Consider the following 57,671-nt stretch of genomic DNA (forward strand, 5'->3'; position numbering starts at 1 on the left):
GACGGCACCACACCGTACCGCGCACGCTCTCTCACAACCCGGACACGCTGCCACCGGTCACCCTCATCACCAACCCGCCGCGCCGAAACCCACCCACGATCACCGACGTGCGGAAAGCGGGGCTAGGGAAGGGCGGCGGTCAGCGGGTGGCGAGCCCGGGGCCGAGGTCGAGGCGCTGGCCGGGAAGCTGCCGGTGCACCGTGCGAGGGTCGGCGAAGACCACCCGGCTCAGGTCGTGCCCACCCGGGTCGCCGGCCAGCACCCCGGGAACCGCCGACAGCATCGCCGAGCCGGCCGGCGGCACCGTCGGCAGCGCACCCGGCCGGCCCGGCGGGAGTACCGGCGCCAGGGCGCGGAAGGCCGCGCGTACCCGGTCGGCGCGGTAGTCGGCCGGATCGTCGGTCGCCCGGAGCAGTGCTCCGCCGTGCCGCAGCGGCCGTACCTCGGCGAAGGCACCGCTGGTCCGGAGCCGCTCCGCGCCACCCAGCCCGGGCACCAACTCCCGGGGGCAGACCGTCACCCACTCGTAGCCGCGCAGGTGCGTACGGCTCTGCTCGGCCGAGGACTCCGCGGTCCGGCCGAGCGCCGCATCCAGCATCGTCGCCGGGGAGAGCAACCCGGCGTTGGCCACGATCTCGCCGTACGCCGGGTCCGTCGCGTCACCGACCAGCCCGGCCAGCTCGACCAGCGCCGGCAGCACCAGCGGCAGCCCGCCGGGCCGTCCCTCGAAGCCGATCGAGATCTGCAACCGGACGTGCCGCCCACCGGCGAATCGGGCCAGGAAGATGTCCAGCTCGGAGGCGATCGAGGTCGGCGCGACGTCGAACCACCGGGCCGAGAGCTGGGCGAAGTCCGGGGTGATCCCGTCCACCCAGCGCTCCGGGCGGCGCCGCCGCCCGCGCCCGCCGGGATTCTGCTCGAACGCGGTCAACGAGGTCGCCGGGGCGGCGGCACCGGCCGGGTGTACGAACGGCAGCAGCACCCGACACACCTCGTCGTGCCACCAGCGGGCAAGCGAACCAAGCCAGCCCGGATCCTCGACCCGGTCGAGATAGAGCAGCCAGGTGACGAAGTCCGGCTCCGGCCCGTCCTCCCCCGGCCCGGGTTGGCCGAGGCCCCCGCCGAGTAGCTGGTCGTACATCCCGCACCCTCCCGTCGCCACCGGCCAGGGTAGCCGCCCGGCGGCGCGACGGGCTCGACGGGCTCGACGGCCGTCGCGACGGGTTCAACGGCCCATCGCGTCGAGCTGGCGCAGCTCGCCCTCGCTCAGCGAGAAGCCGAACAGGTCGAAGTTCTCCCGGATCCGGGACGGCGTACCCGACTTCGGGATCACCACGATGCCGTGGTCGAGGTGCCAGTGGAGCACCACCTGGCCCGGGGTGACCCCATGGCCGCGCGCGATTTCCACGAGTACCGGTTCGTGCAGGTCGGTGGTCTTCAACGGGCTGTACCCCTCCAGCACCACACCCCGCTCCCGGTGCTCGTCGAGCCGGCGCGGATCGTGCAGCGCCGGACCCCACCTGACCTGGTTCACCGCCGGAGCCTCCTCGGTCGCCTCGATCAGCAGGTCGAGCTGGCCGGTGTGGTAGTTGCTCACCCCGACCGCCCGGGCCAGCCCTTCGTCCCGGACGGCCAGCAGTTCCCGCCAGCTCGCGATGCTGGCCCGGTCCGACGAGGGCGGCCAGTGGATCAGCCAGAGGTCGACGTACCCGGTGTCGAGCGCGGCGAGGCTCTCCGCGATGGTCTGCCGCTCCCGGCCGGCCCGCTCCGGTGGGAGCTTGGTGGTGACGAAGACGTCCTCCCGGGGTACCCCACTGTCCCGGATCGCCCGGCCCACCTCCTCCTCGTTGCCGTACATCGTGGCGGTGTCGAGGTGCCGGTAGCCGACGTCGAGCGCCTCGCGGACCGCGTCGTAGGCGTGACTGCCGCTCAGCTGCCAGGTGCCGAAGCCGAGCGTCGGCATCCGCACCTCGCTCGGCAACTGAACGGTGGGTTGGTCGATCGCAGAGGTCATGGTGGTTTCCTACCCGGACCGGCCCTGGCCATGCATTCCGACACTCGGCACCGGATCGGCGGAGAATGAACGCGTGGCTCTCACCACCCGGGCCGGTGACCGGACCGGAATTTGACAACGACGGCCTCACGGTACTAGGCGTTGAGTGGTTATGTCTCACGCCGCGAATCGGGTCCGGGCGACCGGATCGAGCGAACCAGTTGACGTACCGAAGCACCTCGACGGGGCCGACGCGGAGACCTGGCGCGAGGCGGCCGCGATCCTGGCCACCAACTGGACCGGTACCCACACGGTGCCGTCCCGCACCCTCTATCCGCACCAGTGGAGCTGGGACGCCGGCTTCATCAGCGTCGGGCTGGCCCACGTCGCGCCGGACCGGGCCTGGCGGGACCTGCGCAGCCTCTTCGAGGCGCAGTGGCCGGACGGGCGGGTTCCGCACATCGTCTTCGACCCCGGGGTCACCGAACGGGACTACTTTCCCGGCCCGGCCTTCTGGCGCGGCGACCCGCCCGGTCCCGTCGGCGGTCCGACGCACGGCGGTCCGCCCAGCCCGAGCGGCGGCCCGACGCACGGCGGGGTGGGCGCTCCGGGCAACGGTGCCCGGTCGGCCAGGCGGACCAGCGGGATCGTGCAGCCACCGGTGCACGCGATCGGCGCCTGGGAGGTCTACCGGCGGGTGCCGGACGAGGTGGCGGCGGCGGAACTGGGCTGGCTCTATCCGCGTCTCGTCGCCCAGCAGGAGTACCTGGCCACGGCCCGGGACGTCGGCGGCGCCGGCCTCGCCGCCATCGTGCATCCGTGGGAGTCGGGGTTGGACAACAGCCCGGCCTGGGACGAGGCGCTCGCCGCGGTACCGGTGGTGGCGGAGGTGCTGCGCCGGTACGCCCGCCGGGACAACCTGGTGGTTTCCTCCGACCACCGTCCCACGGACGAGGACTACGCCCGCTACCTGGTCATCGCGCTGTCGTACCGGGACGGGGGGTATCGGGACGAAGCCCTCGCGCTACGACACCCGTTCCTGGTCGAGTGCCCCGGGTTCAACACGTTGCGGGGCGCCGCCGAGCTGGCGCTGGCCCGGATAGCCGAGGTGGTCGGCGCCGACCCGGCTCCGCACCGGGACCGGGCCGCCGCGATCACCCGTCAGCTGGTGGACCGGCTCTTCGTCCCGGCCACCGGCATGTTCCACGCCCGGGACGTCCGGACCGGCCGGCACAGCCCGGCCCGGTGTGTCAACGGGCTGCTGCCGCTGGTCCTGCCGGGACTGCCGGCCGGGCACTTGACGAGCCTGGTGACCGTCCTGGAGTCGGCCCGGTTCGGGGTGGATCCCCGGATGCCGGTGCCCAGTTACGACCGCTCCGCCGTCGACTTCGACCCGTTGCGGTACTGGCGCGGCCCGGTCTGGTTCAACATCAACTGGCTGCTCCTGGCCGGGCTGCGTACGCACGGCCAGAACGGGCTGGCCGACGTGCTGCGCTCGGCCCTGCTCGACCTGGCCCGCCGCTCCGGCCACTACGAGTACTTCCACCCGGGCAGCGGTGCCGGGATCGGCTCTCCGGCGTTCAGCTGGACGGCCGCACTAACCCTCGACCTCCTCGCGGAGCCGATGGACTGAGAGGCCGAGCCGATGGGCTGAGAGGCCGAGCCGATGGGCTGAGAGGCCGAGCCGATGGGCTGAGAGCGCGGCCGTAACCCGGTCAGCCGGTCGGTGGCTCGTCCTTGCCGGCCTCCTCCATCGCGTCGGCCTCCTCCTTGGTGTGGTGCACCGCCTGGTCGGCGTGCTCCGGGGGGCCGTAGATGGTGTAGAGCACCAACGGGTTCGGGCCGGTGTTGACGAAGTTGTGCTTCCGCCCTGCCGGTACGACCACCAGGTCGCCCTGGGTCACCTTGCGGGTCTGGCCGCTGACCCGGGCCTCGCCGGTGCCGCTGACGAAGGTGAGGATCTGGTCGATGTCGTCGTGCACCTCCTCACCGATCTCGCCGCCCGGCGGGATCGTCATGATGACCAACTGGGAGTGCTTGCCGGTCCACAACACCCGGCGGAAGTCCGGGCTCTGTTCGGCGACGGTCGCGATAGTGAAGTGCTCCATGCCTCTTCCTTACCCAGAATGCGGGGCGTTGATTCGGCGCCCGCGAGGCAGGAGTGACTGCTGGGACCCCCGAACGGCCGGGCCGCCCCCTACCAGGTTCGGCCCGGCCCCGGGTTTGCTTCCGGTCGGGGTGGGAAACCCCACACACAGCCGGAACGACCGACGCGCCGTCCCGGCCGAGCCAGGTCCCCGCGGGCGTACCGCCGATGGGCTGCGTGGGCGGGAGACGGCCAGAGCGCGGCGACGCCACGTTCCACCGGCGGCGCCGCGCGCTCGTGGCCGGGTCGGCCCGGCCGGCGGCGGGTGCTCGTCGATGGAGCGGACCGGTCCCCGCGGCGCCGGGCCGCGCCGCGGGGACCGGGGGCCAGACGGTGTCGCCTGGCCCGAGCAACGCCCGGCCGGTGGCGCGCCGGCCGGCGTCGCTGGCGGGTGGTTCAGGAGGAGATGTGCAGGTGGAAGGCGCGGTCGGCGGGCACGCCCGAGCTGTTCCAGGTCTGCACGAAGACTCCGGCCGCCAGGCCGGCTCGGCCGACCACGGCGATCTCGCCGGGCGGTGAGGCCCCGAGGCTGCCGGTCAGGCCGATGGTGGCGGTGAAGGCCGAACGGGCCACGCTCTGGATGAAGACCACCTGGTACTGGCCGACGGCGAGCCGGCTGGACGAGACGACCCCGAAGCCCCGGGCGAGGGTCCCGTTCGCGTTCACGACGGCGAAGTGCCCCTGCGCGGTGGCCGGGAGTCCGGCAGCGGTGGCGGGGACGGCCGCGACGTCGATTCCGTCCGCCTCGATGCCCTCGGTGGGTGGTTGTTCGCCGATGGCGACGTCCGGCTGTTCGTCGGCTGCGGCGTGCTTGGATTCACTGGTCTCGGACATGGCGGTACTCCTTGCTGGTCGGGCCGTTCCCGGCCCGTCGACGAGGGATTGCGGGCGTGGCCACGGTGAGTGGTGCGAGCCCCGGGGGCGGTACCTGCCCAGGTCGACATTACTCTCCGTCCACATTCGATCACACTTAGTACGCCTGTCCGATCGAGGACACCCGCCCGGACCGGGCAAGAGCAGCGCCCTGGACAGCACGGCACCGAGGTAGTTCGATAGCTATCAATGGATGCCAGGCGCTGACGCAGTCGTACCCCGTACCCCCAGAAAGGCTCTCGCCATGTTCGGACGCAAGCTGCACGCCGCCGCCCTCGCCCTGGCCCTGGGCCTGGCCCTGCTGGCCGCCGCTCCCGCGCAGGCCGACCCGCTGATTCCGCTGCCGCCGCCCGGCCAACCGGTGGCCACCGACATCACCCCGACCGGTGCCAGGCTGACCTGGGCGCCGCCCGCCGGCCCGGTCTTCCGCTACTCGATGCTGCGACTGGTGGACGGTCAGTGGCAGGGCTTCTCCTCGATGCCGTTCAACACCGTCACCTTCGTGGCCCTGACGCCCGGCACCGAATACACCGTGGCGGTACGCGCCGCCGCGCTGCCCGGCTCCGGTTACTCGTTGAGTCCGCTCTCGGAACCGCTCACCTTCCACACCCCGCCGGCCGAGGAAGGCTGAGGCTTCTCGCCGCGGACGGCTGAGGCTTCTCGCCGGGGCGCGTACGGCGAGGCAGCATGGACGGGTGAACGAACCCGACGCCGAACGCTACGCCCGGCTGGCGCGGCTGCTGACCGGCGGCGACGTCGTCGTGCTCAGCGGTGCCGGGCTGTCGACCGACTCCGGGATCCCGGACTACCGAGGGCCGAGCGGGGCGCTGCGCCGGCACACCCCGATGACGTACCAGACGTTCGTCGGTGACCCGCTGGCCCGGCGCCGCTACTGGGCACGCAGCCACCTGGGCTGGCGGACCATCGCCCGGGCCGCCCCGAACGCCGGGCACCGGGCGCTCGCCGAACTCGACCGGCGCGGGCTGCTGGCCGGCATCCTGACCCAGAACGTGGACGGCCTGCACCAGGCTGGCGGGGCCCGCTCCGTGGTCGAGCTGCACGGCAGCCTGGCCCGGGTGGTCTGCCTGGGCTGTGCCGAGACCACCGACCGGCAGACGGACCCGGGGTGACGACTACGCCGAGCTGACCATCGACGCTCCGCTCGGCCGGGTACTGCCGGCGCTGGTCCGGTTCACCGCTGCGGCCCGCTCCGCCGGACCGGCGGTCCCCGGCCGGCGGTTGCGACGATGGGCGTCCGGCCCGCGAGGCTACGCCGGTGCGGCCGGCGAGCGGGTTGGAGGATCGGTCGCGGCGGCCGGCGACCTGGCGGCGAGCACCACGGCCGCGCCGAGCAGCGCCGCGCCGACCAGGCCGACCGGGCCGAGCCGGTCCCCCAGCAGCAGCGCGGCGAGCACCGCCCCGACCAGCGGCTCCAGCAGCGCCGCGGTACCGGGCCGGACGGTACGCAGCCCGCGGAAGTAGAGCAGGTACGCCACCGCGGTCGGCCCGACGCCGAGCGCGACCAGTAGCCCGAGGGCGGCGAGACCGGGCTGGAAGCCCAGCCCGACCGTGCCGGCGGCCAGGGGCACCACCAGCAGCCCGCCGAGGGTGAAGCCGTAGCCGGTGCCGGCGAGTTCGTCGAGGTCCGGCACCGGCCGGGCGCCGACCAGGGTGATCGCGGCGAATCCGGCAGCGGAGACCAGCGCCAGCAGGGTACTGAGGAGCACCACGACCGCCCCGAAGCCACCGGCCGGCAGCCCGACCAGCAGCACCAGCCCGGCCACCGCCAGGGCACAGGTTCCGGCCGTACCGCGGTCCACCCGGCGCCGGCCGGCGACCGCCTCCGCGGCGAGGACCAGCAGCGGCGCGGCACCGATGGTGACCAGGGTGGCGAGGCTGACCGAGGTCAGCGACACCGCGCCGAAGTAGCAGACCTGGTAGAGCGCGGCCAGCACCCCGAGGACGACGATCCGGGTCCAGGCCGCCCGGCCGGGCGGCGGGCGGCGTCCGGTGAGGGCGAGGAAGGCCACGATCAGGATCCCGCCGACCGCCAGCCGGTATCCGGCGACCGCGACCGGGGAGAGCCCGGTGTGCCGGCCCAGCAGGCTGCCGGTGAGTCCACCGGTACCCCACAACGTGCCGGAGATGATCAGAAACCAGAGGCCGGCACCGGACCGGTGACGCGCGGCAGCCGGTGATGCGATTGCAGCCGGTGGTGCGGAAGAGGTGTGCATGGGAGTTCGCGCTCCTGCGACGAGAGGGAAGGTGGTCGCGGAAGCGGGGCGAACCCAGGAATCACCCGACAGGAAGCAGCGCATCGGCCGGATCGGCACGATGCGCTGGGGTCGTCGCCCCGCTCAGGAGCGCGGCGGCGGGGTGATGGGGAAGCGATGGTGCACGGCTGGACTGTACCGGACCGGCACCGAGCCGCCCGCCGGCAATCCCGGCCGGCGGACGGCCCACGTCCTCGCGGGGTACGCCCGTCAGGTCGCCGGACCCTGCTCCGCGAAGCCGAACTGCACCGCGCCCTGCGCGTCGACCGCGGCGTCCAGGGCCTTGTCGTCGAGGATCTGCGCGGCCTGCGGGTCGAGGAAGACCCGCGCCCCGTTGCTGTCCACCACCTGGTCGCCCTGGGCGGGGCTCTCGGCCAGGGTGAGGTTGAGCGACCCGGCGTTGATGTCGCTGGCGATACGCAGGCCGGCGCCGTCCGGCACCTCCTGCTGCGCAGTCAGGTCCCGGATCACGAGTACGGCGTTCTCGGTCATGGTGAGCATGCAGACTCCTCGTGGATTTTCGTGTGCTCGGCCCGTACGCCCATCCAGCGGGCGCGTCCCGGGCACCCGCGTGAGGCCAACTTCGCCTTCGGACATCGCGGCGGCCATCGGTCATGTAGCCAGCCTGTTGATCGGCCCACGCGCTGCGCGGACCGGGCTGACGCCTGGGTACGGCCGGTGCACCTCGCACCCGGTCCCCCGCGCTCGCGGCGACGGGCCGTACTTGCCCTACGTTGCCGGCTCCAACCCGATTCGTCAAATGCGGTGAGCCGCCCGGCGGGACGTGTTAGAAGCTCGCCCGCCCCTGTCCAACTGGACGTTTCACCAGGTCAGCGCGGTATTCCGGCCGGTGTCGCCGATGCGTCGAGCAATCGCCGGATCTCCCGTACGGCGGACCTGCCGGCCCGGTTCGCGCCGATCGTGCTCGCCGACGGCCCGTACCCGATCAGGTGCACCCGGTCGTCGGCGACCACCCGGGTCCCGTCCATCACGATCCCGCCCCCCGGCCCGCGCAGCCGCAGCGGAGCGAGATGGTCGAGTACCGCCCGGAATCCGGTGCACCAGAGGATCACGTCGGCGGCGAAGGTGCCGCCGTCGGGCCAGACGACGCCGTCCGGGGTGATCCGGGCGAACATCGGGAGCCGGTGCAGCAGCCCGCGTTCGCGCATCCGGCGCAGCTGCTCCGTCCACACCAGACCGGTCGCGGCGACGACGCTGGCCGGCGGCAGGCCGGCGCGTACCCGGGCGTCCACCCGGGCCACCGCGGCCCGGCCCCATTCCGGGCTGTAGGCGCCCTCGACGATCACCGGCGGCCGGCGGGTGACCCAGCGGGTCTCGGCGGCGACGGTGGCGATCTCGTCGAGCAACTGGAGGGCGGAGGTGCCGCCGCCGACCACCACGACCCGGCGACCGGCGAACTCGGCCGGGCCCCGGTAGTCGGCGGTGTGCAGTTGCCGGCCGGCGAACGAGCGCTGGCCGGGATAGTACGGCCAGAACGGGCGCCGCCAGGTTCCGGTCGCGTTGACCAGTGCCCGGGCACGCCATCGGCCGGCGTCGGTCCGCACGTCCAGCCGGCCGTCGTCCCGGTCGTGCACCCCGGTCACGTTCACCGGGCGGTGCACCGGGAGGCCGAACTCACGCTCGTACGCCGCGAAGTAGCCGGCGACCACCTCGGCGGCCGGCCGGTCCGGGTCGACCTCGCCGAGCGGCCGGCCGGGCAGGTCGTGCACGCCGTGCACGGCGGACATCCGCAGGGTGGGCCAGCGGTCCCGCCAGGCGCCGCCCGGTCCGGCGCCGCCGTCCAGCAGCACGTAGCCGGTTTCCGGCGCGAATCCGCTCCTGCCCAGGAAGTAGCCGGCGGAGAGTCCGGCCTGACCGGCTCCGATCACCACGACGTCCACGTCCCGCGCGCTCATTACCGGAGTAACCCCGCCCGGCGACCGATCGGTACCGGAAACGGAGGTTTCCTTGGTCACAATCGGATGCCATCATCTAGCCATGCGGATACGTAAATTTTCGCCACGCTTGGCCGCTCGGTCGGCACTCGTCTTCATACTCACCGCCGGCACCCTCGGGATGCCGACGCTGGGGGCGGGGTCGGCCAGCGCCGCCGAGCCAGATCCGACGATGAACGACGCGGTCTTCAACCGGCCGACCGGCTCGGCCGCACAACAGAACGCGATCTTCATCCAGCTCGCCCGGATCATCGACCGGGTGCCGCCCGGCGGCGAGATTCAGATGTCCTGGTTCGGGTTCAGCGTCACCGACGTCACCGACTCGGCGACCACTCCGGACCTGCCCGGACGGCTGCTGAACGCGCACCGGCGGGGAGTGCAGGTAAAGATCATTCTGGACCACGAGCAGGTCAAGGGGCGGCCGTACCAGCGACTGCTGCCGGTGCTCGGCAGCAACGACACCGCCGGGTCGTACATCGTGCACTGCGCGGACAGGTTTCCCAGCGCCGACCGCGGCTGCATCGGCACCCGGAAGATCGACTACACGAACTCGTCGGTGACGGCCTACAACCACAACAAGTTCCTGATCGCGTCCAGCATCGTGCTCAACGACGGCTCCACGGTGTCCAACGTGGTCTTCCAGGGTTCGGCGAACCTGGGCTGGTGGGACGCGAACGAGGCCTACAACAACGGCCTGACCTTCAGTGATGCCACCATCTACCAAGCGTACCGGAAGTACTTCGAGGACCTGCGGTCGTACCGCTACAGCTCGGCCGGAAACAACAACTACTACTGGGGCACCCCGACCGGTACGGCGTACCGGGCGTACTTCTTCCCCCGGCGGGAGCGCTCCGGGCAGCCGATCAGCGACCCGGCCACCGACACCGTGGTCAACTCGCTCAACTCGGTGACCGCCTGCTTCTACGACGACAACGGCACCAGGCGGCAGACCGACGTACGGGTCAACGTGTACTCGTTCAACCGCCCCGAGGTGGCCAAGAAGCTCACCGCGCTGAGCAAGCTGGGCTGCTGGGTCGACGTCGTCTACACCGAGGCGAACGCCGGGGTGCTGAACGCGCTGGGCAGCGACATCCAACTCACCAAGTGCAACTACAACGTCGGACCGGGCCGGGACATCCGCACGCACAACAAGTACATGCTGATCGACGGAGCGTACGACGACGACATCGTGCCCCGGGTCTTCACCGGCAGCCACAACTACGCCGTCTCCGCGCTGCGCCAGGCCGACGAGGCGATGCTGCGGGTAATGGGCCGGGGCATCCACGACGACTACCTCCACGAGTTCTGGCACGTCCGGGACACCTGTCGGCAGAACGGTGGCAAGATCCGCTGACGGTACGGCACCGCGATCCCCGTGATCGGGGCAGATCAGGTCGGGCCGGAACAACCGGAACGCCGTACCCTGATCACGGGGATCACCTAGGAGGAGGTCGGCGATGAAGCTGCCGCAGGGCGTCCGGGTCACCGGACCGGTCAACGACCGCTACCAGGAGATACTCACCGGCGATGCGCTCGACTTCGTGGCCCGGCTGCACCGGTCGTTCGACGGTCGCCGCCGGGAGCTGTTGGCGCTGCGCGACGAGCGGGCGGCGGCGCTGGCCGCCGGGGGCACCCTCGACTTCCTGCCCGAGACGGCCGAGGTCCGCGCCGGTGACTGGCGGGTCGCCGACCCGGCACCCGGACTGGTCGACCGGCGGGTCGAGATCACCGGCCCGACCGACGCGAAGATGACCATCAACGCCCTCAACTCCGGCGCCAAGGTCTGGCTCGCCGACCACGAGGACGCCAACACCCCGTTCTGGCGCAACGTGATCGAGGGGCAGCTCAACCTCCGGGACGCGATCGCCCGCAAGCTGGAGCTGCGCACACCGGAGGGGAAGCACTACCGGCTGCACGACGGCGAGCTGGCGACGATCGTGGTCCGGCCGCGCGGCTGGCACCTGCCGGAGAAGCACATCCTGGTCGACGGCGAGCGCACCTCCGGCAGCCTGGTCGACTTCGGCCTCTACTTCTTCCACTGTGCCCGGCCGCAGCTCGACGCCGGCTCCGGTCCCTACTTCTACCTGCCCAAGCTGGAGAGCCACCGGGAGGCGCGGCTCTGGAACGAGGTGTTCCTGGCCGCCCAGGAGTGGCTCGGCATCCCGCGCGGCACGATCCGGGCCACCGTGCTGATCGAGACCCTGCCAGCCGCCTTCGAGATGGACGAAATACTCTACGAGCTGCGCGAGCACTCCGCCGGGCTGAACGCCGGCCGCTGGGACTACATGTTCAGCGTGATCAAGAAGTTCCGCACCCGGGGGGCGGAGTTCCTGCTCCCGGACCGGAACGCGGTGACGATGACCGCGCCGTTCATGCGGGCGTACACCGAACTGCTGGTCCGGACCTGTCACCGGCGCGGCGCGCACGCGATCGGCGGGATGGCCGCCTTCATCCCGAGCCGCCGCGACCCGCAGGTCAACGAGACCGCGCTGGCCAAGGTCCGGGAGGACAAGACCCGGGAGGCGAACGACGGCTTCGACGGCTCCTGGGTGGCCCACCCGGACCTGGTGCCGGTCTGCCGTGAGGTCTTCGACGGCGTACTCGGCGACCGGCCGCACCAGCTCGACCGGACCCGAGCCGAGGTACGGGTCAGCGCCGCCGAACTGCTCGACGTGGCCGCCACCCCCGGCGCGCCGACCGAGGCGGGACTGCGCAACGACGTCAGCGTCGGCATTCAATACCTGGCGAGCTGGCTGGCCGGCTCGGGCGCGGTCGCCATCTTCAACCTGATGGAGGACACGGCGACCGCCGAGATCTCCCGCTCCCAGGTCTGGCAGTGGCTGCACAACGACGTCACGCTGGCCGACGGCGCCCGGGTGACCCGGGAACTCGTGGAGCGGATCGCCGACGAGGAGATCGACAGGCTCGGCGGCGACCCGGGCCGGTACGCCGAGGCACGGGCCCTGTTCATGGAGGTCGCCGTGGCGGACGAGTTCGTCGACTTCCTCACCCTGCCCGCGTACGAACGGATGCCGTGACCGGGCGGCACCGACCGATGCCCGGACCGGCAGCTGACGAAAGGCCCTGACCGGCAACTGACGAAAGGCTCTGACCGGAGCGGAGACCGGAGGTCGACGGATGGCCCGACCCGAGATCGAGAGGTTGACCGGCGAGCTGCGCGACGCCCTCGGCGACGAGCAGGTGATCGACGACCGGGCCCGGCTACGGACCTACGAGTGTGACGGGCTGGCCCAGTACCGGGTCATGCCGGCGCTGGTGGTGCTGCCGCGCAGTGCCCAGGAATGCGCCCTGGTGGTCCGGGCCTGCGTCGCCGCCCGGGTGCCGTTCGTGGCCCGGGGCTCCGGCACCGGGCTCTCCGGCGGTGCGCTGCCGCACGCCGACGGGGTGCTGATCGTCACCTCCCAACTGCGGGCCATCCGGGAGGTGTCGCCGGCCGACGAACGGGCCGTGGTCGAACCGGGCGTGATCAACCTGGCCGTCACCCGGGCCGCCAGCCCGTACGGCTACTACTACGCCCCGGATCCGTCCAGCCAGCAGATCTGCTCCATCGGCGGGAACGTCGCGGAGAACTCCGGCGGGGCACACTGCCTGAAGTACGGCTTCACCACCAACCACGTGCTCGGACTGCAGGTCGTCACCCCGGACGGCGACCTCGTCCGGCTCGGCGGTGCGGCGCCGGACAGCCCCGGTTACGACCTCGTCGGCGCCTTCGTCGGCTCGGAGGGCACCCTCGGGATCGCCACCGAGGTCACCGTACGGCTGGTCCGGCTGCCGGAGACGGTGCGTACCCTGCTGGCCGCCTTCGCCAGCACGGACGCGGCCGGTGCGGCGACCTCGGCGATCATCGCCGCCGGAGTGGTGCCGGCGGCGGTCGAGATGATGGACGCGCTCGCGATCGAGGCGGCCGAGGCGGCGGTGCACTGCGGCTATCCGGCCGGCGCGGGCGCGGTGCTGATCGTCGAGCTGGACGGCCCGGCCGCCGAGGTCGAGGCGCAGTTCGCGGAGGTGGAGCGGCTCTGCCGGGCCAACGCCGCGGTCGAGATCCGGGTCGCCACCGACGACGCCGAACGGGCACTCTTCTGGAAGGGCAGGAAGTCCGCCTTCGCGGCGGTGGGCCGGATCAGCCCGGACTACATCGTGCAGGACGGGGTGATCCCGCGTACCGCCCTGCCGGAGGTGCTGCGCCGGATCGGCGAACTCGCCGCCGAGCGCGGCATCCGGGTGGCGAACGTCTTCCACGCCGGGGACGGCAACCTGCATCCGCTGGTCCTCTTCGACGACGCGGTCGACGGGCAGGCCGAGCGGGCCGAGGAACTCTCCGGCGCGATCCTCGACCTCTGCGTCGCGTACGGCGGCTCGATCACCGGGGAGCACGGCGTCGGGATGGACAAGGCGAGGTACCTGCCCCGGATGTACACCGACGACGACCTGGACACCATGCAGTTGTTGCGCTGCGCCTTCGACCCGCGCTCGCTGGCCAACCCCGGCAAGATCTTCCCCACTCCACGGCTCTGCGGCGAGGTGCCCGGCCGGCGCAAGGGTGCGCATCCGCTCCAGGAGGCCGGACTCGCGGAGGTGTTCTGACCCATGCCCCGACCCGACACCACCGCGCAACTCGACGCCCTCCGGGCCGCGATCGCCACTGCCGGCGGGGACAGCGAGACCGGCAGAAGCAACGAGACCGGCAGGGACGGCAGGGCCGGCGAGGACGGCGGCGCCGGCTCGGCGGCGGTCCGGCCGGCCGGGCCGGCGGACGCGGTCGGCGGGGTACCGGCCCGGATCGTCGCCGCTCCCGGATCGACCGCGCAGGCGGCGGCGCTGCTGCGGGCCGCCGCCGGGCTCGGGCTGAGCGTGGTCTTCCGGGGCGGCGGCAGCAGGTCGGACTGGGGCAACCCGCCGCGCGCCCTCGACCTGCTGGTGGAGACCCGGCGGCTGCGCGGCGTGGTCGAGCACGCCGCCGGCGACCTGATCGTGGTGGTCCGGGCCGGCACCCCGCTGGCCGAGCTCCAGCGCGCGCTCGCGCCGGCCGGCCAGCAGCTCGGGCTGGACGACCCGGTCGGCGGCGCCACCGTCGGCGGCGCGGTAGCGTGCAACGCCAGCGGCCCGCGCCGGATGCTCTACGGCACCGTCCGGGACCTGCTGATCGGGGTCACCCTGGTCCGCGCCGACGGGGTGGTGGCGCACGCCGGGGGTCGGGTGGTGAAGAACGTCGCCGGCTACGACCTGGGCAAACTCGTCACCGGGGCGTACGGCACCCTCGGCCTGGTCACCGAGTGCGTGTTCCGGCTGCACCCGGTGCCGGCCGCCCGGGCGTACGTCCGCTGCCGCACGGCCGGTGCCGGGACGGCCGGTGCCGAACGGGTCGGCCGGCTGCTCGGTACCGTCCTCGGGGCCCAACTCGTGCCGACCGCCCTGGAGGTCGACGCGCCACCCGGCGGCGATTACCAGACGGTGCTGCTGCTGGAGGGGACCCCGGCCGGAGTGGCCGGCCGGGCCGAGGCGGCCACCCGGCTGCTCGGCGCCGACGCGGTGCACGGCCCAGCGGCACCGCCATGGTGGGGCCGCTACCCGTGGCAGCCCGGCGACACCGGCCTCAAGCTCACGGCGGTGCTCTCCGGGGTACCCGACCTGCTGGCCACGGCCCGGGCGGCGGGTGACCGGCACGATGTGCCGATCGCGGTACGCGGCTCGGCCGGCACCGGCGTCCTCTACGCCGGCCTGCCGGCGGCGGCCGGACCGGACCGGGTGGCCCGGGTCGTCGAGGAACTGCGCGGGGCGGCCACCGAGGCCGGCGGGCACGCGGTGGTGCTGACCGCGCCGGAGCCGGTCCGCACCCGGGTGGACCTCTGGGGCCCGGTGGAGGGGTTGGAGCTGATGCGCCGGGTCAAGCGGCAGTTCGATCCCGACGCGCGGCTGGCGCCCGGACGCTTCGTGGGAGGTATCTGATGTCGACACCCGACCCGGTCCCGCCCGATCCGCCGTCGCCGGCCGGCACCCCCGACCCGCCGTCGCCGGCCGGTACCCGGCCGGCCAGCGTGCCCCGGGACGTGCTCGGGCTGCTCGGGCCGACGTCCGGCGGCCCGGCCTTCGACGGGTACCGGCCACCGCCGTCCGACGTCGTCGCCGACTGCGTGCACTGTGGATTCTGCCTGCCGACCTGCCCGACGTACCTGCTGTGGGGCGAGGAGATGGACTCGCCCCGGGGGCGGATCCACCTGATGCGGCAGGGGTTGGAGGGCGAACCGCTGCGCGACTCGATGGTGGGGCACTTCGACGCCTGCCTGGGCTGCATGGCCTGCGTCACCGCCTGCCCGTCCGGGGTGCGCTACGACATCCTGATCGAGAACACCCGGCAGCAGGTGGAGCGCCGGCATCGCCGCCCCGCCCGGGAGCGGGCGCTCCGGGCTGCCGTCTTCGCGCTCTTCCCCTACCCGGGACGGCTGCGGCTGCTGCGCGGGCCGCTGCGGGCGTACCAGGCCAGCGGGTTGCGCGCACTGGTGGCCAGGAGTGGGCTGCTGCCCCGGTTGGCGCCGACGCTGGCGACCCTGGAGTCGTTGGCTCCCCGGCTGACCCGGGCACCGAAGGCCCCCGACCGGGTGCCCGCGTACGGGCGGCGCCGGGCGGTGGTGGGGATGCTCACCGGTTGCGTGCAGAGCGCGTTCTTTCCCGGCGTGAACGCGGCAACCGCCCGGGTGCTGGCCGCCGAGGGCTGTGAGGTGGTGCTGAACCCGGCCCGGCAGGGCTGCTGCGGCGCGCTGAGCGTGCACAATGGACGATTGACGGAGGCGCGTCGGTTCGCCCGGGACCTGATCGACGCCTTCGCCGAGACCGGCATCGACTACTTCGTGGTCAACGCCGCCGGCTGCGGCTCCTCCCTCAAGGAGTACGGCGAGCTGCTCGCTGACGACCCGGCGTACGCGCAACCGGCCGCCGAGTTCGCCGCCCGGGTACGGGACCTCGCCGAACTCCTCGTCGAACTCGGCCCGGTCGCCCGTCGACACCCGTTGCCGGTCAGCGTCGCCTACCACGACGCCTGCCACCTCGGGCACGCCCAGGGGATCCGCAGCCAGCCCCGGGAGCTGCTGCGGGCCGTTCCGAAGCTGGAGTTGCGGGAGATCGCCGACCCGGAGCTGTGCTGCGGCTCGGCCGGGGTGTGGAACATCCTCAACCCCGAGCCAGCGGCCCGGCTCGGCGAACGCAAGGCCCGGGACGTGCTCGCCACCGGCGCCCAACTGCTGGTGACCGCCAATCCGGGCTGCCTGATGCAGATCGCCGCCGCGATCCCCCGACTCGGCGGTACGGCCTCGGCACGGCCGGCCGGCGCGGGTGGTATCGCCGTGGCGCACACCGCGCAGGTGCTGGACGCCTCCATCCGGCGGCTGCCCGTCGAACGGCTGCTCTCCCCCGGCTGACGGCGGTTCCGCGCCGCGTCGGCGCCCCCCGGGCGCAGGCGCCGGAGCGGACCTACGGTGGTCAGCCCTGGTAGAGCTGGCGAGCGTACTCGGTGCCGTAGTAGCGCTCCAGGTCCTCCAGCGACTCCTCGGTCTGCTGGATCCGCTTGACGATCTGGGGGTGCGGCGGCAGCGCCTCCGGATGCCAGCTCTCCGGATGCCACAGCGCCGACCGCAGGAACGCCTTGGCGCAGTGGAAGAAGATCTGTTCGATCTCGACCACCACCGCCAAGACGGGGCGGTGTCCCTTCACGATCATCTGGTCGAAGAACGGCGCGTCCCGGACCAGCCGGGCCCGGCCGTTGATCCGCAGCGTCTCGCCCCGCCCGGGGATCAGGTAGATCAACCCGACGTGCGGGTTTCCCAGGATGTTGCGGAAGCCGTCCGCGCGCCGGTTGCCCGGGCGTTCCGGGATCGCGATCGTGGTGTCGTCGAGCACCAGGGTGAAGCCGGGCGGGTCGCCCTTGGGCGAGACGTCGCAGTTGCCGGCCGGATCGGCCGTGGCCAGCAGGCAGAACGGTGAGGCCGCCAGCCACTCGCGGTCGAGCTCGTGCAGTCGTACCCGCTCCTTGGTCACCGCCCGGGGCTTCGGCTCGCCGAGCAGCTCGCGCAACTCCGCCTCGGACGTGACCTCCAGCAGACCGGCCGGTGCGACCATCTCGACCTCCCCCGTCAGATGCCTGCCCTACAGCCTACGCCCGCATCGCACGGTCATCTCCGCACGGTCATCTCCGCACGGCGGCCGTCGGGTCGACCGCTCGGGCGACCCGGCGCAGCCCCCGAGCCGCGAACCGTCGGCCCCGGACGGCGGCGTCGGCGATCGTCCGGGGTGGCGGCGCCGCCGGACCCGGCAGTCGGGGCAGTGGTATCCGGGCCTCGGTCGACTCCTCGTTGACCTCGGCGAGATAGTCCGCGAAGACGGCCCGCCAGAGCACCCGGTGCAGTAGCCGTTCGTCGCCCGGCCCGCCGCGCCCGGCAAGCAACTGCTGCCAGGAGGCGGTCACCACGGCCGGCTGGTGCGCGTCCGCCCAGACGTCCCGGTCCGCGACGATCGCGGTGATGAGGTCCCGGTCCACCGCCCTGCCCAGCCGGGGCACCCAGACCGGCGGCACCAGCCCGGCCGGACGCCGGTAGTACGGTTCGTCGCGCCACTGTGGAATCAGTCGTGTGGTGACCGCGCGGTGCAACGCGTTGTCGCGTCGTTGCGCCGGGGTGATGTCGAAGGCGGCCCGGATGAACTCGGGCACCAGCAGCGGCACGATCGTCCCGGCCCGGTCGGCCGTCGTGCCCCAGCGGCGCAGCCGTTCCGCCAGGTAGAAGTAGTCGAGCACCTTGGCGTCGCCCAGCCCGCTGACGAACGCCGTGTCCAGGGTACGGCGGATCTGCGCCGTCGAGGTGAGCCGGGCCGCGGCCGAGAGCCCCAGCCGACGTACGATCCGGCCCGCCAACCGCTCGGTGAAGGCGTCGAGCCGCTCGGGGTACCGGATCTCGGCCAACTCCGCGTGGTCCGGTGGATAGAAGTGGCCGTGTGCGATCTCGCCTGCCGCCCCGCTGATGCTGAGGTGCGGTGCCGGGGCGATTCGGCCCGGTGCCGTCGTCGGAAGGTAGCTCTCCGGTCGCAGTCCCTCCTGCAGCCGGTGCCAGGCCAGCACGTTCGGCAGCACGGGGGCCCGCAACGCCAGGCCTTCGGGCTTGGCCGGGCCGTTCGGTTTCGGACGATCGATCCGGTGGCTGACCCGCCCGGCCATCGCGGCCGGAAGCGCCGCGACGAGTCGTTCCGCGACGTCGGCCTCGCCCGGCTCGGCGCCGTTCGTCACGAACTGCACCTCCAGCCCGGCGGCCAGCACCGCCGCAGCGCAGAGCCGGGAATCCCGCCCGCCGCTGAGTCCCAGAACGACCTTGCCCGACCAGATCGGATCGAGGGACAGCGCGAGCCGACGAAGGGACTCCGCCACCTCCTCGACCCGGTCGGCCGCGAGACCGTCGCCCCGACCCTCCGCCGACCAGGTCGCCAGGGCGTCGACCACGCTGAGGGTTCGGCCCGGCCCGGCCGGGTCGTAGCCGATGGTGGCCCCGCCCGGCACGGCGTACACGTTGCTGAACGGGGTCCGGTCGCCCTGGAACCAGCCGGTGGCGGCGAACATCCGCCAGCCGTCCCGGTCCGGCTCGGCCCGGACTCCGGCGAACCGGCAGGCCGCAGCCGGTCGGTTCGACCAGACCCAGCCGCCGGGAAAGCGGAGTTCGTAGAGCCGCCCGAGCCCGATCCCGTCGGTGTGCAGCCGCAGCCGGCCCCGGGCGGGGTCGACCGAGGCCACCACGAACGGCGCGGTCAACTCGAGCACCGACGACGGGCGCTCGATCAGGGCCCTGGCCAGTGGCACCGCCGCCCGCGCGGGTTCCACGGCGCCGACGAGCCGCTGGTAGTCGACGGGCAGATAGAGGGTGGCCACCGCCAGATCGGCTTCCCGCTGCCAGGACGGCCAGCGCCACGGCGACGGATCGACGTCCCACACGTGCAGTCCGATCCGGCCGACGTCCAGGCCACTCCGCCGGGTCTCGTCGCGCCACCGGGACGTGTAGTAGTCCGTGACCCGACCGAGCCGGAGTGGCACATCGGACGCACCCTCGACACGATCGAATGCGTACGCCAGAAGCAGCTGCATGGAGGATCTCCCCGATCAGAATCGCCGCTAACCGGAAGTCGGAGATGACGGCTCGTCATCATCGCATGGGTTCCAGTAAATGTGGGGGCGATTCGATACCGTTGACGAGATGCCGATCCTGAAGAAAGGAAAATTCGGGCTTACAGAAAGGAGGATTCGGACGACTGCGGCGGGAGTGGGCCCTCGCCTCGCTTTTCGGCGACCGGGACCCCTCCGCGCACATCCTAGAAAGTGATCAACGGATCACCGACGAAGTCGGCGATGAAGTTGACGAAGAAGAAGCCGAAGAAGAGCACGTTAAGCACCAGTAGCACGTAGTGCCAGGGGCGCGGGCGGGCGGGCCGGGGCAGCCGGCTGTTCAGGTAGATCAGCAGGAACGGGTAGAGCAACGCGCCCAGGTTCGACATGTTGGCCGACCACTGCACCAGGTTGACCGGCACCGCCAGGTGCAGCACCACCGATATGATCACCAACAGCAGCAGCATGAACGGGTAGTAGAACCTCCGCGGGTCACCCTCCAGCAGCCGGCGCAACCGGGGACTGGTCGCGTGCGCGGCGTCGGTGCTGACCCGTACCATTCCCTCGAAGATCCCGAGCTGGGTGCTGAACAGCACCAGTACGCCGACCAGCAGCATGCCGTAGAACATCATCGGCCCGTAGTCGGGTTCCAGGGCGGTGGCCACGAAGGTCGGTACGTTCGCCGCGGTCGGCGTCTCGCCGGAGAGCTGCACCGCCCGTGCCATCAGAATGGTGGGCAGCAGCATGCCGAGCATCGCGCCGACGAAGAAGACGCCCCACATGTCGACGAGCAGCAGCCGGTACCAGCGCCGCCACCGGGCCGCGTTCGTCGGGTCGTCCGGGAAGGTGACCCCGGTGGCCAGCAGTTCCCGCCGGTCACCGCGGAGCCCGGAGATGTAGCCGGTGCGGAAGCCCATCCCGTAGCCCTTGTCCCGGTAGTGACCCATGACGTACCAGTTGAGGCCGGAGACGAGCGCGGTGAACCCGGCCAGCCCGCCGAGCTGGGTGGCGGTGATCCCTTCCGGCGGCGCGGCCGGGGTGACGAAGCCTCGGATCCCCTCCCACCAGATGTCCCACGGGACCACGAAGAGCGCCACCAGCAGCAGGGCGAGCAGGATGCCGCTGACCATCACCCAGTTGGCGAGTTCGAGGGCCCGGCTGATCCGCTTCGCCCCGGCGGCGATCAGGAAGACCAGCACCAGCAGGGCGATCGCCCAGAGCCGTGGCTCCTCCGCCCCGGACGGCGGGGCCTCGCCGTGCACCAGCGCGTACATCCCCTGGCCGGCCGAGGCCGCCCAGCCGCCGGCAATGAACGCGAAGATCACCAGAAACACCGACGCCGGTACCCAGAGCAGGTAGCCGGGCGGCACCCTGCCCCAGCCGACCACCGGGGCCTCGCCGGTGGCCATCACGTACCGGGAGCACTCGATGTTGTAGAAGGTCTGCAGCACCGCCGAGACCAGGATGACCCAGCCGACCCCGACGAAGCCGAACTGGCCGACCGCCTGCGGACCGAGCAGCCACTCACCGCTGCCGATCGAGATGCCCAGCGCGATCAGGCTGGGGCCGAGAGCGTACTTGACCAGCTCGCGGGGGCCGAGCCGGCGGACCTTGAAGACCTCCTCGGGCTCGGGAAGATCGGCCACGGCGAGCGGGGGACGGCTGACGCCGAGTGGATAGGAGTGGAGATCCGGGACCTGGGTTGCCTCCGCCATGAGACGCCTCCTTGGAGATCCCCCCGGACATCAATCGTCATCCATCGGAAACCCATACGCAATGAACCTTTTTCAACCTCCCCTTGCGGTCCGTCGGAGCGCAAGGTCGGACGCGGTGCGTGAGCGCCGCGCGGTTCAGGTGGAAAAAGGTTCAATAATCGATCCTCGCCAGCGCGCTCCCGGACCTCCGGGCTTCCTCGTCGGCCGTCGCGGCATACACACCCGGTTCTGCGACGCGGTTGCACCCGATCGGGGTGCAACCGGCGCCGTGTCGAGAACCGACTCCAACCGTTGACCAGACCGGAGCACGGTGAAGGGTCAGGATCCGATCACGCTCCGGGGGCCCGAGGCCCGCCGGCCAGGCCGGCGGGTGGGGTGCCGACTGCCGCGGACGCCAGAGCAGCCAGGTGGTACGCCATGCCGTTGCAGCGTCACGACACGTCCCCGGTACCGCGCCCGGCCGGGCTCGTCCCGCCGGACGCCGACCTGTCCGGGGTCACCGAACTCCGGCTGCACGGGGTGGGCGGCACCACGCCGGAGGACCTGCTCGCCGACGACGCCCCGCAGTGCGTGTCCGGCGACCGGATCGCCGGCTTCTACCGCACCGCCGACCTGCCCGGCCGGCACGTCGAGGCGTACTCCTGGGGTGGGATGACCTCGCGCAGCGGCGCCCGGGTGCTCTGGCTGCTGCTCTTCCCGTTCGCGCTGGCGAACGTGGCCGGCTGGATGTGCAGCCCGGCCACCCACCAGCGACCGGCGCTGTTCCGGCTGCACCGGGCGGCGGTCCGCTGGGCGGCCCTCGGGCTCACCCTCAACCTCCTGCTCATCGCCGCGATGACCGGGATGGAGCTGCTCGGCTACCAGTGCGGCGGGCAGTCCGGCTGCGCCGACGACGCCTGGCCGGTACGGCTACTGCACGCCCCGCTGCTCGCCGGTTACCCGGCCCGGCGGATCCTGGCCGGCGCCCTGGTGCCGCTGGCCATGGTGGTCCTGCTGGCGGTCCTCGCGTTACGCACCGTCAAACGCTACGAGGCGGCCGGCTCCGGTGCGCCCGGCGCCGATCGGGGGCAGGAGTCCCGCGGCGCGGCGCGGTGCCGGTCCGGGCTGGCCGACCCGGATTTCTGGACCGGCCGGCGCAGCGCGCTCGAACAGGGCTATCTGCACATCGCCGCCGGGCTAGCCTTCGTCGCGCTGGTGCTCGAACACACCGTGCGGGAGGCGGCGCGGCTGGCCGGGGCATCGGTACACGCCCCGGTGCCGGCCCGGGTGGCGCTCGCCCTCGCCGTGGCGGTCCTGGTCGGGGCGCTGGTCCTCGTGGCCGCCGAACGCTGCCCGCCGGTCGTCCCGGCCGTACTGCTCGGCGCGGCGGTTATCTCGGTCTGCTGCGCCGGCTGGTTCGCCGCCGTGCAGCCGGCGTACCCGCAGCCGTTCGGCTACCTGCCCGGCATGCGCGCGGTGGCGGGACTGACCCTCGGCGGGGTGCTCGGCACCCTGCTGGTGGTGCTCGCCGCCGTGCTGCCGGGCGGCTGGCGGCGAGGCACCTTCGTGATCTTCGGACCGTTCGTCGCGCTCACCCTCGGCGTCTTCGCGCTCAACGTGGTCCTGATCAGCCTGATGAGCCGGGTCGCCGCGATCACCGCCGAGGTCTCCACCCGGGTGCATCTGCCGGCCGGTCCGCCCGAGCGGGTCGAGTTGTACCTCTATCCGTTCCTCGGCCGGCTGGTCCACTACCTGACCCTCTTCCCGCTGGCGCTGATCCTGCTCTTCGCCGGCTACGAGCTGGTCGGCTACTGGCGGGCCGGACCGGACCGGACGGCCCGGGCCCGCCGGTTCGCCCGGATACTCCGCGACGTCGACAAGCTGCTCACCGCCATCGCGGCGATCGGCGTGGTCCTGCTGATCGTCCTCCAGGTCCGGTACTGGGTCTTCGGCAAGCTGCCCTGGGGCACACAGTGGACGTTCACCATCGGCAGCTACCTCGCGGCCGCCATCCCGGCCATGATCATCCTGGTACTCCGCAGGGGCTGGCGTGACCTGCACAGCCGGCGCCGGATCGGAGTGATCTGGGACGTGCTCACCTTCTGGCCGCGCGCCTACCACCCGCTGGCGCCGCCGTCCTACGCCGAACGGGCGGTACCGGAGCTGCAGCAGCGGCTGTGGCGGATCCACGACAGCGGCGGGCAGGTGGTGCTGGCCGCACACAGCCAGGGCACCGTGCTGGCCGCCGCCGCGCTGCTGCAACGGGAGAACCGGCCGGACGACGGTGTGGTCGCCCTGGTCACCTTCGGCTCGCCTCTGACCACACTGTACGGATGGGCGTTTCCGGCCTACTTCGACGCAGACGTGCTGGCCGGGCTCACCCCGACCGGCGGCGCCGCCGGGGTGGCGCTGCACGCCTGGCGGAACTTCTCCTACCGGACCGACTACATCGGCGGCCGGATCTTTCCCGCCGGACGGCCGCCGACCGAGATCGACGTGGAGCTTCCGGACCCGGTCGGCAACGGGCACATCCACGGGCAGCCGGCCCCGGCGGCGGCCCGACACTCGGGGTACTGGGTCGACCCCGCCGTCTGGCGGACCGTGGACGATCTCGCCGAGGCCGTCGGTGCGGTACGCCGGGTGCCCCGGCAGGACCGGGCCGCGCTGCACGAGGAGGCGTGACGCGGCCCGACTACCCGGGTCAGCAAGTCCTACAGATCGAATGCTTTGCGGGCGACCTGCTGCCAGCCCGGGAAGTCCACGCCGGCCCGGTCATCCGTGACCACCAGTCGTCCCCGGCGGCCGGCTCCCTCCTCGACCGGCAACACCCCGTTGCGCCCGTACCAATCCCTTTTGCTGGCCCACTTCGTGGCGTAGCGGGGGTCGGAGAGCATGCCAAGGTGCTCCCAGAGCACGGTGTAGCCGAACTCGGTAGTGATGGTGAAGTCCGGCCTTACGACTCTGCCGTCCTCACCGACGAACGGCAGCTCGTAGTCGTATGCCAGGCCCAGGTCATCCAGGAGGTTCGCGATCAGTAGCTCGCTCTTGCTCCGTACCAGCTCACCCCGTCGAGTGCGGTGCACCAGAGCACCGTCGACGACGGTGTCCCCCACCCTGGTGGGATCCGACGGGGTGAAGAGGTTGGTCAGCCGGCGGGCGGTGTCGGAGTTGACGGCCGAGCCGAGCTTCGCGACCTCGTCTAGGCTTGCCTCGTGCAGCAGCACCACCTTCTCCCGCTGCCGGGTCAGGGCGGTGTAGAGCAGTTCACGATTCGGCCCGGCACCGCCGGCCGGTAGCACGACGATGGTCAGCCCGAACTCGCTGCCCTGAGCCTTGTGAATCGTGATCGCCCAGGCGAGCTCGAGCATCGGGGCTCTCTCGTCGTCGGACCAGTCGTAGTAGTCGTACTTGGCCCCGGCGCGTCCAGTGAATGCGATCTCGGTCTTGCTCGGCCTCCAGGTGACCGAGCCGCCGCGACTCTGCCCGACCACCACGCCGAGTTCACCGTTGGCGACGAACCGCTCGGCCTGCTTGGGGTAGACCCGCCTCTCCGCGAACTGGTGGTTCCGCAGATTGATCACCTTGTCGCCGACGACGATGCGTTCCGGCCCGATCGGCTTGGCGTGGTATCGCCGGGGGCCGGTGGCCTGTTCCAGCGCCCGTTCGCAGAAGGCGTCCTTGAGTGCCCGGTTCAGTTCGACGGTGCCCCAGGCACGGCTGCGGACGGGAGAGAGGACCTGCCAGGCATCGATCCTGGCTACTGCCGTCTGGGCCGGAAAGTAGAGGTTGCCCTTGGCCGAGACCATTCCGCCATAGCTACGGCCGAACGCCCTTGCCAACTCCTCGTCGGACGCCTCGCGGAGTTCCGCGACCTCCTCGCGAAGGACCCGCAGCAGCGTCTCGAACAGTTCGGTACGGCGGTATGGCACCGCACGCAGCGTCTCCATCCGCTCGCCGGTCCGCAGCCGCTCCCAGACCAGATCCGCGGCAGGAGACAACTCACCGTCGGCGAACCAGCTTGCCAACACCAGATCGTCGCGCTCATGCCCGGTCTGTCTGCGCGGGATGGTCAACTCGGCGTACCCGGGAGCGGTTCGCGGGGTACGGGTCGCTATGTCGTCCGGTGCGAGTCGCCGCACGAGGTCGACGAAGGGCCGCCCGGCACCGATCGGCGGAAGCTGTCGGGGGTCGCCGACCAGGATCAGCCGACCGACGCCGGTGACCGCGTCCAGCAACGCGGCCAGTTGCTCCTCGGTCAGCATCGACGCCTCGTCGACCACCACCGTCCGATAGTTCTTCGCTCGGCTCTGGACCTCGCCGGTCACTTGGTACCGCTCGGTCGACGGATCGTACCGGCCGGTCGAGACGAGGAACTGGGCAAGGGTGACCGCCTCCGCCTCAACCCGCTGGGCGAGCTGCACCCGGGCCTTGCCCGTCGGCGCGACCAGTAGAACACCGCCCGCATCAACCGACGGTGTGTGCCGCAACACCCGCAGCAGGGTGGTCTTGCCGGTGCCCGCAGAGCCGACCAGCACGCTGATCCGGGAGGAGAACAGGGTTTCCAGCGCGGCGACCTTCTCGCGTCGCGCCAGTTCCTCGGCCCTGCGCTCGTCATCGGCCAGGGCGGGGGCCGGCGGCCCCAGCGCGTCGTCGAGCAACCGCGCGAAGTCGGGTATCTCGCTCGCTGGGGTTGGGCGCAGCCGCCGTTCGACCTCGTCCCGGATCAGGCGTCCCACCCTGGACAGCTCGCCCAGTTGGAGCGCCGACGCCCCGTCGGTCAGGGTCACTCCCCGCACGGCCCCGTCGGCAGGCAGGGTGGCTGCGGAGAGCCGGTGCGCGTCCAGGAGCTCGGCGGTGACGGGGCAGGGTTCACTCAGGCTACGGTCTCGGATCTTCGTCACCACCTCGGCCTGCGGCAGCAGGGTGTGTCCGATGGCTGCCACCCGGCCGAGTTCGTCGATGATCAGAGCACGGACGCGCCGAGCGTCAAGTCGATCCGCCATCGCGCTCGGGATTGGCAGCGGATGCTGGCCGGCCACGGCCGCGTCTGGGAAGCAGCCCCGGTCGATCAGGGCGAACGGTGTGCCGTCCCGGTGGAGCCGGTCCGCCTCGAACAACAGGTACGGGTTGGCGATCATCCCTTCGTCGGTCAACGCCGGATCGCGCTGCTCCGTCAGATAGAAGCGCTCCGCCTGCTGACGGGTCAGCGCGAACCGGCTGAGCAGTTCCAACAGTTCCCGCCGCTGCCGGGGTAGTTCCCGCCACAGGCTCCGGATGCTCGGGGTGAGGTGCTCCCGGGCGGTGAGGCTGAACCCGTCCGGGTCCGCCATCGCTCTGTCGACGGTCGACCATGGGTCGACATCGGCGCCGGAGGCCACCGTCACCATGTGGGCGAAGGTCACCGCGCGGGGCACGCCGATCGCCGCCAGGGTGCTGGCCAGACCGGGGCACGGGCCGCGCAGCTTCCAGAGTCTGTTGAGTTGGGTCTCCAACCACTCGAAGCCGAGCGGTCCAGCGCTGTCCCCGAGGATCCTCCGGGCAGCCCGTCCCGCCGCGCCCAACGAGAGCAGAGCGTCGACGGCGAGGTCGTGGCTTACGTGCTCGGTGACGTACGAGAAGGCCTCCCAGCCGCCATCCGGGGCGAATGCCAGCGCATCGTCGATTTCTACCCCACTGCTGTCCCGTGCGGCGAGCAGTGCCTGGTACGGCAGCAGGAAGCCCTCCTGCTGACCGGGCCGGAGCGAGTGCTCGATGGTGGTCTCCCACATCTGCGACGGGAACCGCTCCCCGCCGTCGCTCAAATAGGCTCCGGTCGGCGTCACTCTGTTCACCATCGCAGCCCCGACGAGCAGACGACGTGCGTCGTCGCTGAGCGGGCTGTGCTTGGCATAGAAGAAGACGAGGCTCCGCTCCGGCCGTACCGTCTCGAAGAACGCGTCGAGGATCGCCCGCTGGTTGTCGCCGTGCATCATCCAGTTGGTGTCCTTCCAGCCGGTGATGGCGTCGACCTGCGTCTCCAACTCCGGCCGGAGGTCGATGCGGCGCTCCTCGTCAATATTTTGAGCTCCCTTTCGGGACATCCACCTGAACGGCACCGCCTGGGCGGAGTACGCCGGCATGGGCTGCGGGGTCGGAAGGAAGCTCCGGTAGGCGGCTGACTTCTCTACGAACGGGTGGGTCCGCTGGTGTTGGATCGGCCGTGGTGACATGAACGTCGCCCGCTCGCCCACGCACGGTGGTGCGTCCGAGAACGACAGGTCGCTGATACGGGTACCGGCGATCTCCTGCTCGTGTGCGTCCCGCCGGCGATGCCCGATGTTCGCCAGCAGCACGCAGGTGCCGTTGCCTTGCGGATCGTGGCAAACGGTCCCGTTCCATCCGGCGTCGTGCCACGGCACCCGAATGGAGATGTGCTCGATCGGCCGTACCGGCTCTTCCATGCTCGCACTCCTCCTTGACACCGCTCTTTTCCGGCGGCGTATGTCGTCAATTCGTCAGAACCGCCCGCGGGTCTTTGTCACCGATGTCCGGCGCTCGGCCGCAGCAGTTCGATCTGTCGTCCGAGTTCGGCAACCCGCTCGTGGTCGTCGCCGAACTCACGTCGTTCGTCGTCCCGCAGTTCGCCGAGTTGCCGCAGCGCCAGGCTGGTTCGCCCGGTCAGGGCGTTGCATGCCGCCGCCTGACGCCGGCAGTCGAAGGCGGCCTCGGGGGGTAGCCCGGGTCGCCGGGCCAGGTCGGCGGCGAGTTGCTGGTACGCCGGTGCCGCACGGCGGTAGTCCCCGCCGTTGTACAGCACCTCGGCGAGCCGCATCCGCAGACTGAGCACGTCGTCGTCGAGGGGCCCGAATATCCGACTGGCCGGCTCGGCGACACCGATGAGCAGGTCTGCGGCCTGTCGGTGCCGGGACTGCTCGACGAGCCGTTTCGCCTCACTCCTCGCCCGGTCGAGCTGCGCCCGGGTGAGATCCCTGGACTCGGTCTGCGCGGAGGCAGGTTCGGACGCCGATGACGACAGGTTGGTGGTCGGCGACGGTGCGGGCTCGTTCGAGTGTGCCGATCCAGGCTCCGCACCGTTGCCGCCGTCGACCAGGACGCGGCTCAGAATGTGGGCGTACGCGCGGAGCGGGCTCGACCGTGCCGACCGGTCAACCGCTCCGGGCAGCGGTCCGAGCCGGGTGACGAACGGAAGGAGTCGCCGGTAGACGAGGTCTGCGCTGGCGGGACGATCCTCCGGCCTCTTCTGCAGCAGGTCGTTGAGGATCCGCTCCAGCTCGGCGGGCACGTCGGGACGGATCGACCGAATCGGTGGCGGCGCCGTGTGCACCTGTTGGCGCATCATGACGTAAGGGCTGGGACCGGCGACGAGGGGCTCCCCCGCCAGCATCTCGTGCAGAGTGCAACCCACGGCGTAGAGATCCGTGCGCGCGTCGGTCCGGGCGAGGAGGATCTGCTCGGGCGCCATGTACGGCAGCGTGCCGAGGCTCTCCCCGGTGCGGGTGATTCGAGAGAAGTCCGATCCTTCGACCGCGACGGCGAGGCCGAAGTCGAGCACCTTGACCGCACCGGTTGGTTCGAGCATCAGGTTGTTCGGCTTGAGGTCACGGTGGATGAGCGAGGCCCGGTGCGCCACGGTGAGGACCGCACAGGTCTGCGCGGCGATCGCGGCGACCCAGCCGATCGGCAGCGTCCCCTGTTCGGCGATCAGTTCGGCGACGGTGATCCCGCGGATCCGCTGCATGACCAGGTACGACCGTCCCTCGTGGACGCCGACGTCATACACGGCGGGTACGCCGGGATGTTCGAGCCGGGCTGTGATCTTGGCTTCCCGCTCGAATCGCCGGACCAGATCGGCGCTCTGCTCCTCGCTCCGGTAGCGGATGAACTTGACAGCGACCTCACGGCCGAGCCGGATGTCGCGTCCACCCCATACCTCACCCATGCCACCCTTACCGATCGGGAACTGGTCGAGTTCGTAGCGCTCGTTGATCAGCGTCCGTTCAGACATGGCCCCTCCAGCACGCCGTGTCCAGGCATCGCGGCTATTCGGTACGGGATGGCGGTGGCTGCAAGCTCCCGTCGGCCAAACCAGTGAAGCCTAGACGGATCAGCAACTCTCCGAGAGCCGCCGCTTCTCGGAAGGTGTCCGCGAAAGCGGTCAACTGTCGGAAAGCCTCGCCGTGTTCGCGCTGTTCCGCCAGTGGAAGTCGAGGGATGGGCGTACGACGTGCGTCCGTCCGGGTCAGCAGGGCAGAGGTCCGGCTTCCTCCCGAGCTCTGGGCGGCCCGGAGGAACCCGGCGAGAAAGTAGGGGTCGAGCTGGTTCGGATCGACCCGGAGCAGGATCAACTGCGGTCCGAGGATCGCACCGGGTTCCGTGGCGACCCGAGCCATCGGCGTGGTCGAGGTGACCGGGACGAGTACGTCTCCCGGCTCGATCTCGACCAGGCCCGGCCCACTTCCGGTACGCCCGGACGGAGGACGGCCGGTGACCAGGTCCTTGAGGGTGAGCACCGGCAGTTGCCCCGCATCCGTGACCATCTTCAGCGGCGCCTGGTACAGCGCGATCATCCCGGCCCGGACCAGCTCGCCGACGCTGGTGGTCGGGCGCCTGTCCGAGCCGTCCCGAAGGGTCAGCCCGGGAAGCCGCTCCGGCAGTGCCATCAACGCTCCGAGCAGCTCCGTCGCCGCTGCGGGAAAGGCTTGGGTCCGGCCATCGCCGACCCCGGCACCCCGAAGGTGACGCCCCGGGCTGAGGTCCACCTCGTCATCGAGCAGGTCGACGATCCGAACGCTCCTGCTCGACTGCCCGTCGGTCCCGGCCTCGGCATCCGGATCGGCGCGGAAGGCCCGCCAGGCCCGAACCACCGCGGACAGGTCCTCCCCTGCCTCGGCCAGGAGTACCTGCGATGGGGGGTTGGCCCCCTTCTCCGGGCGGCACAGCACCCACAGGTCCGGCGGGACGGTGCTCGCGGCACCACCTCCGGGAAGGCTGAACACCGCCCGGAGGGCACCGGCCCGCAGCAGATTCCCTCGGATCCGTCGGCCCGCCCGCCGGTTGGCCACACTCGCCGGCATGATCAGCACCACCCGACCCCCGGGTTCGACGAGCGAGAGGCAGTGCTGCACCCAGGCCAGTTCCGGCTCGCCGCGGGGTGGCAGGCCGTACTCCCAGCGAGGATCGCTGACGAGTTCCTCGTATCCCCAGGACCGCTCGTTGAACGGCGGATCGCAGAGCACGACGTCGGCCCGCTGGTCGGCAAGCGCGTCCGCACGCAGCGAGTCACCGGCGACAACCCGTACGGCGGTGTCGTGCAGCAGCATCCGGGTGACGGCCAGCCGGGCGGAGATCGGATCGAGTTCCTGCCCGCCGACCCGGGTGGCGCCGGCGGCATGCGCCGCGATCAGCAAGGTGCCGATGCCGCAGGCCGGGTCCAGCACCGTTCTCCCGCGCACCTCGGCCAGTTCCACCATGAGCTCGGCGAGTTGGGCCGGAGTGACCGCGGCGTACCGCCTGGCATGCGCCTGGAGGTAGCGGTCACAGAGAAAGTCGAAAAGCTCTCGGTCTCCCTGCGCGTCGGCAGCCTCGGCGACCAGCCGGACGACTCCGACCCACCCGTCGTCGAGCCGGTCGACGAGCCCGCCGGGGATCTCGGGCACGGCCTCGACCATCAGCTCGGTCAACCGTCCGGCAACAACCTCGTCCGGCTCCACGGCCAGGCTCTTCCACCGTCCGGGCTCGCGGCGCAGGAAGACCAGGAACGCCCCGAGATGGCCTACGAACGTGCCGAGCGCCAGGTCGTCGACCGCACCACGGACCTGTTGCCAGACCCGGTCGCCCGGCAACAGGTTGAACGGCTTTCCATGCCGGGTCAGCCAGGACTCGACCTCGGCAAGTGAATACAACGGGCTGGCGGAACTGCCGCCGACCGGCTCGGGGAAGTCGGGAAACCGGCGGCGCCAGTTGCTGACCGCCGCCCGGCCGACGTTGGCGAGACGGGCGATGTCGTGGGCGGCCACTGTCGCTCCGGACTCGCCGTCCATCGTCGTCCCAGGCATGGTGCGCTCCCTACCGTCCGACCCGAAGGCGGGCCAGTACGCCTCTGGCCTTCAGCTCGTCCACATGTTCGGCGGCGCGACGTGCCGCGCTGCCGCCCCGGACGAGCAATCCGGCCTCAATGTTCTTCCCGGCCCCCGACTGGGTGAGGTTCGCGCTGGAAACCAGCAGCAACCGCCGGTCGGCAACCGCGATCTTGGCGTGCATCTTCGCGCCTCGCTCGGCTCGCTGATCCACCGGCCAGTGCCAGAGATGTATTCCGGCGACGGTGGCGAAGGCCGCCGCCGGCTCGGCCCCGCCCAACGCGGAGCCCGCACCGGCCAGCGTCTCGACCACCACGGTGACCCGGACACTCCGGTCGATCGCCGCGGTCAGCACGGCCAACAATGGTGGGAAAGACTTCGCCGAGTACGTCATCAGCAGCAGTTCGTGCCGGGCCGCGCCGACGAGCTCGACCAGCACCTGGGCGGTGGACCGGACCGGCACGGGGTGGCTGCTCGGGCCACTCCACACGGACTCGATCCGCATCGCCGCCGAGCGCTGGCCATATCCGGCGGCCAACCCGCGCAGATAGGCGGCGGCCTCGACGTCCGGTACGCCGTCGGCGCGCTGCGCGGCCAGCACCGCCCCGGCCGACTCGGCGAAGCCCGGCACCGGCACCGCATGCCGGACCGCCTCCTCCGGCCAGCCGCCGCCGAGCCGCTCGGCGAGCGCCCGCAGGTGTTCGGCGCCGAGTCGCTCGGCGGCCGCCTCGGCCGCCGCCTCGAAGGCCGGATTCCCGCTCATGGCAGTTCGGGGAAGAGGGCCAGCTCCGGGTCGTCGATCGGCACCACGAACCGCCGGTCGAGGAACCGGTTGCCCCGTTCGCAGGTGGTCTCGGAGACGAAGAGGCAGACGTGGCAGGCGGCCCCGTGCAGGAAGTCGGCCGGCTCGTGTGGCAACCGTTCGGCGCAGAGCGGGTCGGAGGAGCAGTGCAGAGCGTCGCCGAGCGCCCGCCGGGTGATCCGGACCAACGGTTCCTCCTCGGCCAGCGACACCAGCCCGCCGAGGGTGCCCTCGGCGTCCGGTACGGCGGTGTAGATGAGGATCCCGGCCCACGGCTCAGGGCCGTCCTTGGCGTAGATCCGCTCGGCCAGGCTCGCCGAACTGTAGCCGCACTCCAGAGCGATGGTTCGGATCAGCAGGTGGGAGAGGGTGTGCAGGGCGATGAACCGCTCGCCTGGCCAGTTGCGCATCGGGTCGAACGGGCCGGCGATCCGTCCTGAGTAGCGGTTCTTCCGGAACCGGCCGTACGCCTCCCGGTGCTCGGCCATCGCAAGGCTGTTCTCGACCCGGCTGGTCCAGTCGACCAGGAGTTCCTCCGGCAGACGCAGGAAGATCCCTTCACCGCGTACCTCGCTCGCCGGCACCCAGGTGGCCGCGGCACGGGCCAGCGGCGCTCGCCTGACCAGGTCCGGGTCGTCCGGGTCGGGGGCGTCGAGCCGGGTGAACCCGATCAGCGCCCGCACCTCGCGGAGCCGTTCGGCCTGGATCACGTCGGCGTAGCCGCCCTTGAGCCGCCCCGGCACGCCCGCCGGGTCACGGCGCAGGGTCAGGTCGTCGGTGGGTGCCGGAAGTCGCCTGGCGGAGAGGACCTCCCACTCACGCTGGCGCAGGTCCTCGTCCTCGTCGTCGTCCTTCGGTCCGGCCCGGTGCCGTTCGATGGCGGCCCAGATCTCCTCGTCGGACCACTTCTCGAACTCCCGCATGATCGGGACCACCTTGCGGGCGAACGAGATGACGCTCTCCTCGAACTGTTCGAGCGCGTCCCAGTGCTGCTCCACCTTGGCCGCCAGTTCGCTGTCTCCACTGCGTGGCACGGCGAGCGCCCGGAGGGTCTGCGCGAACCACTGGTTGGAGGCACCGACCACCAGGACCTTCAGCTCCGCCTTGCAGGGTTCGGTGTCGAACACCCCGAGGTGGGCGTGCCGACCCCGGCAGCGCGGCAGCTTGTCGGCGGCCCGGGGCCCGAACACCTCGCGCAGGTTGCGCCGGGCGTCACCGCAGCTCAGGCACCTGATCAGCACGTTGGCACCGAGGTTGCCGCCCCGGTCGTCCATCCGCAGCCGGGGGTGGCTGGCCTTGGCGCAGCCGCCGCCGTGGTGCACGAACCGCGGGTACGGGAAGTCGTCCAGGTGCCCGGAGGTGCAGGCCAGCACGAACCGGGCGGCGACGGCGAGCGGTCGGCGTCCGCTCTTCTTGCGCGGGCAGGCGGCGTGGAAGAACCGGGCCTCGTGCGGTTTGCGCGGCTTGGCGTTCTCGAAGCCGAAGACCTTGGAGTCAACCGGCGCCAGCTCGTGGCAGGCAGTGCAGCGCAGCCAGGCCGGGAAGGGGGTCACCGGGACGCCGATCCGGGACGCCGGCCCGGTCGGCTCCTGGTCGGTGCCGGCCAGCCACGGTGCCGGGCGCAGTTGCTCGACGGACTTTCCGATCGTCTTGCGGACCTTCGTCAGCAGCCGGGGTTCCCTGATCTCCTCCCAGTCCGGGATGCCGGTGTAGTTCCAGTCGTCGAGGCCACGGACCAGCACCGAGAGGTTGGGCAGGTCGACGAGGGCGCCGACCCCGGTGGTGAACATCAGGTGGCTGGGGCGTACCGCGCCGACCCGTCGGAAATGCTTGGCCGGCATCAGACGTCCTTTCCGGTCGCGGTGGTCGGCTCGGCCGGCTCGTCGCCGTCCGGCTGCTCCTCGTCGCCGCCACCCTCGTCGGCCTGGCTGAACGCCCAGTCCGGGCTGTTGTAGAGGGGATGGAAAAGCTCGTCACTGGCCGGCACCAGCAGGTTGATCTCGTTTTCGGTCTCCCGCATGGACTGCCCGACGGTCAGGTCGCCCCACGGCTGCCCGTCGGCCCGTTCCAGCAGGCCGACGAGCCGCTGCTGCCGGAACATCCCCTCGTCGTAGCCGAGCCGGGTCGAGCCGGTCTTCGCCTGGTTCCACTTGTCCTTGAGGGTGTTGAGCCGCTCCCGCAGGTAGTCCCGACCGCGTTCGCCGCCGATCGCCTCGGCCCGGATCAGCATCCGGTCGGTGATCCGGCGTACCTCGGGGCCGTCCAGGTGCACGTCGTGCGCGTCGGTGTTGCGGGAGAAGCCCTCCGCCGCGTTCCGCACGGCCGCGACGACTGTCGCGGCGGTGCCCCGGTCCAGCGCCCGCCGGGTGTACGGGGTGACCGACAGCGCCTCCACCTGCCGGTAGAAGGTGGCGTGGTAGTACTCGAAGTCCTCGAAGTGGGCCAGGTCCCGGGGGCGGGTCCAGTTGTAGAGGGTGACCACCAGGCCGGGGCGGCGGGCGTCCCGACCGACCCGGGAGGACGCCTGGATGTATTCCGCGGTGTTCTTCGGCTGGCCGGTCACCACCATCAGGCCGAACCGGGAGACGTCGACCCCGACCTGGAGCATTGAGGTGGCAAGCACGGCGTCGACGGGCAGCCGGCCGGAGTCGGCACGTTTGAAGAACCGCGCGGCGAGCGGGTGGTAGGAAACCTTCGGGTTGCTCGGGGTCTTGACCCGGTGCGCCTCCCGGACGTGGTCTTGGATCGCCCGGCGCCGGGGTGTGGTGTCGAGGTCCTGGTCGAACGGGATCTCCAGCCGTTTGAGCACGTCGCTGATGTCAGCGGAGGAGATCCGCGAGGTCAGTTCCTGGATGGTGAGCATTCCGGTCGGGTGGGTGATCCGGTCGGAGAGTTCAGGTCGCCGGCCGGTGCCGCGTACCCGGTTGGTGACCTGGTCGTCGAGGTAGCGACGCATGCCGGCGAGTTCCCGGGTGGCGTTGAAGTAGTTGACGACGGTCAGGTACGGGTCGGCCGGGTCGCCGTACCGGTCGTAGAGGGTCTGGCCGGCGATCAGCAGGATTTCGGCGAGCCGGATCTCGGCGGACTTCAGTCGGACGCCGTGGGCGCAGATGCCGAGGTAGCGCCGGCCGGGGTGGTCGACTGTCACCGGCATCTGGGTGCTGAAGAAGGTGTCGGTGATGTCGACCACCGGGGGCGGGAAGACCGCCAGTTCCCGGCCGAAGACGCCGCGCACCTGTTCGCGGGCCCGCTTGGTGGTCGCGGTCGAGGCGACGATCTTCGGTCCGGTCTCGCCACCGTCCGGGAGTGGCCAGGTGCAGAGTTCGGCGACGGCCGCCTCGAAGAGCCCGACGGTGGTGCCGAGCGCACCGGAGATCAGGTGCAGCTCGTCCTGGATGATCAGGTCTGGCGGGCGGAGCCGGATCACGGGATGGCTGCGTACCGCCGGCAGGGTGTCCTTCTTGTTGTGCGCCCCGCCGCAGGCGATCTTGGCGTCGAGATCGTCGTGCCGGTAACCGTGCCGGGGGCAGCGCTGCCGGACCCGGCCGAAGAGCATGCCGGCGTAGCCCTTCCAGGGCAACTGGGCGAGCTTGTCGACGGTGGCGATCACCAGGCTGGGGGCGTACCGGTAGATCTCCTCGTCGACGGTGAGGATCGGCAGGCCCTCGGGTGATCTCGTCTTCGCGAACGGGCAGGCGTCGGCGCCCTCGCCGCGCGAGCAGTAGAGGTAGACGCGCCGTTCGGACTCCTTCGGATCCAGGTTCTCGTGGCCGGTCAACTTCGTTCCGCACCACGGGCAGCTCAGCGTCTGGAGCACGTTGGTGCGCTTGCTGTCGCCGGTCTCCCGGGCCTCGGCGATCTGCTCCTCCGCCTCGGTGTACCAGTTCGGCGAGACTCCGCCGCCGACCCAGAGCCCGATCCGGAACGACTCACTCCCCCAGGTCGCCTCGTTGTCGCGGCGCAGCACCTCGGTGGCGCAGACGAGTGCGGCGGCCCGCTGGAACTGCTGCGCGGTGAGCAGCCGCAGCGTGTAGCGCATCAGCACCGCCACCCCGGCGGCACCGCTGCGGGACTCCTCGCCTTCGCCGACGACACCCTGAAGGCGACGGATCGCGAAGGTGAAGGCGGTGAGCCCGAGGTACGCCTCGGTCTTGCCGCCACCGGTCGGGAAGAAGAGCAGGTCGACGGTGGCGCTGGCGTCCGCGGCCCGCTCCGGGTGCGCCGGGTCGGTCAGCGAGGGAAGGTTGAGCAGCACGAAGGCGAGCTGGAACGGTCGCCAGGAGGCCGCCGCCGCGCCGCGTGCGTCAATCTTCGCCTTCGCGTCGGCGTACTCCAGGCCGTGTTCCTCGCGGAGTCGGGCGAGCTCGGTGTGCCGGCGCTGCAACGCCATCGCATCGTTGGCGAACCGGAACGCGGCGAGCGCGTCGGCGTGCCCCGGCAGCTTCGGGTCGGTGAGAAGGTTGATGCCGACCCGGATCCGCTCCGCCGCCTGCCGGGCGACAAAGACGGCGTTCTCGGCCGACGGGCGCAGCGGCTCCGGCAGCTCCGGGATCTTCGCCGCCTGGCGGTCGAGCCATTCGGCGTACCCGTCGGCGAGCGGCGCCAGACCGGCGCGGAGCCGGTCGATGTCGACGGTGGCCAGGTTGTCCATGGAAAGCTCGACCTGGGCGAGCGGGCTGTCCTGGTCGATGTCGGCGACGGTTGCCGGCACGTTGTAGCAGGGCAGCCAGGTGGTGGTCAGCCGGTGCGCGCACCGCTGGCCGTCGCTGACCTCCGGGTGCACGGCGACATTGCGACCGGCGGCGTACCGGCGCTGCGTCCGGTAGAGCAGCCGCAGGTGTGCCTCCTCCGGGTCGTCGACGAGCCGGCGTACGTCGTCCAGCGGGTCGTCGATCGGCAGGAAGACGGCGGCGGCGCCGTCGAGCGCGGTGACGGTGAGGCCGGGCTGGAACAGCCAGGCGGTGTCGGTGTGCGTCGCCGGCTCGGCCTGGGTGTTGACCAGGACCAACTGCACGACGCGGCGGCCGTCCCGGGGGCGGACGTCGACCGCCAGGCAGACGCCCGGGGCGTTCGGGTCCGCGGCCGTCAGCGGAATCCGGTACGACGGGTCACCGTCGAGCCGGACCTCCTTGCGGTACGAGACCGGCTCGCGGGCCCAGACCCGGTGCTTCTTCCCGTCGGCGTCGGTGGACTCGACGTTGCGGTACTGCCCCCAGCCGATGGTGACGGCCAGCACGTCGACCTCGGTCGGCACCGCGAAGGAGAGCCCCATCGAGGAGGCCCACATCTTGCCGAGCGCCTGCGGGGTGAACACCTCCGGCAACTCGGCCTCGACACCGTCGCCCTGGACCGTCTCGTCCACATCGGTCGCCTGGTCGGTGGGCCCCTGGGCGGTCCTTGGGCGCTGCTTGGGGCCGATCATCCCGATCAGGTAGCGCTCGCGCGGCCCCATCGTGCCGGGCGGCAACTCCTCCAGCTCGCCGCCCCAGGGGCCGAGCAGGTCGCGGCGGATCAACTCCTGCAACTCGTCGCGTACCTGGTGCGAGGTGGCCGCCTCGAAGACCTGCGGCTGGTCGAGCGGGTGCAGCGGGTCCGGGGTGGGGGTGTCGGTGGTGGTGGCGGGCAGGTCGAGCGCCTGCTGCTCGCCGCGGGGGTCGGAGAAGAGGCTGTCCTGGTCACGTCTCATCCCGTCACGCACCCAAGGCTGCGGGTATGTGTCGGTGAAGCTCAAGCATCAGCAGGTCCTCCCTGTGTCACACGGCGGTCTGGTCTACCGTTGACCCATGAACGAAGTTGTCTCGATCGACTACGGGCCGATCCGGCGTCGTTTTCCGTGGGTTGGGCTGGTGAACATCGGCGAGCACGAGCTGTCCGCCCGATATCGGGAGATCATGGCCGAGGCACGCCGTGATCGGGAGATCGTCGAGGCGATCGACTCGGTCCGACGCAGCGCATGAGAGAGCTGCTTTGCGATTCCGGCCCGCTGATCGCAAGCTTCGACCGAGGTGACCAGCACCATGCCACCTGCCTCCGGCTGCTGGCAGAGTGGCCCGGACAGCTTCTCATCCCTGAACCGGTCCTTGGCGAGACGTGCAACTTCCTCCGAAACCACACGCGCAACGGCCCCGCGCTGGAACTGCAATTCCTCGATGCGGTTACCAGCGGTGGGGACGGCTACACCATCGTGAATCCGGCTGACGAGGATCGCCGTCGAGCAGCCGAGCTGGTGCGGCAGCTCGTCACAGCACCGCTCGGTTACGTCGATGCCACTGTGATAGCCCTTGCGGAGCGACTCAAAGTGTTCGACATCGCCACGGTGGACTTCAAGTTCATCGGGATGGGCAGCCGGGTAAGCATGATCAAACCGATCCGATGGGTCGTGCAGGAAGGCTGGACGGACTAGGCCGCGGGATGAGGAGATACGTCGCGCGAGCGCCGAGACCTCCTTGCCTCCACGGATGTCGGTAAGCCTTGGCAGGGTTGATAGCCCGCTACTCATCGCGCTGATGCCTAGCTCTTGCTCGCCGCCACCTCGGCCGGCATCGACTACGCTCACCTTCTGCCCGTGCAGGGTGATCCGTCGGCCGCGACCCTGACTGCGGTTGAACTCGAAGGATTCTCGTCGAGAAAGGCCGCGCCGTAGGTGTGATACCCGCAGCGAGTACCTGTCTGGGGCATCCCGGCTGCTGTGGGGTGTCCAGTTGGCTCTGAGCTTGATTTGGATGTGGGCAGGCTGTTCCTCGCCACCCCGGAAGACCAGCTCATCGAAGCCACCGCGCAGGTCCAACGCAGGTTGCAGGTCGGTGCGGATCACGTCGGCCAGGAACCGGAACACCTCCAGCACGTTGGTCTTGCCAGCGCCGTTCGGCCCGACGAGCACGTTGAGTGGCCCGAGCGGCAGCGACACCTTCCGCAGGCTGCGAAAGTTCTCCACCTCAACCCCGATGAGCTGCTTCTCCATGGCGCACCTCCCATCCGCTTTCTACTCGTCGCGGTGCATTGCTCAGCCGTGACCCGCCCGGCCGCGTACCGTTCCGATCCGTCACGTGACCACCTGCCGGACCAGTTCGGCGACGCCGACGAGGAGCCCGCCGATGAGGATCACGGCGGAGAGGCAGCCACCGTTCTGTTTGGCGGCCGGCATGCGGGCCGGTTGTGCCCGCTGCGTGCTGGCGGGGATGGTGATCCGGATTTCGCGGTGGCCGCTGTCGTCCTCGTCATCCCAGTCTTTCCAGCCGTTCCGGCGCTGGACGAACGTCGCGTGGTATTCGGCGGGGGTCAGTTCACGTGGCCGCCAGGACTCGTACCACTCCGGGCGAGCCGGCCTCGTCGCGGCGGCCTGCTCGGCGGCGAGTTGGCCGGCGAGCACCTCACCGGCCGGGTTGGCGAACAGGCCGTGCCGCAGCTTCGCCACCTCGTTCTCCAGGATTTTCCGGGCCTGGTCCGGGGGTACGACGTCGATGCCGGCAGCGTGCGCCTTCGCCAACTGGGGATGGTCGTCCCGGGCACCGTCGTTGACGACGAGTCGGACGGTCTTGGTGATGTTCACGGCGACCTTGGCACCGTGCTCGACGGCGAAGTCGACGACTTCGGTGATGCTGGCTGATTCGCCGACCGGCAGGATGCGCCAGCTCTTGAGCGGCCCGGTGCTCCTGGCCCGGTTCGCGGCGGCTGCCTGCTCCAGGTCGCTGATCAGATGGGAGGCGGCCAGCTCCCGCGCGGCCCGTTGCAGCTCCTTCAGCTCCGCCGAGCTCACCACGCCGTCGGCCTCCGCGCGGGCACGGGCCGCGGTGAGGAACTCCTCGTGCACCTGACGGGCAGTACTCTGGGTCAGCCCGGCGCGGGCGGCGAGGGTCGCGAGTTGGGCCGCCTCGTCACTGACGATCCGGCCGTCCGAGAGCGCGTGGGCAAGCAGCGTTCGATAGTCCCGCGACCCGTCCGACCGGGGCGGTGGCGGGTACGCCATCTGCGGCAGTCGCGCGGTCAGGGTGGCGAGCCAACCTTCGCTGCCCTTACGCAGCCCGGCCGCCCGAGGGGCGACGATGCCGGTACGCGGCAGGCTGGGCAGCGGCGCTGGGGCCGGCCCTCGCCAGGCGAGCGGCTGTGGCGCCGAGCCGATGAGTTTCGCAAGTGTTGCGGCGAGCGTGCGGGCGTCCCCGAGCGCTGAGTGGAGGGCTGACGGCCACTCGCCGGTAATCAGGTTGGCGACGTTGTCCAGCTTGTAGCCCCACCGGTCGAGCTGGATCCTTGCGGTGACGAGCGTGCAGAGCCCGGGGACGTTCTGGAGGGTGACGCCCAGCCGACCGAACTCGGCGACGAGGAACTTCTCGTGGAAGTCCAGGTTGTGGCCCGCCACGATGGCATCGCCCAGGTAGGCCAGCACATCGCCGGCAATGTCCTTGAAGGTGGGGGCATGCTTGACGTCGGCGTTGGTGATCTCGTGGAACTCGTCGTTGGTAATCCGCAACCCTGGATTGACCAGGGTGGAGTACTCGTCGAGGACCACGCCGTCGCCACGCATCCGGACGATCCCCAGCTCACAGACCCGGGAACCCCGGTTGGGATGCAGGCCGGTGGTTTCCAGGTCGATGACGGCGAACGTCAGAGCACGCGGGTCGACGCCGCCTTGGCGGGTGAGATGACCACGAACGAACACGGAAACAACCTCCGAGTGGGGGTGCGGAAGTTCAGAAAAGTCCTGCCTGCTCAGACCTCGCCTTGCGGCCGGGCTTCTTCTTGTCGTGCAGGCCCTTCGCTTTCTCCTCGGCGTAGCGCTCGTGATTGAGTTCGAGCAGCCGGTCAAGGACCTCGCGCTGCACGGCGGGGCCGATGGTGTAACGGATGTACGCGCCGGCCTTGTGGAAGCCGTGATCGAGGCCCTGTTCCACCAGATCATCCCAGCCGTAGGCTCGACAGACCGCCTCGTCGATATCGCAGTGGATTCGCCTAAGCTCGAGTATGTCGCTATCGTAGCAAGCGTCGTCATCGACGAGATTGTAGATAGTTGTAAGCCCAGTCCGTCGCGCAAGCATTATCACAGCTCGACGCTCATCAAGTTTTCCCCCGATTCGCCCCATCGGCTCCGACGGCACCGGAAGCGGCAGCGTTTCAAATGCGTCAGATGGAGCGTACATCAAATCGGCCTTCATAGTTGAGCTATACCGAACAGCCCACCAAAAATGTGGTGAACTCGACAAAAGCGCCAACATTGCCATATCGTCCGTTGCAAATACTACGATTCGTTCGCTGATCACCTGACCAGTGGGAACCATTACAGGCATTGCCGTCTTACTCACTCTCGTCATGACGACGACCCTGTTTAGCCCCTTGATCGCCTCGCGTAGTCCTGGAGCCAACTTCTCAAACTGCCACCACCTCTCACGTGTGGCCCGCTTAGAGTCTGGAAGCCTATCCCGCACTGGCTTTACCAGACTCCGCACTCGATCGAGACACTCAGGGAAGCGAGAGGCCCGCTCTAGGGGCCAATCTCGGAAATCAATTATCCAACGACTAGCCGAAAAGTCCGGTCGAGAATTTAGGTCTTGCCCATTCAAATACCGGAACAGAACCTCCCGGCTCCTTGAACTCTTCGAAATGATCTCAGCAGCCTCATCATCCGACACCACGAATCCGATTCCGTTAACGAAGTTGCCTATAAAGGCAATGCTCGAGTTGGCGGCAAGCCGCCTCGCTCGACCCGATACTCGTGAGACCGGGTCGAGCATAGAATTTATTCCGCGAACAGTCACCCCGTCTACGAAATAGTCCGATTCATTCAAGGGCGGCCGACAACTTGTCCAAACCGCACAATATTCAAGAGCGGCAGACCTCGATGGCCAGGGGCGACTCTTGACCGCCCGGCGTATAATCACTCCACTCGCAACGATCTGATCGAGTCCAACCTCCCGAGTATCACCTTGGGCTAACGTATTGGTGGCAATCAGCCCGGTACACCCCGAGCCGTTAAGTAATTTATGGGCGGAAAGCTCGAAGTAAGCCACAAGATCGGCGTTACCCTTAGTCCCTCCCCCGACGACTTCGACAAGGAACTCGCGATATGCCGAACCACTCGCTCCACTAATCTTCTTACCGCCCAGGAAAGGCGGGTTGCCGATTATGGCGTCGAAGCCGCCTCGTTCGAATACCTCAGGGAAAACGAGTGGCCAATGAAGCGGATTTCGGTTGAAGGCGCCGATGAGGTGACTTGTGGCGAGCCACTTCGCGGCCTGCTCGCGAGCTGCCTTTTCATGTAGCTCTTCCTTAACCACGTCGTTCGCAACCTTGGCTGCCGCGATCGAGCCAATGTCCAAACCGCGCTCACCCTTGCTCACGTGGGCAAGGGCGGCCCCGACGGTCAGATCGGCAAGGAGGCGCAACTGTTGCGTCTGCCGATCTGCCTCGTTCAGGATTTCACGTTTCCGTCGCACCGCGCCCAATAGATCATCACCGAGGTTCACCTCAGCGATCTGCTGTCGGATCCTCACCACCTCGCCGACCAGGGACCGTACGCCCGAGGTCCAGTCGAAGATGGTGTTCTCGTGGAGCTTTCGGCCCTGCTTTGGGTCGAGGTGCATGTACTCCAACTGTTCGAGCGAGGTGATGCCGAGCAGGGAGTCGCCGGCTACCAGGCGGTCGTCGAGGAAGGTGAAGGGGCGTTGTGGGTCCATCGAGACCAGCCAGAGCGAGAGCTTCGCCATCTCCACGGCCATCGGGTTGATGTCCACGCCGTAGAGGCAGTGCTCGATGATCTGGCGGCGGGCCTCGATGACCACCGGGTCCTGGTCGACGTCGATCCGGTGGTCCGGCGGGTTCTCCAGATACGCCCGCGCCCGCTCGTCACCTTCCCGCTTCCAGGCCGCGATCAAATGATCGCCGAGGTAGCGGGCCGCCGCCACCAGGAAGGCCGCCGAACCCATCGCAATGTCGGCGACCTTGAGCGCCAGGATCTCCTTGCTCGTCTTCGGCTTCCACTGCGTCTTGTCAGCCGTCTGCAACGGACCGGGTTCGTAGACCAGCGGCTCCAACGCACCCTCGACCACCTGCTCGGCAAGGTCCCGAGGCGTGTAGTGCGTACCGGTGTTCTTCCGGAGCGCCGACTCGGTGACATACAGCGCGCCGGGCAGGATCACCACCGGCAGGCCGCGCAGGTCGGTGCGGATGATCCCGACGAACGGCAGCAGCCGCTCCGCGTACGGATAGTTCCCACCCGTGACCGCGAGCAGCTTCTTGCGGGCCTCTTCCCGCTCGATTCCGTCCAGCGGGGCAAGCTTCTTGGTCAGCGCCGCCACCGAACCGACCTTCGAGTCCTTGTACTTCTCCGCAAGCCGTGCGGCCAACGCCGGCACCTCCGGCCCGGCCTGCGCGGCCAGCACTTCCAGGTCGACGAGCGGGACCTCCGGCTCCATCCCTTCCTTGCCGATCAGCCCGACCGTGACGTCCTCGGCCCGGAAGCCCTCGAAGGAGAGCAGACCCTCGTAGACGTACCCGATCTGTTCGACGTCGAGGGTGCGGAAGCTGAGCCGGCGGCGTTCCCGGGACCGGCCGGTGCCGATCTCGACGTACTGCACGGCGCGGAGCATGTGCAGCACGGTCCGGTCGTCGATGTTGAGCGGCAGCCAGGCGTGCGTCTCGGGATCGAAGAGCGAACCGTCGTGCCCGTGCAGGGTGAGCCGGGGGTGGTCGATGCCCCGATAGACCGCGTGGAAGAGGGCGAGCAGCCGGTGCCAGGCGGCGCTGCTGTGCTCCAGGTCCTCCTCGGTGCCCTCGATGACCCGTTGCTCCAGCTCCGCGCAGAGCTGCCCGGCCGAGTACGCCGTCGCATACAGCTCGTTGTCGGCCGGCAGCAGTTTGCGCTCCTCGGCGAAGAGCAGGAAGACGATCCGCATCATCACCGACACGGCGCCCCGGTAGACGTCGTGCGCGTCGACGTCCTGGAGGCCGCGTCCACCCCGCTCCCGGTCCCGCACGTCGGAGCGGCCGAACGCACCGACCAGCAACTCGACCGCCTTGCGGACCTGGACGCCGAGCGCCTCGGTGATCTCCTCCTGACTGTCCATGCTGGATCGGAGCAGCGGGACCAGGCTTTCCGGCTCCGGTACCCCGAAGAACCGGCGGCGGTGCAACAGCGACACGAAGGCCCGGACGACGACCCGCTCGGCCGCCTCCGGCCAGGAGACCGCGTCGAAGACCGCGGTGGTGGTCAGCCCGCGCGGCGCCCAGACCAGCGCCCACCACCGTCCGTCGGTGACCAGCCCCAGCTCGACGCCGTGCTGCCGGCACAGTTGGGCGAGTCGGTCGACCGGGGTGGCGGCCCAGGCCGAGCCGGGCACCCGGGCGGTCGGCTGGTTGCCGGGCGGGCAGATCATCCCAAGCAGCCGTACGCTGTCGGGCTTGACCTCCTCCCCCGGCTCGACCAGGGCGAACGACGGGCGGATCTCGGTGTCGTGCTCGGCGACCTCGACGGCGAGCGCGTCCAGGCCGGTGTCGTGCAGCGCGTCGCCCCAGCCGAGCAGCTCGCGCAGGACGTACCCGATCCAGCCGCGGTGTCCGTCGGCGGTGTCGGCCTGCCAGGTGGCGTGCTCGACCCGCAGCTTCTCCCGGGTCTTCCTGTCGAGGGCGTCCAGGGTGGGCCAGGTGGCGCGCAGCACCGGCAGGCTGAGGAACGGGCCGCTGGTCTCGACCAGGCTGAGCCATTCGCGGTGCTGCTCGGCGCCGTCGGGGGCGGGGCGCCGGTTCCGGAAGGTACGCGGACTCATCGGGTCGCCTCCCGCTGCGGCACGACGAAGACGACGGCGACCGGGAACCGGTGCGACCGCGGGTCGCGGTAGCGCTCGGCGACCGCCTTCACTTCACGGTCCCGCTCGGCGTCCAGGCCCTTCACGCGTTCCCCCCACGACTCGCGGTCTCTGCGGTACTGCCTGAGTTCTTCCCCGCTCCGCGCCTCGATCCGGCTGATCAGCGCGTCCTGCTCGTCGCCCTCGTCGAGTTTGCGGCTCAGGGTCGCGGCGAACTGCGCGAAGTTGTCGGCGATCCGGCGCTGCTCGGTCTCCTGCCGCTGGGCGAGCTTGCGTTCCAGCGACTCACGCCGGGCGGCGGCGCGCCAGTCGATCGCGGCGAGCAGGCCGTCGGCGACCCGGGGCCAGCGGGCGGCGAGCCGCGCCTGGACCGGCCCGGAGGCCGGGGTGCCGATGGTCAGCCCACGGTCGAGGATGGCGCCGAGGGTGCCGAGGTTCTCCAGGCGGCGGAACCGGCCCTGTTCCGGCGCCCAGCCGCCGGCGTAGAGGACCTCCTCGTGCAGGCGTACGCCGTCGGCGCCGACCAGCACGAACCGGGAGTACGCCCCGACCAGCACATCTTCCAGCGCCGGATCGTTCGAGACGACCGCGGCCACCCGGTGCAGTCCGATCTCGGGGTTGGAGACGGCGGCCCGGAGCAGCCGGGTCGACATCGCGACCAGCGGGTGGTTCAGGTGGGCGAGCACGATCCCGTCGTCGTGATCCTTCGCTACCGCCTGGTCGAAGCTGACCGGAAGCTGGCGCGGCGGCTCGTCCTCCCGGTGCAGCTTCTCGGTCAGGCCGACGGTCGCCCGCTGCCACGACCCGGTCAGCGGCGGCACGTCGTAGAGCCCGTCGACCAGCAGTTTGTCGTCCACGTGCTGGCGCAGCGGCTGCTGGCGGGCCAGCTCAAGTGCGGTGTCCACGACCCGCTTGACCGAGTCCGGGGTGATGCCCAGCTCTTCGACGGTCTTGTCCAGGTCGGCACGGAGTTTGCGCACCTGCTCCCGGACGTTCGACTCGGTCGGCAGCGCCGGAGCCGGTGCCTTGCCGGTGGTGGCGTCGAAGTCGACGTTCTCGCCGAGCATCCGGCGCTGCACGGCGTCGGCCAGTACCGCGTTGACCGAGCCGAGGTCCGCCTCCATCTGGGCGACCTTCGAGGCGATCCGGGACAGGAACTCCAGATCCGCCTCGTACGAGTCGACCTCGTGCCCCCAGCCGGTGCCGACGAAGTGCCGGACCTCGGGCGGGACGGTCTGGCCGTACCGGTCGATCCGGCCGATCCGCTGCTCCAGCTTGTTGGGGTTGAACGGGATGTCGTAGTTGACCAGCCGGTGGCAGTGTTTCTGGAGGTCGATGCCTTCGCTGGCCGCGTCGGTGGCGAGCAGGATCCGCACCGGCTGCTCGGTCGGGTCGGCCTGGAAGGCGAGCCGGATCTGCTCGCGCTCGTCCTGTGGGGTGGCGCCGTGCAGCAGCTCCAGGCCGTCGCCGCCGAGGCCGCGCTGCCGCAGCAGGTTGGCCAGCCAGAGCTGGGTGTCTCGGTATTCGGTGAAGACCACGACCCGCTCGTTCGTCCAGTGCCGCTCGTCCGGCTTGCAGATCGCCACCAGGTAGTTGATCAGCTCCTCGGCCTTGGCGTCCGGCTGGGCCTCGTGGGTCAGCGCCCACTGCTCCATCCGCTCCAGCAGGGCGACCTCGTCGGCGGTGGCGTCCGGCTGCATCGGCCGGGCCCGGCCGAGTGCGTCGTCTTCGGCGTCGGCGAGTTGCTCGTCGTCGTAGGTGGCGACGTCGTCGAAGAAGTCGGTCAGCCACTCCGGCACCTCGTCGGCGCCCGGTTGGCCGGTCGGCGCCTGTCGACTGCGCAGCGTCTCCAGGTAGACCCCGACGGTGTGCGCGAAGGCGGCCGGGCTGGAGAAGAGACGCTTCTTCAGCAGCAGGGTCACCAGGTCGGTCGCCTTGCGCCCGCGCTGCGAGTTGAGTCGCTTGCGGCGCAGCTCGGCGAACTCCTTGAGCAGGCGGTGGATCTCCCGCTCGCTGTCCGGGTAGCTGACCGGGATCGCCTCGGCCCGCCGCTCCGGGAACTTCGGCCGGCCGGCGTCGTCGACGACGTGGCGCTTGAGTCGGCGTACGAGGATGTCCTTCACCGCGGCCTCGTCGGGCTGGACACCTCGGAGGAACCGCTGGTTGTCCAGGGTCTCCAGCAGTGCGGTGAAGGATTCCGGGTAGCCGTTGTGCGGGGTGGCGGAGAGGAAGAGCCGGTGGGTGAAGTGCGGTGCCAGCCGGCGGATCAGCTTCGTCTGCTGCGAGTCGACCGCATAGACCTGCTTCGGGGCGGCCGGGGCGACGTGGTGCGCCTCGTCCAGGATCAGCAGGTCGAACTCGCGCTGGATGCCCGGCCCGTCCGGCGGCAGCACCTCGTCCAGCAGTCGTTGCGCCTTCTGCCCACGCAACCACGGCAGGCTGACGATGCAGAGCGGATAGACCCGGAACGGGTTCGCCGCCGACCCGTGGGTACGTCGGACGACCGCGCACCGCTCGGTGTCGACGACGATGAAGTCCAGGCCGAACTTCTCCGCCATCTCGTCGCGCCACTTGAGGGTCAGACCCGCCGGGCAGACAATCATGATGCGCCGTGCCCGGTGCCGCAGCAGCAACTCCTGGGCGACCAGGCCGGCCTCGATGGTCTTGCCGAGACCCACGTCGTCAGCGAGCAGCAGGTTCACCCGGGGCGCGTCGACGGCGCGGGCGACCGGCTCCAACTGGTAGTCCTCGATCGCCACCCCGGACCGGAACGGCGCCTGGAGGGTCCTCACGTCGGCCGAGGTGACCGCCGACCACCGGACCGCGTCGAGGAAGGCGGCAAGCCGCTGCGGCGGATCGAAGCTGCCCTCGGTAACCTGTGGCAGCGAACCGCTCGGCAGCACCTGTCGACCGGCCTCCACCTCCCAGATGACGTCGAGGGTGTGGCCGTATCGCCCGTCCTCGACGGACTGGAGGCTCACCAGGCTGTTATGCTCACCGATCTGGACGTCGCTGACTACCCACCGCTGACCGCGCACCGCGACCAGCGCCCCGATCGTCAGCTCATCCTTGGTTGCGCTCGGCACGAGACTCCCCTCATCGGCCCGCAACGACTCGTAGGTGCGGAATGACCCTACGCGCCCCGGTGACACAAGTCGAGTCCCTGGTCATGCCTGTGTGTCGGATTCACAGGCAACTCGGATTGACCGAATGGACATCCTCGTAGCCAGTCGTTCCACCACCGGTGACCGAGCGGCCGCTCGGGTGATCGCTCAGGAGAGGCCGAGGGTGCCGATGGCGGCGGGCAGGGTGGGTGCGGTGGCGAGTTGGCGTACGTCGTCGCGTTCGCGGAGCCAGATCTGGCAGGTGACGCCGTCGTAGTGGACGGCGACGGGCTGGCCGGGGTGGTGGCAGGCGAGTCGGCGGAGTAGGGGTAGTGGGTCGTCGATGGTGATCGGGGTCGGGGTCTGCGGTATCGGGATGGGCTGGTGGGGGTTGGTGGGGATGTTGCCGGTGGTGGCGAGGTCGAGGTATTCGAGGCAGTGCGCGGTCGCGGCTTCCGGGGTGGGGTAGGTGGGTGGGTTGGCCGGGGTGGGCGGGTCGCCGAGGCGGGTGATGGTGACGTCCCAGCTTTCGCCCTGGATGAGGCGCAGGTCGCCGGTGTTGCGGACGTGGTCGGTGAGGGTGATCGTCACCGTCAGGTGTAGCCCGAGGACGAGCCGGACCAGGTCGGCCAGCGGTGGTGCGTCGGGTCGGCGGGCCAGGACGAGGAGCCGGCCGCCGGGTCGGCCCCGGGCGGTCTGGCGTAGGTATTCGGTCAGTGGGTCGGCGTCGGGGTGGTGCAGGGTGACGGTGCCGTTCCGGAGATCGTGGTCGAGGCGGCCGCCGCCGTCGAGTTCGACCAGGTCTTGCGGGCGTACCCGGAAGTGGTCGGCCCAGCCGGCGAGCCGGAACTGGTCGGGGAGTTGGTGTAGTGGTTTGCCGCCGGGGTGGGTTGCCACGTGCGGTGCTGGCACCTGCCGGCCGGTCCGCCAGGTCTCCTCGCCCGCCGGCTGGGCCGGGTCGTCGCCCGGTCCGGCTTGATCGGCCGGGTGGCGGGTGGGGTCGTCGTGCCAGGCGAATTCGCCGGTACGCCAGCCGGCCGCGTCACTGCGCCAGCTGAGGTGTACGACCCGGCCGGCGAGGTCGGTGATCGTGATCGCGGCCTCGGTGTGGAGTCGGCGGGTGCCTCGGCAGGTGTGGCAGCGCAGTAGTGACGGGCTGCGGCCGGAGCCGGCGCACTTCGGGCAGTCGGGGTCGGCGCGGTCGGTGCCGAGTCGACAGTCGCAGTGGCGGAGTCGGCTGTGCGGGTCGCAGTCGGGGCAGTCGACGTACGGGATGGGCGAGTCCTGCCACGACGGTGCCGGCGGCTGCCATCCCCGGCGCAGTTTCGTCGCGCGCCGGCTGTAGATCTGCCCGGTCGACCACTCGGTGAGGGTTTCCGTGGTCCCGGCGGTACGCAGGCTGGTGTGCCACCAGCGGCCGTTGCGCCAGATCGCCTGCGCCCCGGCGGTCGGCTCGCCGGTGACCAGGTCGAGGCAGTCGGCGAGGATCCGCCGTTCGAGCTGGTCCAGGTCGACCGTGGACGGGTCCGGTGGCGGCTGGCCGAGGGTCACATGGTGGGCGGGGGCCGCCTCGCCGCGCTCCTCCAGGCCGTAACAGGCGTCGAGCACGCTGGTGGTGGTGAGCGCTTCGGCCAGGTCGTCGGCGTAGCCGCGGGCCTCGGACGGCACCGGCCCACCCGGCACCTCGAACCGGATCGCCCAGGTCAGCCCGTCGGTGGCGATCAGGCGGCGGGCCTCGACCACCAGGTCCAGGCAGAGCAGATCAGCCAGCCGGCACAACCTGGCCAGCTCGGCCGCCGGCTCCCGGGGCGGCGCGACCGTGGCCCGGCCGAGATAGAGCCGCCACGCCTCGTTGCTCTCCCCCGCGATCGCCTCGGCCTCCAGCACCTCCCGGACCGTCGCCGAATGCTCCGGCCGCCAGGCGCGGGGCAGCAGGATCAGCGGCCCGTCCGGGTCACCGGGCTGGCGGACATCCGCCCACGCGCCGGAGCCGACACCGACGGCGGCGGCCAGGTCACGCAGCAGCGGAGCGAGCGGCAGATGCCAGCTCCCACCGCCGTCGCCGGGCCACGGCACCGGTTCCACCACCCCGGGTACGACGTTCGCCGAGGCCACCGCCCCGGTGTCCAGGTTCGCCATGCTGAGCACGAGTTGGGCGCGGCGCCGCCCGGTCTGCCCGCAGTCGAAGCAGGGCCGGCCGACCGTGCCGACCCCCTGACACTCCAGGCAGTCCTGGTACACCTCCCCCGCCCCCCGCCGGTCCGCCCCGCCGTCGCCGATGCTGTCGTCGACCAGGAGACGGTTGCCGCCGTAGGTGCAGCGGCACGGGTCGAGGGTGAAGGAGAGGCCGTCACACGACCGGCACCCCACCACCGCAGGTCCGGCCATCAACGCCGCGCCAACCCGTGCGCCGTCGACACCTGCCGGGACTGCCACCGCCGCAGCGCATCCTTGATCCGCGCGTTCTGCTCCCGGACACCCGCCAACTCGGCGTACGCCCTGGCCAGATCACCGGCGACCTGCTCCAGAAACTCCGTCACCTCCTCCGGATCAACCCCCCGCCGACCGAAACCGACCGGGGCGAACCGGCGCAACCGCACCTGCGACGGCAACAACGGCCGATACACCGCTGACCGGTACGCCGAGCCCAGCCGCCGCAGCGACGACTCCTCCCGCCGGAACAACCACCGGAACAGAGCACGCATGACCTCACCAGCCTCACGGAGAACAGGACGTGGGTGGGTGGCCCCGACCCGACCTTCGGGTTGCCCTACCCCAGACCGGGACCACCCCGCCCCACCACCACACGCACGAGCAACACGCACGGCAGCAGGGCGTGACTCAGGGCCGGCACGGCCAGTGGGGAGATCACCAGCCGTGCCAGCAGCGGATGCCCAACCGGAGGGCCGGTTGCCTACCAGGCTTTCCGTTGCCAGGCGTCCCGCAGGAGCAACTTACAATGCAAAGCATGGGAGGACAAGAGCTAACCATGCAAAGCAGGCAAAGTCTTGAGGCTTCGTTGGCGATCATGAGAGGATGCAGGGGCCTACCAGGAAGTTGCCATGCCCCGAATCTCAGACCGTCAACGTATTGCACAGGACATCCGCGACAAGATCGCCTCGGGTGAGTACAAGCCGGGCGACAAGCTACCGTCGCTCCGCCAACTGATCGCGATCTACGACGTGTCCGCCGAACCCGTCCGCTCGGCCCTGCTGATCCTGCAAGCGGAGGGCCTCTTGGAAGGCCACCAGGGCAAGGGCGTCTTCGTGACCAAGCCGAAGTAGGGACTGCCACGACCCGACACCGGGCAAGCGATTGACCGGACTGCATCCTTAGACCATCTCGGATAGTGTTCGTTCGGCCACGCAGGAGTGACACCAGCGGCGTCCATTTGCGCTGGCTCACGTCCAACGCCGTACGGGCAGTCGGGGAGGATCAGATGACCAGCATCGAGGAAGTCAAAGCCGCACTTGCGCAGGCCGCCGAGCAGGGCAACGCCACGCTCAACCAGATCCGCTCGGCCGCCGAGCAGACCGAACAGGTTCTCACCCGTCTCCGAGGCGTCGCTGCTGGCACCAACCATGCCAAGGTCCTTGAGGCCATTCAGCGCGCCGAGCAGAGTAGGCAGCGTCTCCACGAGGCAGCCACTCTCCTCCAGGGCAGCGCCACCGCCGCCCGCGAGTACGTCGGCGTCCTCGGCTAAGCGGGCTTCAAGGACGTCCGGTGGATATCACTCAGGTGAAGGCGACCATCAGTCGAGGCAACCAGGCTGCCCAGGATGGGAGCGTCTTGGTACAGGAAGTCCGGGACCGGACCGCGCAGGCTCTGACATCGGCCGCCGCAACGGCCCACGACAGCACGCACGACGAGGCCGAAGCAGGTCTGAAGAGGCTGAAGGAAGCGATCAAGGAAGCGTCGCGGGTCGCCGAGTTGCTTGGCTCTGGTGCCGACGCCGCGACCGAGTACGCTTTGAAACTCTGATGGCCGGCACCTCCGTGGGCGACGTCGTGGCTCAGTTCCGCACGGTGCTGGGCCTGATCGACGAGACCGCCGTAACCGCCAAAAGGGCTCAGGACCAGGCGCAAGAGGCATTCGCCGCCTACACCGAGGCTTCCCGTGGGACCTCCGACAGGCTGATGCGTACGGCGGTGGTCGACTCGCGGACCGCCGGGGAGAAAGCAGGAAAGACCGCCCGCCTGCTCTCCGAGGCTGCCGAGCACTTCACCGCCTACATCAACTCCATCGCTCCTGGCACTCTCCCACCGCGCTCATCAGCTCCAGAAGCCGATGCTTCTGGCGACCGCATCCTCGCCGCCACAGCCGGACAAGGCTCCCTGTCTTCGAAGCTGCTCGGTCGTACGGCGTCCGTCCCGAACGCCGACGACGGGCTCCAGCATGCGAAGAAGATCGCGACGGCTATCAAGGACGCGACGGGCTCCGGCGGAGTTGCGGTACCCAAGTCGCCTCAGCCCGCGATCACCGCCGTCAAGACCCAGGATGCGTCGGCCGGAGACGCCCTCCTCGCGGCGTTCGCTGTCGCGCTCCTCGGGATCAAAGGCGCCGAGGTGGCCGCCAGACTTCGCAGTAAGGCTAGAACGAAGAGCGCGCAACGTAAAGAACAGAAGGGCGACGGTAGTGGACGACAACACGAAATTTCTTAAGTCAATTCTCCAGCAGGATTGGGAGGCATACGACGCGCTCCTGGCAGAGTTCGAGAGCCAGGGCAAGGGTACTCCGGCTGCAATAATCGGCTTCGCCTTCAACCTCGCCGTTCATCGGCGGTTCGGGCAGCGAAGGGACATGGATGAGATCATCCAGCTTGTCGCAGACGCGCGCACCTTCCTGTCCGAAGGCCGCGACCTCCCCGCCCAGGAAGCCGAGGCGCTGATCTGCGCCACACTTGACCTGGATGCGCCGGGCGTCGCGGAGACCGTCGACCGACTCGACATCGGGACGATTACCGAAATCGAGGGACAGCTCCTATTCAAGCTCGTGGCTGACGAAGATATGTCCGAGCAGCAACTCGACGACTTCTTGGCGCAGGCAGAGGCTCTTGCCGCGCAATGGCAAGACAGCAGCGCTTCCTGACCGCCAGCCAAAAAGCCATCAGCAGCGCTCAGAACCGCAGAGGGAAAGGTCTCGGCCCTACCGGGCGCTCGGCTGTGAAGTCCTGCGATTCGAGAGGTGGCTGACGGTCAGCGGGCACTCAGTCTTCCTCGCCGCGTTCCTCGGCGTCGCCTCGGCGACGGAGCGCTCGCTCGGCGATCCGGTTGGAGAGCATGCCTGTCGCCGACTTGGCCCGGTCGAGGGTCCCGTGGCCGAGGCGCCTGGCGGCATCGACGCCGTCTGCCCCTGTCCCGAGCGCCCTGTTCCTCACCTCCTTGGCCGCGTCCGCCCACCGCCTCGCCTCCGACGACTTTCGTACGCGTTCGATCCCGAGCCGCCCGTGGAAATCGATGATGGCGATCGAGACATGGTTGCTCGACTGCACCACAGCCGGGGCTTCGAACGGATGAGTCAGCACTTTGGTGTTGGCCGTGCCAGCAGCCGCTTCCAGACGGGCCAGCAGTCGCACGGTGCACCGTGAGATGAGTTCCAGCCGGTTCTGCCGGACAGCCCGAAGTGCGAGGCGATGCCGGTCCAGCTCGTCCGGAGACGCGCCCAGCACGCGGTCGAGTTCGAGCACGGCGATCGCGTCCTGCAGTTGGAAGCAACGAGCCAGTACAGCGAGCCACTCCTGAACCCTGGACTCCGCTTCCCTGGCGGCCTTGGCGAGGTCTCCGACCTTGGTCTTGCGCTCCAGCTTCTCCGCGAGTGCGCCGAGCTGGCGTAACGCGTACGCCTGAGTTCGTGCGATTGTCATCGGCGTGGCCTGCATCCTCGACCACGTGACCTCGGAGACCCGGCCCACCTGCCCTCGGATGGTCATGGCCTCCTCGATGACGAAGTCCGCCCCGATCATGTCCGCCAGCACAGCGTCTTTCTGGGCGCGGAGCACGTCGTCGACCTTCTCGTCGATTGTGGCGAGATAGTCGGTGATTTCCTCCATGGTGTGTTGCATCGCAAGCTGTGCCATGAGCCCCGCCGCGCCAGCCAGGAGCGCGGGGTTGGTCAGCAGCGATCCGGGTCCGGGCACGAACTGGAGGTTCTTGACGAATTGGCCGTTCGGCGCCCGCAGCGTGGCATGGAGGTTGCCGGAGGCCACGTTCTTGACCAGCGGGAACCTCGTCGCGATCCTCGCGGACTCCTCGGTCAATTTCATCCAGCGACCTGAGTTGGCGGCGATCACGGAACCTGCCTGTGCGACTCCCGCCGCCACACCGAGGGCAGGTCCGAGCCGATGCAGTCCGAGGTCCTTCGACGGCAGCCCCTCGGAGACGAGGAAGCGTTCGACCACCGTCGGATCACCGATGACAGCCAGGCCATCCCCGTCACTGATCAGCTGAATCTCGTCATCCATCGTCGGCTCCTGACGTACGGGCAGGGGTTCGGAAGCTGATCTTGACCGAGCATGAGGGGCTCGCCGCTCTTCGGTGACCAACTGAGTGTCGGGTTTGGATGGTCACGAGTAAAGAGCCGCGGCCTGGCCGAACGGGCAGCGACGGCCGCCGATCGCCTGACCGGCAGACTTACTTTGACCCCGAGTTGAACAAGCATGACACAGGATACTAAGTCCTTCACATCGATTCTCTGTTGACAGAGTACACAAGCGATGATTTCCTTGACGCCGACATCACGTCCAAGGAGGAGAGTCATGCGGAAGATCAGCTTGATCGGCCTGTTGCTGGCTGGCGCCGTCGCGCTGGGCTGCGGTGCCGGCAGCACTGACCAGGGCGGCTCCGGCATCAGCGGAGACAGCGGCGCCGGCACCGAGGAGAAGGCGGGGGCCAAGGTCGCCAAGGTCGGCGACGCCGTCCGGGACGGCAAGTTCGAGTTCACCGTCAAGTCGGTCAAGTGCGGCGTACGCAAGGTCGGCACCGACCTGCTCGGCGCCACGGCCCAGGGACAGTTCTGCCTGGTCACCGTGAACGTCAAGAACATCGGCAAGGAGCCGCAGTCGTTCAGCGACAGCAACCAGAAGGCGTACGCCGCCGACGGTACCGAGTACTCCACCGACTCGGAAGCCGGCCTCTACGCCAACAAGGACGCCGACGCGCTCTTCAACGAGATCAACCCAGGTAACGGCATCACCGGCGTACTCGTCTTCGACATCCCGAAGGGCGGCAAGCTCGCCAAGCTGGAGCTGCACGACTCGCTCTTTTCCGGTGGAATTACCGTCCAGCTCGGCTGATACCCCGCCTGCCACAGGCATGTGCCGGGGCCGGCCGGACGACAGCTCCCCGGCCCTGCCGCTCCCTCCCCGTTCTGCCGCGACTGGCACGCCGCCTGGGCGTGATCCCTCTCCCCCGGGTCGGATCAACCCGGACGACCGGGCATCGGTCCCGCCGAACGGCCGGGAAAAGGCCCCAGAGAGCTCGATATACCGATTTGCCTCTCGCTCACACCACCCCTCGGTTCATACGCTCAGTAACTCCCGCCGTCGGAATGGGTATCGGACGTGACTGACGACCTCCGCTATGCACCGCCACAGCAGACGTACGACTGGTTGACCGAGCTGCACCCGGCCTCGTGCCTGGTCGTCGGCAAGGTTGCCGATCCGGAACGCGACCGGGTCAGCGCCCTCGGCAAAGAGGTGCGGTCCACGGCCGGAAAGTCGTCCGGCGCCAAGGTCCGCCGGGGCGCGTACGCCTTTCTCCGGGACGGATCCTGGCACGCGCTGCTGGTCACCACCGGCACGGAGCCCGGGCCAGCGGAAAGCGCCCGCCGGAAGTACACCGAGGACCGCTCCCATCTCGTCTATGCGGAGCTCATGCACGACCTGCTCTGGGAGGACGCTCAACCCTTCGCCGGCGGCGCCGCCTTCGCGTTCGGTGACCTGGTCCGGGTCAGGGGCAGCGGTGACAGCGTCGGCCGAGTCAAGGACGTCCTACCGCTGGCCGGTGGCTTCCAATACCAGGTCGAGCTGCGGGACGGCACCAAGCGATACAACGAGGGTGCGCTGCTCCTCGTCGAGGGCGACCCGCAGGACCCTGAGTTCTGGCTCGACCAGCCGCCGGCCGGCGCCGACGGCCTGTCGCTCACCCTCACCTGGACCAAGCTGTCCCATCCGTTGACCGACACCATCTACTCGTTCGCCTCCAGCAAGACGGTGTTCCGGGCGTACCAGTTCAAGCCGGTGCTGAAGGTCCTCACCGGCTCGTCCGGACGGATGCTGATCGCCGACGAGGTGGGCCTGGGTAAGACGATCGAGGCAGGACTGGTCTGGAGCGAGCTTGAGCAGCGGAACCGGCTCGACCGGGTGCTCGTCGTCGCTCCCGCCGTACTGACCCACAAGTGGCGTCAGGAGATGCGCCGGCGGTTCGACCGGCAGTTGGACGTGCTGAAAGCGCAGGACCTCGCGGTGTTCGCCGAGAAGCTGGCCGACGGTGACGAGCCCGCCCTGCACGGTGTCATCTCGCTGGAGTCGCTGCGCGGTGCCAGCGTCCTCACCCGACTGGCCGAGTTGTCGCCCCGGTTCGACCTGGTGATCGTCGACGAGGCGCACTACCTGCGCAACCGGGAGAGCAAGTCGCACGCGCTCGGCCAACACCTGGCGAGCTGGGCCGACTTTCTCATCTTCCTCTCCGCCACGCCGCTGAACCTGGGCACCAACGACCTGTACAACCTGATGAGTTTGCTCGACGAGGGTGCCTTCGGCGACCAGGCGGTCTTCCTTGCCCAACTGGAGCCGAACCAGATTCTCAACGGGGTGGCGCGAGCGCTGGCCGGCGAGGGCCGGGAGGTCCCCCGCAAGCTGCTGGCCCGGCTCGACGACCTGCGGGCTCTGGAGTTCGGCTCCACGGTCACCGATCGTCCCGACTACCGATTGCTCCGTAAGCTGTTCGACACCAACCAGCCGCTCGATCACGAGACGGTCGCCCGGGCCCGCCGGCTGCTGGCCGACCTGAACGTGCTCGGCGGGGTACTGACCCGTACCCGGAAGGCCGACGTCCCCGACGACAAAGCCGTACGCGAGCCGCGCAACATCCATGTCACCTGGACGGAGCGGGAACAGAACTACTACCAGGGGATCTACGCCTGGTACATGGCCAGAGCCCTCGCCCTGGGCACCCCGCCGGGCTTCGCTATGCAGATGCCGCTGCGTCAGGCCGCGAGCTGCATCCCGGCGTCCCAGCAGTTGCTGCGCGAGCGTAACCCGGAGCTGTTCTGGGACGACTTCGACGACGGGGAGAAGGAGGATGAGAAGGCTGCCCCGGGCGACCTCACCGGGCTGCCCAGACTCACCGTGCCGCTCGGGGTGGACAGCAAGTACGACGAGTTGCTCGCGGAGCTGCGTAAGGTGCGCAGGGCCGGCCTGCGGCAGATGATGATCTTTTCGTTCTTCCGGCGTACCCTCCGCTATCTGGCCGATCGGCTCGGTGCGCACTTCACCGTCCGGGTCATGGACGGCGCGGTGCCGATGGACGAGCGCGAACAGATCATGCGGGACTTCCGGGCCGGGACGTTCGAGATCCTGCTGCTCAGCGAGGTGGGCGCCGAAGGTCTCGATTTCGAGTTCTGCAACGTACTGGTCAACTACGACCTGCCGTGGAACCCGATGCGGGTGGAGCAGCGCATCGGCCGGCTCGACCGGTTCGGCCAGCAACACGAGAAGATCTTCATCTACAACATGCAGGTGCCTGGCACCATCGAGACGGACATTTTCCAGCGGCTCTACGACCGGATCGGCGTGTTCGAGAACTCCATC

At 70.0% G+C, this 57,671-nt stretch carries 38 protein-coding genes and 2 pseudogenes (1 of these 40 running past the window's edge); 17 read left to right on the forward strand and 23 right to left on the reverse strand.

Annotation, left to right across the window (positions count from 1 at the left end):
• Window positions 1–139: 139 nt before the first annotated feature.
• A complete protein-coding gene (locus ABNF97_RS21180) occupies window positions 140–1,141 on the reverse strand; it encodes a hypothetical protein (protein WP_130464630.1) in 1,002 nt (333 codons plus the stop codon).
• Between the two features lie 84 nt (window positions 1,142–1,225).
• Window positions 1,226–2,014 (reverse strand): aldo/keto reductase, encoded by a 789-nt coding sequence (locus ABNF97_RS21185; RefSeq protein WP_349339521.1) that lies wholly within the window; start codon window positions 2,012–2,014, stop codon window positions 1,226–1,228.
• Between the two features lie 151 nt (window positions 2,015–2,165).
• Between ABNF97_RS21185 and ABNF97_RS21190 the strand changes: the two genes are divergently transcribed.
• Window positions 2,166–3,626, forward strand: coding sequence for an MGH1-like glycoside hydrolase domain-containing protein (locus tag ABNF97_RS21190; protein ID WP_349339522.1), 1,461 nt, complete (start codon window positions 2,166–2,168; stop codon window positions 3,624–3,626).
• 82 nt (window positions 3,627–3,708) lie between these two features.
• On the opposite strand, the gene ABNF97_RS21195 is transcribed toward ABNF97_RS21190, so the two are convergent.
• A complete protein-coding gene (locus tag ABNF97_RS21195; protein ID WP_130464632.1) occupies window positions 3,709–4,101 on the reverse strand; it encodes a cupin domain-containing protein in 393 nt (130 codons plus the stop codon).
• Between the two features lie 434 nt (window positions 4,102–4,535).
• The gene (locus ABNF97_RS21200; RefSeq protein ID WP_130464633.1) at window positions 4,536–4,973 is read right to left on the reverse strand and encodes a hypothetical protein; all 438 of its coding nucleotides are present in this window, start codon (window positions 4,971–4,973) and stop codon (window positions 4,536–4,538) included.
• Between the two features lie 283 nt (window positions 4,974–5,256).
• On the opposite strand from ABNF97_RS21200, the gene ABNF97_RS21205 reads away from it, so the two are divergent.
• Window positions 5,257–5,643 carry a fibronectin type III domain-containing protein gene (locus tag ABNF97_RS21205; RefSeq protein ID WP_165436847.1) on the forward strand — a complete coding sequence of 129 codons (387 nt, stop codon included), beginning with the start codon at window positions 5,257–5,259 and terminating at the stop codon, window positions 5,641–5,643.
• A 64-nt stretch (window positions 5,644–5,707) separates the two neighbouring features.
• Window positions 5,708–6,124 (forward strand): annotated as a pseudogene (locus tag ABNF97_RS21210) (Sir2 family NAD-dependent protein deacetylase); the annotation flags it as partial.
• A gap of 156 nt (window positions 6,125–6,280) precedes the next feature.
• Here the strand turns inward: ABNF97_RS21210 and ABNF97_RS21215 are convergent.
• From ABNF97_RS21215 to ABNF97_RS21225, 3 genes are all read right to left on the reverse strand, one after another.
• Window positions 6,281–7,246, reverse strand: a complete 966-nt coding sequence (locus ABNF97_RS21215; protein ID WP_502930533.1) for a DMT family transporter — start codon at window positions 7,244–7,246, stop codon at window positions 6,281–6,283.
• A 249-nt stretch (window positions 7,247–7,495) separates the two neighbouring features.
• Complete coding sequence (locus ABNF97_RS21220) at window positions 7,496–7,786, reverse strand: adhesin (protein WP_130464636.1); 291 nt, start codon at window positions 7,784–7,786, stop codon at window positions 7,496–7,498.
• Between the two features lie 329 nt (window positions 7,787–8,115).
• Window positions 8,116–9,201 carry an NAD(P)-binding domain-containing protein gene (locus tag ABNF97_RS21225; RefSeq protein WP_349339523.1) on the reverse strand — a complete coding sequence of 362 codons (1,086 nt, stop codon included), beginning with the start codon at window positions 9,199–9,201 and terminating at the stop codon, window positions 8,116–8,118.
• A 109-nt stretch (window positions 9,202–9,310) separates the two neighbouring features.
• Here ABNF97_RS21225 and ABNF97_RS21230 point away from each other — a divergent pair, with 109 nt between their 5' ends.
• The 5 genes from ABNF97_RS21230 (at window position 9,311) to ABNF97_RS21250 (ending at window position 16,673) form a co-directional block, all read left to right on the forward strand.
• The gene (locus tag ABNF97_RS21230; RefSeq protein WP_349339524.1) at window positions 9,311–10,594 is read left to right on the forward strand and encodes a phospholipase D-like domain-containing protein; all 1,284 of its coding nucleotides are present in this window, start codon (window positions 9,311–9,313) and stop codon (window positions 10,592–10,594) included.
• A gap of 103 nt (window positions 10,595–10,697) precedes the next feature.
• On the forward strand, window positions 10,698–12,278 hold the full coding sequence (gene aceB / locus ABNF97_RS21235; RefSeq protein WP_349339525.1) for a malate synthase A: 1,581 nt from the start codon (window positions 10,698–10,700) through the stop codon (window positions 12,276–12,278).
• Window positions 12,279–12,378: 100 nt separating this feature from the next.
• On the forward strand, window positions 12,379–13,845 hold the full coding sequence (locus ABNF97_RS21240) for an FAD-linked oxidase C-terminal domain-containing protein (protein ID WP_349339526.1): 1,467 nt from the start codon (window positions 12,379–12,381) through the stop codon (window positions 13,843–13,845).
• A gap of 3 nt (window positions 13,846–13,848) precedes the next feature.
• Window positions 13,849–15,207 (forward strand): FAD-binding oxidoreductase, encoded by a 1,359-nt coding sequence (locus ABNF97_RS21245; RefSeq protein ID WP_349339527.1) that lies wholly within the window; start codon window positions 13,849–13,851, stop codon window positions 15,205–15,207.
• A complete protein-coding gene (locus ABNF97_RS21250) occupies window positions 15,207–16,673 on the forward strand; it encodes a (Fe-S)-binding protein (RefSeq protein WP_349339528.1) in 1,467 nt (488 codons plus the stop codon). The genes ABNF97_RS21245 and ABNF97_RS21250 overlap by 1 nt, the downstream gene beginning before the upstream one ends.
• 61 nt (window positions 16,674–16,734) lie before the next feature.
• On the opposite strand, the gene ABNF97_RS21255 is transcribed toward ABNF97_RS21250, so the two are convergent.
• The 3 genes from ABNF97_RS21255 to ABNF97_RS21265 all read right to left on the reverse strand — a co-directional run bounded on the left by ABNF97_RS21255 (window position 16,735) and on the right by ABNF97_RS21265 (window position 21,108).
• On the reverse strand, window positions 16,735–17,370 hold the full coding sequence (locus tag ABNF97_RS21255) for an MSMEG_1061 family FMN-dependent PPOX-type flavoprotein (protein ID WP_130464642.1): 636 nt from the start codon (window positions 17,368–17,370) through the stop codon (window positions 16,735–16,737).
• 67 nt (window positions 17,371–17,437) lie between these two features.
• A complete protein-coding gene (locus tag ABNF97_RS21260; protein ID WP_130464643.1) occupies window positions 17,438–19,375 on the reverse strand; it encodes a hypothetical protein in 1,938 nt (645 codons plus the stop codon).
• A 224-nt stretch (window positions 19,376–19,599) separates the two neighbouring features.
• A complete protein-coding gene (locus ABNF97_RS21265; RefSeq protein WP_130464644.1) occupies window positions 19,600–21,108 on the reverse strand; it encodes an Nramp family divalent metal transporter in 1,509 nt (502 codons plus the stop codon).
• Between the two features lie 417 nt (window positions 21,109–21,525).
• Between ABNF97_RS21265 and ABNF97_RS21270 the strand changes: the two genes are divergently transcribed.
• Window positions 21,526–23,769: a hypothetical protein gene (locus tag ABNF97_RS21270; protein ID WP_349339529.1), complete on the forward strand. Its 2,244-nt coding sequence runs from the start codon at window positions 21,526–21,528 to the stop codon at window positions 23,767–23,769.
• Window positions 23,770–23,798: 29 nt separating this feature from the next.
• Here ABNF97_RS21270 and ABNF97_RS21275 read toward each other — a convergent pair whose 3' ends face one another.
• The 6 genes from ABNF97_RS21275 to drmA all read right to left on the reverse strand — a co-directional run bounded on the left by ABNF97_RS21275 (window position 23,799) and on the right by drmA (window position 37,651).
• A complete protein-coding gene (locus tag ABNF97_RS21275; protein ID WP_349339530.1) occupies window positions 23,799–27,527 on the reverse strand; it encodes an AAA family ATPase in 3,729 nt (1,242 codons plus the stop codon).
• Window positions 27,528–27,604: 77 nt separating this feature from the next.
• Window positions 27,605–29,092 carry a serine/threonine-protein kinase gene (locus ABNF97_RS21280; RefSeq protein ID WP_349339531.1) on the reverse strand — a complete coding sequence of 496 codons (1,488 nt, stop codon included), beginning with the start codon at window positions 29,090–29,092 and terminating at the stop codon, window positions 27,605–27,607.
• A gap of 34 nt (window positions 29,093–29,126) precedes the next feature.
• Window positions 29,127–31,142: an N-6 DNA methylase gene (locus ABNF97_RS21285; RefSeq protein ID WP_349339532.1), complete on the reverse strand. Its 2,016-nt coding sequence runs from the start codon at window positions 31,140–31,142 to the stop codon at window positions 29,127–29,129.
• Between the two features lie 10 nt (window positions 31,143–31,152).
• Complete coding sequence (drmC, locus tag ABNF97_RS21290) at window positions 31,153–31,926, reverse strand: DISARM system phospholipase D-like protein DrmC (RefSeq protein WP_349339533.1); 774 nt, start codon at window positions 31,924–31,926, stop codon at window positions 31,153–31,155.
• Window positions 31,923–33,806, reverse strand: a complete 1,884-nt coding sequence (drmB, locus tag ABNF97_RS21295) for a DrmB family protein (RefSeq protein ID WP_349339534.1) — start codon at window positions 33,804–33,806, stop codon at window positions 31,923–31,925. Before drmB ends, drmC begins: the two co-directional genes overlap by 4 nt.
• Window positions 33,806–37,651: a DISARM system helicase DrmA gene (drmA, locus tag ABNF97_RS21300; RefSeq protein WP_349339535.1), complete on the reverse strand. Its 3,846-nt coding sequence runs from the start codon at window positions 37,649–37,651 to the stop codon at window positions 33,806–33,808. Before drmA ends, drmB begins: the two co-directional genes overlap by 1 nt.
• 267 nt (window positions 37,652–37,918) lie before the next feature.
• Here drmA and ABNF97_RS34250 point away from each other — a divergent pair, with 267 nt between their 5' ends.
• Window positions 37,919–38,368: a type II toxin-antitoxin system VapC family toxin gene (locus ABNF97_RS34250; protein WP_502930534.1), complete on the forward strand. Its 450-nt coding sequence runs from the start codon at window positions 37,919–37,921 to the stop codon at window positions 38,366–38,368.
• Between the two features lie 195 nt (window positions 38,369–38,563).
• Here ABNF97_RS34250 and ABNF97_RS34255 read toward each other — a convergent pair.
• The 6 genes and pseudogenes from ABNF97_RS34255 to ABNF97_RS21330 form a co-directional block, all read right to left on the reverse strand.
• Window positions 38,564–38,926, reverse strand: a pseudogene (locus tag ABNF97_RS34255) (AAA family ATPase); the annotation flags it as partial.
• Between the two features lie 81 nt (window positions 38,927–39,007).
• A complete protein-coding gene (locus tag ABNF97_RS21310) occupies window positions 39,008–40,621 on the reverse strand; it encodes an exonuclease domain-containing protein (RefSeq protein WP_349339537.1) in 1,614 nt (537 codons plus the stop codon).
• Window positions 40,622–40,652: 31 nt separating this feature from the next.
• The gene (locus tag ABNF97_RS21315; protein ID WP_349339538.1) at window positions 40,653–44,720 is read right to left on the reverse strand and encodes an Eco57I restriction-modification methylase domain-containing protein; all 4,068 of its coding nucleotides are present in this window, start codon (window positions 44,718–44,720) and stop codon (window positions 40,653–40,655) included.
• Window positions 44,717–47,845: a DISARM system SNF2-like helicase DrmD gene (gene drmD, locus ABNF97_RS21320; RefSeq protein WP_349339539.1), complete on the reverse strand. Its 3,129-nt coding sequence runs from the start codon at window positions 47,843–47,845 to the stop codon at window positions 44,717–44,719. The genes ABNF97_RS21315 and drmD overlap by 4 nt, the downstream gene beginning before the upstream one ends.
• Before the next feature lie 186 nt (window positions 47,846–48,031).
• Complete coding sequence (locus ABNF97_RS21325) at window positions 48,032–50,299, reverse strand: hypothetical protein (protein ID WP_349339540.1); 2,268 nt, start codon at window positions 50,297–50,299, stop codon at window positions 48,032–48,034.
• Window positions 50,251–50,568: a DivIVA domain-containing protein gene (locus ABNF97_RS21330; RefSeq protein WP_349339541.1), complete on the reverse strand. Its 318-nt coding sequence runs from the start codon at window positions 50,566–50,568 to the stop codon at window positions 50,251–50,253. Before ABNF97_RS21330 ends, ABNF97_RS21325 begins: the two co-directional genes overlap by 49 nt.
• 357 nt (window positions 50,569–50,925) lie before the next feature.
• Here ABNF97_RS21330 and ABNF97_RS21335 point away from each other — a divergent pair, with 357 nt between their 5' ends.
• The 5 genes from ABNF97_RS21335 (at window position 50,926) to ABNF97_RS21355 (ending at window position 52,951) form a co-directional block, all read left to right on the forward strand.
• A complete protein-coding gene (locus ABNF97_RS21335) occupies window positions 50,926–51,147 on the forward strand; it encodes a winged helix-turn-helix domain-containing protein (RefSeq protein WP_349339542.1) in 222 nt (73 codons plus the stop codon).
• A gap of 155 nt (window positions 51,148–51,302) precedes the next feature.
• Window positions 51,303–51,566 (forward strand): hypothetical protein, encoded by a 264-nt coding sequence (locus ABNF97_RS21340; protein WP_349339543.1) that lies wholly within the window; start codon window positions 51,303–51,305, stop codon window positions 51,564–51,566.
• 20 nt (window positions 51,567–51,586) lie between these two features.
• The gene (locus ABNF97_RS21345) at window positions 51,587–51,844 is read left to right on the forward strand and encodes a hypothetical protein (RefSeq protein ID WP_349339544.1); all 258 of its coding nucleotides are present in this window, start codon (window positions 51,587–51,589) and stop codon (window positions 51,842–51,844) included.
• On the forward strand, window positions 51,844–52,524 hold the full coding sequence (locus ABNF97_RS21350; protein WP_349339545.1) for a hypothetical protein: 681 nt from the start codon (window positions 51,844–51,846) through the stop codon (window positions 52,522–52,524). Before ABNF97_RS21345 ends, ABNF97_RS21350 begins: the two co-directional genes overlap by 1 nt.
• Window positions 52,499–52,951, forward strand: coding sequence for a hypothetical protein (locus ABNF97_RS21355; protein WP_349339546.1), 453 nt, complete (start codon window positions 52,499–52,501; stop codon window positions 52,949–52,951). The genes ABNF97_RS21350 and ABNF97_RS21355 overlap by 26 nt, the downstream gene beginning before the upstream one ends.
• 118 nt (window positions 52,952–53,069) lie before the next feature.
• On the opposite strand, the gene ABNF97_RS21360 is transcribed toward ABNF97_RS21355, so the two are convergent.
• Window positions 53,070–54,323 (reverse strand): hypothetical protein, encoded by a 1,254-nt coding sequence (locus ABNF97_RS21360; protein WP_349339547.1) that lies wholly within the window; start codon window positions 54,321–54,323, stop codon window positions 53,070–53,072.
• Between the two features lie 294 nt (window positions 54,324–54,617).
• On the opposite strand from ABNF97_RS21360, the gene ABNF97_RS21365 reads away from it, so the two are divergent.
• Window positions 54,618–55,154 (forward strand): DUF4352 domain-containing protein, encoded by a 537-nt coding sequence (locus tag ABNF97_RS21365; RefSeq protein WP_349339548.1) that lies wholly within the window; start codon window positions 54,618–54,620, stop codon window positions 55,152–55,154.
• A 267-nt stretch (window positions 55,155–55,421) separates the two neighbouring features.
• Window positions 55,422–57,671: the 5' portion of a DEAD/DEAH box helicase gene (locus ABNF97_RS21370; RefSeq protein WP_349339549.1), read on the forward strand. Its footprint extends 1,128 nt past the window's final position; 2,250 of the gene's 3,378 nt are visible here — the first part of the coding sequence; its start codon is at window positions 55,422–55,424; its stop codon lies off the right edge, out of view.

It is taken from the genome of Plantactinospora sp. B6F1 (genome assembly GCF_040120695.1).
Taxonomy (GTDB): Bacteria; Actinomycetota; Actinomycetes; order Mycobacteriales; family Micromonosporaceae; genus Plantactinospora.

What these genes read in the sequence shown, in the direction of transcription:
- ABNF97_RS21180 (WP_130464630.1), bottom strand. Translation starts at nt 1,141, where the DNA reads ATGTACGACCAGCTACTCGGCGGGGGCCTCGGCCAACCCGGGCCGGGG.
- ABNF97_RS21185 (WP_349339521.1), bottom strand. Translation starts at nt 2,014, where the DNA reads ATGACCTCTGCGATCGACCAACCCACCGTTCAGTTGCCGAGCGAGGTG.
- ABNF97_RS21190 (WP_349339522.1), top strand. Translation starts at nt 2,166, where the DNA reads ATGTCTCACGCCGCGAATCGGGTCCGGGCGACCGGATCGAGCGAACCA.
- ABNF97_RS21195 (WP_130464632.1), bottom strand. Translation starts at nt 4,101, where the DNA reads ATGGAGCACTTCACTATCGCGACCGTCGCCGAACAGAGCCCGGACTTC.
- ABNF97_RS21200 (WP_130464633.1), bottom strand. Translation starts at nt 4,973, where the DNA reads ATGTCCGAGACCAGTGAATCCAAGCACGCCGCAGCCGACGAACAGCCG.
- ABNF97_RS21205 (WP_165436847.1), top strand. Translation starts at nt 5,257, where the DNA reads ATGTTCGGACGCAAGCTGCACGCCGCCGCCCTCGCCCTGGCCCTGGGC.
- ABNF97_RS21215 (WP_502930533.1), bottom strand. Translation starts at nt 7,246, where the DNA reads ATGCACACCTCTTCCGCACCACCGGCTGCAATCGCATCACCGGCTGCC.
- ABNF97_RS21220 (WP_130464636.1), bottom strand. Translation starts at nt 7,786, where the DNA reads ATGCTCACCATGACCGAGAACGCCGTACTCGTGATCCGGGACCTGACT.
- ABNF97_RS21225 (WP_349339523.1), bottom strand. Translation starts at nt 9,201, where the DNA reads ATGAGCGCGCGGGACGTGGACGTCGTGGTGATCGGAGCCGGTCAGGCC.
- aceB (WP_349339525.1), top strand. Translation starts at nt 10,698, where the DNA reads ATGAAGCTGCCGCAGGGCGTCCGGGTCACCGGACCGGTCAACGACCGC.
- ABNF97_RS21240 (WP_349339526.1), top strand. Translation starts at nt 12,379, where the DNA reads ATGGCCCGACCCGAGATCGAGAGGTTGACCGGCGAGCTGCGCGACGCC.
- ABNF97_RS21245 (WP_349339527.1), top strand. Translation starts at nt 13,849, where the DNA reads ATGCCCCGACCCGACACCACCGCGCAACTCGACGCCCTCCGGGCCGCG.
- ABNF97_RS21250 (WP_349339528.1), top strand. Translation starts at nt 15,207, where the DNA reads ATGTCGACACCCGACCCGGTCCCGCCCGATCCGCCGTCGCCGGCCGGC.
- ABNF97_RS21255 (WP_130464642.1), bottom strand. Translation starts at nt 17,370, where the DNA reads ATGGTCGCACCGGCCGGTCTGCTGGAGGTCACGTCCGAGGCGGAGTTG.
- ABNF97_RS21260 (WP_130464643.1), bottom strand. Translation starts at nt 19,375, where the DNA reads ATGCAGCTGCTTCTGGCGTACGCATTCGATCGTGTCGAGGGTGCGTCC.
- ABNF97_RS21265 (WP_130464644.1), bottom strand. Translation starts at nt 21,108, where the DNA reads ATGGCGGAGGCAACCCAGGTCCCGGATCTCCACTCCTATCCACTCGGC.
- ABNF97_RS21270 (WP_349339529.1), top strand. Translation starts at nt 21,526, where the DNA reads ATGCCGTTGCAGCGTCACGACACGTCCCCGGTACCGCGCCCGGCCGGG.
- ABNF97_RS21275 (WP_349339530.1), bottom strand. Translation starts at nt 27,527, where the DNA reads ATGGAAGAGCCGGTACGGCCGATCGAGCACATCTCCATTCGGGTGCCG.
- ABNF97_RS21280 (WP_349339531.1), bottom strand. Translation starts at nt 29,092, where the DNA reads ATGTCTGAACGGACGCTGATCAACGAGCGCTACGAACTCGACCAGTTC.
- ABNF97_RS21285 (WP_349339532.1), bottom strand. Translation starts at nt 31,142, where the DNA reads ATGCCTGGGACGACGATGGACGGCGAGTCCGGAGCGACAGTGGCCGCC.
- drmC (WP_349339533.1), bottom strand. Translation starts at nt 31,926, where the DNA reads ATGAGCGGGAATCCGGCCTTCGAGGCGGCGGCCGAGGCGGCCGCCGAG.
- drmB (WP_349339534.1), bottom strand. Translation starts at nt 33,806, where the DNA reads ATGCCGGCCAAGCATTTCCGACGGGTCGGCGCGGTACGCCCCAGCCAC.
- drmA (WP_349339535.1), bottom strand. Translation starts at nt 37,651, where the DNA reads ATGAGACGTGACCAGGACAGCCTCTTCTCCGACCCCCGCGGCGAGCAG.
- ABNF97_RS34250 (WP_502930534.1), top strand. Translation starts at nt 37,919, where the DNA reads ATGAGAGAGCTGCTTTGCGATTCCGGCCCGCTGATCGCAAGCTTCGAC.
- ABNF97_RS21315 (WP_349339538.1), bottom strand. Translation starts at nt 44,720, where the DNA reads ATGAGTCCGCGTACCTTCCGGAACCGGCGCCCCGCCCCCGACGGCGCC.
- ABNF97_RS21330 (WP_349339541.1), bottom strand. Translation starts at nt 50,568, where the DNA reads ATGCGTGCTCTGTTCCGGTGGTTGTTCCGGCGGGAGGAGTCGTCGCTG.
- ABNF97_RS21335 (WP_349339542.1), top strand. Translation starts at nt 50,926, where the DNA reads ATGCCCCGAATCTCAGACCGTCAACGTATTGCACAGGACATCCGCGAC.
- ABNF97_RS21340 (WP_349339543.1), top strand. Translation starts at nt 51,303, where the DNA reads ATGACCAGCATCGAGGAAGTCAAAGCCGCACTTGCGCAGGCCGCCGAG.
- ABNF97_RS21350 (WP_349339545.1), top strand. Translation starts at nt 51,844, where the DNA reads ATGGCCGGCACCTCCGTGGGCGACGTCGTGGCTCAGTTCCGCACGGTG.
- ABNF97_RS21360 (WP_349339547.1), bottom strand. Translation starts at nt 54,323, where the DNA reads ATGGATGACGAGATTCAGCTGATCAGTGACGGGGATGGCCTGGCTGTC.
- ABNF97_RS21365 (WP_349339548.1), top strand. Translation starts at nt 54,618, where the DNA reads ATGCGGAAGATCAGCTTGATCGGCCTGTTGCTGGCTGGCGCCGTCGCG.